41 protein-coding genes are annotated in these 56,951 nt (G+C 48.2%); 15 read left to right on the forward strand and 26 right to left on the reverse strand.

Annotation, left to right across the window (positions count from 1 at the left end):
* Both AAC022_RS24710 and AAC022_RS24715 read left to right on the forward strand, forming a co-directional pair.
* Positions 1-1,775: SbcC/MukB-like Walker B domain-containing protein (locus AAC022_RS24710; RefSeq protein ID WP_339735521.1), on the forward strand; the 1,775-nt coding region annotated here is incomplete at its 5' end.
* Positions 1,776-1,791: 16 nt separating this feature from the next.
* Positions 1,792-2,967, forward strand: coding sequence for a Wadjet anti-phage system protein JetD domain-containing protein (locus AAC022_RS24715; RefSeq protein WP_339735523.1), 1,176 nt, complete (start codon positions 1,792-1,794; stop codon positions 2,965-2,967).
* Between the two features lie 28 nt (positions 2,968-2,995).
* Here the strand turns inward: AAC022_RS24715 and AAC022_RS24720 are convergent, their stop codons facing one another.
* The 7 genes from AAC022_RS24720 to AAC022_RS24750 all read right to left on the reverse strand — a co-directional run bounded on the left by AAC022_RS24720 (position 2,996) and on the right by AAC022_RS24750 (position 12,814).
* Positions 2,996-3,265: a CRISPR-associated protein Cas2 gene (locus AAC022_RS24720; protein ID WP_339735524.1), complete on the reverse strand. Its 270-nt coding sequence runs from the start codon at positions 3,263-3,265 to the stop codon at positions 2,996-2,998.
* Between the two features lie 691 nt (positions 3,266-3,956).
* Positions 3,957-5,129: a ThiF family adenylyltransferase gene (locus AAC022_RS24725; protein WP_339735526.1), complete on the reverse strand. Its 1,173-nt coding sequence runs from the start codon at positions 5,127-5,129 to the stop codon at positions 3,957-3,959.
* Entirely contained in the window at positions 5,104-5,868 is a 765-nt protein-coding gene (locus AAC022_RS24730) for a multiubiquitin domain-containing protein (RefSeq protein WP_339735528.1), read from the reverse strand. Before AAC022_RS24730 ends, AAC022_RS24725 begins: the two co-directional genes overlap by 26 nt.
* 94 nt (positions 5,869-5,962) lie before the next feature.
* Positions 5,963-9,376, reverse strand: a complete 3,414-nt coding sequence (locus AAC022_RS24735) for a UvrD-helicase domain-containing protein (RefSeq protein ID WP_339735530.1) — start codon at positions 9,374-9,376, stop codon at positions 5,963-5,965.
* Entirely contained in the window at positions 9,366-9,968 is a 603-nt protein-coding gene (locus AAC022_RS24740; protein WP_339735532.1) for a hypothetical protein, read from the reverse strand. The genes AAC022_RS24735 and AAC022_RS24740 overlap by 11 nt, the downstream gene beginning before the upstream one ends.
* Complete coding sequence (locus AAC022_RS24745; RefSeq protein WP_339735534.1) at positions 9,965-10,771, reverse strand: sigma-70 family RNA polymerase sigma factor; 807 nt, start codon at positions 10,769-10,771, stop codon at positions 9,965-9,967. Before AAC022_RS24745 ends, AAC022_RS24740 begins: the two co-directional genes overlap by 4 nt.
* Before the next feature lie 1,146 nt (positions 10,772-11,917).
* Entirely contained in the window at positions 11,918-12,814 is an 897-nt protein-coding gene (locus AAC022_RS24750) for a hypothetical protein (protein WP_339735536.1), read from the reverse strand.
* 870 nt (positions 12,815-13,684) lie between these two features.
* Between AAC022_RS24750 and AAC022_RS24755 the strand changes: the two genes are divergently transcribed.
* Positions 13,685-14,167: a hypothetical protein gene (locus AAC022_RS24755; protein WP_339735538.1), complete on the forward strand. Its 483-nt coding sequence runs from the start codon at positions 13,685-13,687 to the stop codon at positions 14,165-14,167.
* A gap of 73 nt (positions 14,168-14,240) precedes the next feature.
* On the opposite strand, the gene AAC022_RS24760 is transcribed toward AAC022_RS24755, so the two are convergent.
* The 9 genes from AAC022_RS24760 to AAC022_RS24800 all read right to left on the reverse strand — a co-directional run bounded on the left by AAC022_RS24760 (position 14,241) and on the right by AAC022_RS24800 (position 25,343).
* A complete protein-coding gene (locus tag AAC022_RS24760) occupies positions 14,241-14,429 on the reverse strand; it encodes a hypothetical protein (protein ID WP_339735540.1) in 189 nt (62 codons plus the stop codon).
* A 64-nt stretch (positions 14,430-14,493) separates the two neighbouring features.
* Positions 14,494-15,624, reverse strand: coding sequence for a transposase (locus tag AAC022_RS24765; protein WP_339735542.1), 1,131 nt, complete (start codon positions 15,622-15,624; stop codon positions 14,494-14,496).
* On the reverse strand, positions 15,625-16,557 hold the full coding sequence (locus AAC022_RS24770) for a site-specific integrase (RefSeq protein ID WP_339735544.1): 933 nt from the start codon (positions 16,555-16,557) through the stop codon (positions 15,625-15,627).
* Between the two features lie 786 nt (positions 16,558-17,343).
* Positions 17,344-17,691, reverse strand: a complete 348-nt coding sequence (locus tag AAC022_RS24775; protein WP_339735546.1) for a DUF3147 family protein — start codon at positions 17,689-17,691, stop codon at positions 17,344-17,346.
* Between the two features lie 123 nt (positions 17,692-17,814).
* Positions 17,815-18,315: a hypothetical protein gene (locus tag AAC022_RS24780; protein ID WP_339735548.1), complete on the reverse strand. Its 501-nt coding sequence runs from the start codon at positions 18,313-18,315 to the stop codon at positions 17,815-17,817.
* A 46-nt stretch (positions 18,316-18,361) separates the two neighbouring features.
* A complete protein-coding gene (locus AAC022_RS24785; RefSeq protein ID WP_339735549.1) occupies positions 18,362-21,787 on the reverse strand; it encodes an efflux RND transporter permease subunit in 3,426 nt (1,141 codons plus the stop codon).
* A gap of 9 nt (positions 21,788-21,796) precedes the next feature.
* A complete protein-coding gene (locus AAC022_RS24790; RefSeq protein ID WP_339735551.1) occupies positions 21,797-23,239 on the reverse strand; it encodes a hypothetical protein in 1,443 nt (480 codons plus the stop codon).
* Positions 23,236-24,681, reverse strand: a complete 1,446-nt coding sequence (locus tag AAC022_RS24795; protein WP_339735553.1) for a TolC family protein — start codon at positions 24,679-24,681, stop codon at positions 23,236-23,238. Before AAC022_RS24795 ends, AAC022_RS24790 begins: the two co-directional genes overlap by 4 nt.
* A 197-nt stretch (positions 24,682-24,878) precedes the next feature.
* On the reverse strand, positions 24,879-25,343 hold the full coding sequence (locus AAC022_RS24800; RefSeq protein WP_339735555.1) for a hypothetical protein: 465 nt from the start codon (positions 25,341-25,343) through the stop codon (positions 24,879-24,881).
* A gap of 536 nt (positions 25,344-25,879) precedes the next feature.
* Between AAC022_RS24800 and AAC022_RS24805 the strand changes: the two genes are divergently transcribed.
* The 5 genes from AAC022_RS24805 to AAC022_RS24825 all read left to right on the forward strand — a co-directional run bounded on the left by AAC022_RS24805 (position 25,880) and on the right by AAC022_RS24825 (position 28,748).
* Complete coding sequence (locus tag AAC022_RS24805) at positions 25,880-26,200, forward strand: metalloregulator ArsR/SmtB family transcription factor (protein ID WP_339735557.1); 321 nt, start codon at positions 25,880-25,882, stop codon at positions 26,198-26,200.
* 86 nt (positions 26,201-26,286) lie between these two features.
* Positions 26,287-27,516: an ACR3 family arsenite efflux transporter gene (gene arsB, locus AAC022_RS24810; RefSeq protein WP_339735559.1), complete on the forward strand. Its 1,230-nt coding sequence runs from the start codon at positions 26,287-26,289 to the stop codon at positions 27,514-27,516.
* An 11-nt stretch (positions 27,517-27,527) separates the two neighbouring features.
* Positions 27,528-27,791, forward strand: coding sequence for a hypothetical protein (locus AAC022_RS24815; protein ID WP_339735561.1), 264 nt, complete (start codon positions 27,528-27,530; stop codon positions 27,789-27,791).
* 28 nt (positions 27,792-27,819) lie between these two features.
* Positions 27,820-28,254 (forward strand): arsenate reductase ArsC, encoded by a 435-nt coding sequence (locus AAC022_RS24820; protein WP_339735563.1) that lies wholly within the window; start codon positions 27,820-27,822, stop codon positions 28,252-28,254.
* Positions 28,254-28,748 (forward strand): ArsI/CadI family heavy metal resistance metalloenzyme, encoded by a 495-nt coding sequence (locus AAC022_RS24825; protein WP_339735565.1) that lies wholly within the window; start codon positions 28,254-28,256, stop codon positions 28,746-28,748. The genes AAC022_RS24820 and AAC022_RS24825 overlap by 1 nt, the downstream gene beginning before the upstream one ends.
* Before the next feature lie 177 nt (positions 28,749-28,925).
* Here the strand turns inward: AAC022_RS24825 and AAC022_RS24830 are convergent, their stop codons facing one another.
* The 10 genes from AAC022_RS24830 to AAC022_RS24875 form a co-directional block, all read right to left on the reverse strand.
* A complete protein-coding gene (locus tag AAC022_RS24830; RefSeq protein ID WP_339735567.1) occupies positions 28,926-29,618 on the reverse strand; it encodes an ABC transporter ATP-binding protein in 693 nt (230 codons plus the stop codon).
* A gap of 4 nt (positions 29,619-29,622) precedes the next feature.
* Positions 29,623-30,834: an FtsX-like permease family protein gene (locus AAC022_RS24835; protein WP_339735569.1), complete on the reverse strand. Its 1,212-nt coding sequence runs from the start codon at positions 30,832-30,834 to the stop codon at positions 29,623-29,625.
* Positions 30,835-30,884: 50 nt separating this feature from the next.
* The gene (locus tag AAC022_RS24840; protein WP_339735571.1) at positions 30,885-31,679 is read right to left on the reverse strand and encodes a hypothetical protein; all 795 of its coding nucleotides are present in this window, start codon (positions 31,677-31,679) and stop codon (positions 30,885-30,887) included.
* Between the two features lie 1,083 nt (positions 31,680-32,762).
* Positions 32,763-33,221, reverse strand: coding sequence for a thioredoxin domain-containing protein (locus tag AAC022_RS24845; RefSeq protein ID WP_339735574.1), 459 nt, complete (start codon positions 33,219-33,221; stop codon positions 32,763-32,765).
* Positions 33,218-35,341: a heavy metal translocating P-type ATPase gene (locus tag AAC022_RS24850; protein WP_339735576.1), complete on the reverse strand. Its 2,124-nt coding sequence runs from the start codon at positions 35,339-35,341 to the stop codon at positions 33,218-33,220. The genes AAC022_RS24845 and AAC022_RS24850 overlap by 4 nt, the downstream gene beginning before the upstream one ends.
* 120 nt (positions 35,342-35,461) lie before the next feature.
* Positions 35,462-35,713 (reverse strand): heavy metal-associated domain-containing protein, encoded by a 252-nt coding sequence (locus AAC022_RS24855; RefSeq protein ID WP_339735578.1) that lies wholly within the window; start codon positions 35,711-35,713, stop codon positions 35,462-35,464.
* Positions 35,714-36,228: 515 nt separating this feature from the next.
* On the reverse strand, positions 36,229-36,594 hold the full coding sequence (locus tag AAC022_RS24860) for a hypothetical protein (RefSeq protein ID WP_339735580.1): 366 nt from the start codon (positions 36,592-36,594) through the stop codon (positions 36,229-36,231).
* A gap of 26 nt (positions 36,595-36,620) precedes the next feature.
* The gene (locus AAC022_RS24865) at positions 36,621-39,824 is read right to left on the reverse strand and encodes a CusA/CzcA family heavy metal efflux RND transporter (RefSeq protein WP_339735582.1); all 3,204 of its coding nucleotides are present in this window, start codon (positions 39,822-39,824) and stop codon (positions 36,621-36,623) included.
* 11 nt (positions 39,825-39,835) lie between these two features.
* Positions 39,836-41,506 carry an efflux RND transporter periplasmic adaptor subunit gene (locus tag AAC022_RS24870; RefSeq protein WP_339735584.1) on the reverse strand — a complete coding sequence of 557 codons (1,671 nt, stop codon included), beginning with the start codon at positions 41,504-41,506 and terminating at the stop codon, positions 39,836-39,838.
* Positions 41,507-42,608: 1,102 nt separating this feature from the next.
* Positions 42,609-43,472, reverse strand: coding sequence for a hypothetical protein (locus AAC022_RS24875; protein ID WP_339735586.1), 864 nt, complete (start codon positions 43,470-43,472; stop codon positions 42,609-42,611).
* 1,235 nt (positions 43,473-44,707) lie between these two features.
* Between AAC022_RS24875 and AAC022_RS24880 the strand changes: the two genes are divergently transcribed.
* From AAC022_RS24880 to AAC022_RS24910, 7 genes are all read left to right on the forward strand, one after another.
* Positions 44,708-46,234, forward strand: coding sequence for a TolC family protein (locus AAC022_RS24880; protein WP_339735588.1), 1,527 nt, complete (start codon positions 44,708-44,710; stop codon positions 46,232-46,234).
* Positions 46,235-47,213: 979 nt separating this feature from the next.
* Positions 47,214-48,707 carry an efflux RND transporter periplasmic adaptor subunit gene (locus AAC022_RS24885; protein ID WP_339735590.1) on the forward strand — a complete coding sequence of 498 codons (1,494 nt, stop codon included), beginning with the start codon at positions 47,214-47,216 and terminating at the stop codon, positions 48,705-48,707.
* Positions 48,708-48,719: 12 nt separating this feature from the next.
* Positions 48,720-51,929 (forward strand): efflux RND transporter permease subunit, encoded by a 3,210-nt coding sequence (locus AAC022_RS24890; RefSeq protein WP_339735592.1) that lies wholly within the window; start codon positions 48,720-48,722, stop codon positions 51,927-51,929.
* Between the two features lie 99 nt (positions 51,930-52,028).
* Positions 52,029-52,373, forward strand: coding sequence for a hypothetical protein (locus tag AAC022_RS24895; protein ID WP_339735594.1), 345 nt, complete (start codon positions 52,029-52,031; stop codon positions 52,371-52,373).
* A gap of 132 nt (positions 52,374-52,505) precedes the next feature.
* On the forward strand, positions 52,506-53,036 hold the full coding sequence (locus AAC022_RS24900; protein WP_339735596.1) for a hypothetical protein: 531 nt from the start codon (positions 52,506-52,508) through the stop codon (positions 53,034-53,036).
* Between the two features lie 574 nt (positions 53,037-53,610).
* Positions 53,611-55,197: a SpoIIE family protein phosphatase gene (locus AAC022_RS24905; RefSeq protein ID WP_339735598.1), complete on the forward strand. Its 1,587-nt coding sequence runs from the start codon at positions 53,611-53,613 to the stop codon at positions 55,195-55,197.
* A 3-nt stretch (positions 55,198-55,200) separates the two neighbouring features.
* The gene (locus tag AAC022_RS24910) at positions 55,201-55,494 is read left to right on the forward strand and encodes a hypothetical protein (RefSeq protein ID WP_339735600.1); all 294 of its coding nucleotides are present in this window, start codon (positions 55,201-55,203) and stop codon (positions 55,492-55,494) included.
* Positions 55,495-56,951: the final 1,457 nt, after the last annotated feature.

Here is a 56,951-nt window from a genome sequence, read left to right on the forward strand (position 1 = left end):
GTGGGGATCGAATTCCTGCCAGTTCGCTTTACCACAAATTACAATTAAAACCAAAACACCCTCTCACCCCCTGGGTGAAAGAAGAAATTCAGCAGCGTTACAATTTTCAGTGCTGTGACAGCGTTGACGAATTCGATCAGGTTTCGCGAAACGCTCTGACTGCCAACTGCCATGTGAAATTCAATCGGAAGCGGCACCAGAAAGATGACCGGGACCGGACCACCGATCCCCGTTTTTTTGTATTGGGCTGGAATAACGCTGAAAAGAAAAAGTATGTCTTACGGCACATTCAGGAACTGAATGCGGAATACGAAGTTTTACAGAATAAGATGAATTCGCTGGAAGATCAGCTTGAGGAGTTACAATCGATCAGCCAGGCTGCAGAGTTTGTATTGAAAATTACGGATTTCGACCAGATCGACATTGCACGTCACCAGGCCGCGATTGACGCACTGGTAGCGGAAAAAAAGAAACTGGAAACATCTAATAATACAGTACAGGTTCTCAAGAATCAGTTAGAGCAAGTGAAGGAACAGGAACACACTCTCAGTGTAGAACGGGATGAAAAATTAGGTCAGCAAGCTAAACTGGATGATAACATTTTACGGGTCAAAACGCTGCTGAAAAATACGCATGCTGATATCAAGAAACAGCATGAGAATGGAAATTACCAGAAACATGAGAAATATTTTCCGGAGATTGCCGACTCGATCAAAGCCGATACCCTGGCAATTGACAATCTGGAACGACGTATGCAGGACTGGAAAGAGACGACTCAGCAAACAATTGACAAGCTGAGAGAGCCCTTTGATCGGATTAAAGAAAAACTGATTGAGGCAATGTCGAAATACTTACGGGAATTTAAGGAAGAGGCAGACGATATTGATGCTAGGATTGAATCGTTAGAGAGTTTCCTGGGATTGCTAGAACAGGTGCATGAGGAAGATTTACCCCGATACGAGCGGCAGTTTAAAGACAAGTTAAATGATCAGGTCAGCCAGGAAATTGCATTATTCAACACAGAACTGCGGACTGAGCAAAAGCAGATTGAAGAAAAAATCCATCAGCTGAACAGTGCACTGAAGAAAGTGAATTACTCTCCGGCAACATATATGCGATTAAAACCGTCGCACGTCAATGATCGCGAGATCGAGGATTTTAAGCGTTCATTGCGAGAATGCCTCGACGAATCACTGGAACAGACTCCCGAAGCTAATGAAGTCCGGTTTCTACGGATTCAATCCCTGGTTCAACGATTGTCTGACAAAGAAATGTCGAGCTGGAGAAAAAAGGTAATCGATGTTCGAAACTGGTATAATTTTGTTGCAGAAGAAATTGTTTTTGAATCGGGAGAAACCCGTAGTAGCTATGATGGTAGTTCCGGTCAGTCTGGTGGAGAAAAGGCGAAACTCGCCTTTACAATTCTGGTTGCCGCTTTAGCCTACCAGCTTGATATAGACCCCGATGGCAATACTCCCGGTCGGTTTCAGTTTGTGGTCGTGGATGAAATGTTTTCCAAGGTTGATGATCAGAATGCAGAATACGCCCTTAAGCTTTTCGACCAGTTCGGACTGCAGCTTCTGATCGTGGCCCCGCTGGATGCCAAAGCCCGCGTGACCGAACCATTTGTGGATCGCTATTTATCTGTAGTCAAGGATGCGGTCACCAGCCGCTCAAAATTACTCAGTATGACAGCACAACAATATCAAAATGAGGTTCAAAAAGACTCCCCTAAGAGCCGTTCCCGGTCCCGGAATTCTCCGAGTTCAAAGTAGAATAAAGGGGGAAGTAATGCCATTAGTTTCGCCTGATGAGATTGCAGATAAAGTCAGCAAGGCTTATCCCCGTTTTCTAAAGAGTTGGGTACTCGGGAAAGCAGAAAACTTTTTTCCTTATCGGGTGAGAGTCCGACTTAAGCTGGACCCCCAAAATCCCAAAGAGACGTTTGCTGCCCATGAGTTACTGCTCTCGCATTCAAAAATTCAGCGTGGGTGGGGTTATACCGTACATCGAGAGAAGATACGGAAACGTGATTTTGGCACGAATCTGGTTCCTACTGCAATTACTGTCGATACACTCGATGATTTTTTACGACTGGCAAAAAAACAAACAGATTTTTATTCTACGCAAACTGTTGCAGAAAAGGTGCGGCTCGCTTTCCCCCAGCTTGAGGACTGGCTTATCTGTGAAGTATCGAAAATTGCGAAGCTGGCAGACTCAGTTGATGGATTGATTCAGGTTGCTCATTATCTCATCGAGCACCCCCTGCCGGATTGTTATATTCGACAATTGCCGGTTCCCATAGACACCAAATTTGTGGAACGGAATGAATCAATTTTAAAACAGTGGCTGGATAAACTTCTACCAGCGTCCGCGATTAATGTGAATGAGACCAGATTGATCCGTCGATTTGGCTTTCGAGATGGTCAGACACACCATTCCCTGCGATTACTTGATCCCGGGTTATCTGAAGAATTGAATCTGCCATTTGATGAGCTCTCACTGCCGTTGCGCTATCTGGCAGCACTGGATGCTAGAAATACCAGCGTATTTATCGTTGAAAATAACTTGAATCTACTGACACTACCTTCGTATCCACGTGGGTTGGCCATTCGAGGTGAAGGAAACGCGGTCACGCGACTTGAAGAGTTGAGTTGGCTGAATCAGAATCAGCTACTTTATTGGGGAGATATCGATGTGGAGGGCTTTCTGATTTTATCGCGTTTGCGAAATATCTTCCCGCATGTGCGAAGTATCATGATGGATCTGGAGACACTTCACAGGCATGAAGCCGCTGTTGTCAAGGGTAACCCGACCAAACCAGACTTACCCGTCAATTTGACCGAGCAAGAAGCGGAAGCATTTGATTATTGCCTGAAAAATCAATGTCGATTGGAACAAGAACGGATACTTCAAGATTTTGTTGAAGCAACAATCGGAGCGATCCCATCAGGGACAACGGTGTGATTTTAAATCCCACGATGATTTTTCTGGTTTAAAGGTGATTTCTAAGCCAATCATTGCATTCTTGTGATAAGCCAGACGTAGCCCAACCACCTTGAAGGGTAAGTACAGCAAGCTTATCATTGCCATCTAAATAAGCTGAAAGTTGATCGCGGACTTCCCCACACGACAGATTGGTTTCCACAATCCATACTGATTCAAGGCAATGCCACCATGTTCCAATGTTTTTGATTGAATCGTATAAGTCTTCGTAATTGCGACCCGGTTTAGACAGGTCATAGCTTATTAATTTTGGTGTCATTTTAGTTCCACTCCGGGTTTTCAAATAGGCATGTTTATCTCTAAGACTGTATGAATAAATTCCGTCTAACCACAGTCAGCTGTTACTTCGAGAATCGTGAGTTTGTAGCGGTGTTCGATGCGCTGAAATTGACGACGACGAGTGTCTTTTTTGCCAAGGGAGCACGAAACCCCCGTTGGCAGGCAAGTCGCAAACAGAGCTGCGTGATGCCTCTCAACCTTCACAACAACGGCTTATTTTCATTCAGCCCTAATCCGAGTGCGAAGCCATTGCATCGCACGATTCCATAGACCTGTCTTAGGCAACGGAGTCGGTTCAGTAGGTGCTATGGGTTCGGTGTGGTCTGGCTTTCGCTGGTAATAGCGTGCTTTCGCCATTCGGTCGCGCTGTTGTTCAGATACAACTTGCTCATCAGTCCATGGGGGTGCTTCGATGGCGCGCCCTTGCTTGATGATGTAGTGCGAACGACACGGGAGATTCCAATTGCCCACGCTGGGTGCTAGGGTGATGCTCTCCCCGTCATAGACAATCCTCCAGTCTGTGGGAGTGAGGGGAGTGACGATCTCTTCTCCGCAGCCACAACAGCAGCTATGGGCTACTGATCCAAACTCCATTGAGATATAAAGAATTCCCGGCTGTAGGCTCTCGGGGAGGTGCTCTACAAAACGGTGCTCTAGTTGCGTGTGCCGAATCATGCAGCCTCCCCGTTTACTAGCAGGTTCCCATCTACCGTGTAGGTAGAGTGAAGCTGGTTTTCGAGGTCGCAATAAAATCCCCTCAGCTTTTTCCATTGGAGAACGGCATGCACACCATTGAGAGCGTTCAGCTCGGCTACCTGGACGTTTGACGCATAGAGGGCATCTTGCCCCCCACTATCGAATGAGACCCGAGCGCGAAACTCGGCCCGATTATCAGGTACACTTGCGGTGGTTCGGACGATGCCGGTGATGCCGCTCTCTGTGGCCTCAAGCCCCATCCCAGCATCGACAAAATCGATGCCTAAAGACTCCAGCTTATCGACGATGACACGTTTGGACTCACCTGAGTCGATAGCCAAGAACGCGAAGGTAATGTCATCGAGCAGGTGGAGGTTCTCGGGAGTGATGCGTGTGTCGTGGGCAACTACGTTGCGGTGCATCTTGGAGTAGACCTCCGCAAGATAGTCCACTTTCCTGGGCGTCCCACGAAGCTCCTTAATTGACGGTGCACCGGGTGCTCGAAACGCGTTATGTGAAAGGAAGTCGTCATCGTCGAACAGCTGGATTTCCGAAACGCAAGTCTTCGCCACGAGGTCGAGGATATACGAGCCGGTGCCACCAAGGCCGATGATCGCGACTCGCTCGTTAGCTAGCCGATCGGCGTAGGCACCAATGCCAGCACGGTCCGTAGCGGTGTCGGCGTAGCAGTGAACCGGTGCCGAGCTACTATCATCGGTTCGATACGTCTTCGGGCTTACTTCGGGGTCAATTTGCCGGGCGTGCCCGGCAAGGATTGAGGTGTAGGTCGTCATCTTTTGGTAGTAGTCCTGATAGTCCTCTTTAGGCTTGCTAGAGAACAGGTGCTTGGCTCGGAGGCCGCATCCTAGGTCGAAGTCTTTGCTAGAATTCACGATTGCTTTGATGGGATTTCCATCTGCCTGGTACGGAAGCTCCCCGTCGAAATACGCCTTGTGTGTATCGGGCTTGCGGGTCTCATCCCCAGCCAATGTGAGGCTGGAGATGAGTACGCCAGTTTTGACCTTCCCCTCGGAATTGACATAGGGAACGTCCCGCAAGACCAAATAGCCGCCGCAGATTTCCACGGCATACCCTTCATCTCGTAGCCGTTTGAGGTCTGGGTTACGACTGAACAGTTGAGCTGACATTGAACACCGTTCCTTTCTTCTTGACTTCCACGGTACCACCCAAGCTCAGTTCGCCAGTGTGGGGTTTAGAGGCTGCCTTACGAAACGTCATCGAGAAGAGGACGTTGTCGTCATGCGGCCCCGGGAAAGCGAGTGCTACAATTTGAGAGTAGGTGACCGTCTTGTCCGGCACAGTTTTTGGGCGAGCATTGACGAATATCTCGTAGACAACAGGTTTGCACTTGGCCGTGATAAACCGTTCTATGCCCGCTTCATCAAGGTCAAAGACGTCATCGGCAACGACCTGCTCGTCCTCTCCTCCTCGCACTTCTAGGTAGATCGCGTCGCCTTCTTCAGGCTCGGCGAGGCGAATGAGTTCCGCGCCTGAGATTAGCGGCTTGCCCCAGCGGACCTGGTCATCATTGATCGTGAGTTTGTATTCCCGATCCGTGCGGAAAAGCACGAATCGCTCGGCCCCCTTCGCACGAAGGTCGAAGGGCTCATCGAGACGAAGATCCTCGAAATCCCCGTTCTTTAGAATGGCGAAGACGCTGAATTCGCGAACATCATCGACGCCAGCAGTCTCAGCAATCTGACGGCCCAGTGGGACTGGGTCGTGAAGAATGACCGAGCGAAATTCTAGGTCGCTTTTGCTGACCTTAATTCGGTAGGCCGATGCCTCGCGTACGGCTCGACCGGCACGGATAGCGGCGCCGATGTCGACGACGTCATCCTCTGTAGTAGTTTGATTGGGTTCCATGGGAATAGACCTCCTGCATTGTTTCAGTGATTCTCCGATGGCCACTCCATCGAAGCTGAAGGTCTAATCGCCCCAAGTTCGCCAAACCGGAAACTCAATCTAGAGTTTTTATTTCCAGCGGTCCGGCAGGGACAGCCCCGCAGACGAAGAAGGCGGGGCAGCGGGGGCAGGAGATGCTTGGCTTGAGCGGGAACTCGCCAGCCTGCACAGCAGAGAAGGCATCCGAGATAGAGCGTTCTCGGTTCTGCAGCTTCTTCGAAGTGAGGTCGATGGAAGCGACCTTGCCGTCGCTGAGGTAGACGAGTTCAACCCGGCAGCCCGAGGAGTGTGACTTAGCAGCGATATGAAAGGCGGCTGCCGCTAGGCTATCGCCGTCAGAGCTGCCTTTGTGCCCGGTTCGGATACGCCGCATGGAGACAACTCCATCTTCTGCCCTCAGCATCTGGTCGGGCGTGACGAGGACCTTACCCCCAGGGACCGGGAATCGCAACTCAGGAATCTGCTCAGTGGCCATTCCTGCCATCGAATCGACGTAGTAACGTACGAGCTGCGAGGCAATTCGGCGATACTCTTCATTGTATCCGTGGTCGATGGGGCCCCGAGCCTGCCAGGCCACCTCAAGCTGATCCTCAACCTCGGTGAGCAATACGGACTCTGTGGGCAGTTCAGACACCGAGTCAATAGCCTGCTGCACGGCTGCGTGAAGCTGCATGAACGCCGATTCCGTTCGTCTGCCGCCTATCGCCAAAATATGCGTGTAGAAAAATCTACGCGGGCATTTTTCGTAGAGAGCTAGTTGGCGATCCGTAAATGTAAACGCGCCGTCGATGGTGAGCGGTACGGCAGAAGCATCCTTTGCTCCATTGGCTGTTTGACCTGACAAATCTTGATGCTCCACCTTCCCTTGCAGTCGCGTTAAGAATGGGGACCGCTGCCTCGCACGGCCTGTCGGGCCAACCGAGGGGTGATACAAGAACATCCGGTCACGAGCGCGAGAGAGTGCCACGAAGAACAGGCACTCCTGTTCCTCGCTCACGCCATCGTGTGTTGCTTGAAGGGATGACCCTTCGGCTCCCTCGATCATTCCATTCGGTGGGAGCAGCGTTCCTGCTAGGCACTGGCCGGGACTCCGGGGAAGGGCCGATTTGGTTAGGCCAGGAAGATGAACAGCTTCAAACTCAAGACCCTTGCTCCCGTGGATTGTCATCAGCCGAATAGCGTCGATGCCTTGCGCGGCTGCGGGAAGCTGCCGAAGGTCGCGCTCATCGGAATGCAATAAAAGCCTGCGAATTCTCTCAAGCACTCGGACGATTGGTAGGCCGGGGCCGGGCGGCTGGTTGCGAAGAAAGTTCATGAACTGCCAAATTGCAATGCCCTTTGTACGAGCCGCGACAGAGTCGCTGTTCGCAATTGACGACAAAATCTGCGATCTATCAAGGAGCAGATCGGCTAGCGTGGTCCACGGAGTCGCGGTCGCCTCAAAACCTTTGAGTAGCGCAGCAATGAGTTGAATTTGATCCTGAGTGGTCTGCGGAAGGGTGGTATGGAAGTTGGCATCGCGTAGCCAGTCGAGCGGTTCTGATTCATGCTCTCTAAGCTGCGTCAAGATCGACGCGACGTCAGCTAGGGGAAGCTCGTAGCTCGGAATCGTCGCGAGTCGCAGCAGTCCCATCGCTCGTCGGTCAACGAGCAAAGAGAGAATGGCTAGCAGGTCTTTGATTTCAGGTCGTTCAAAAAGGCTGCCGAGATAGAGCACCGGAACACCAAGTGACTCTAGGCCCTTGGCAACTTTGGCTAGACGGTCGTTACCAGTGCAGAGTATCGCCTGATCAGAGTAGCTGTGCCCGGCGGCAAGCAGCTCCTCTATCCCGTCTTTGACGGCAAGTATCTCGCCTTCATTCGTGCCAACCTTGCGGCACTCGGGAGTCCGACCAGAATCCCCGCGATCTGCCACAAGCGAGATATCTTGCCCGCTGGCCACTGACATAGTCGAGGCGAACTCTACGAATGTGTCCCGTATTTCGCCCACGCTTCGGTAGTTTACACTAAGTCGCCCGCGCTGCGCCCCAGGAAAGTCTTCGTTCCCAAATCTGCTGGTGTTATACGAAGACGCTCCGCGAAAGCGATAGATTGATTGCTTTGCGTCGCCGACGGCCCAGAGGTTTTCCCCATTACCCGTCAAGAGCTTGAGCAGCTTCACGCTAGCTCGATTGACATCCTGAAACTCGTCGACAAGAACATGGGCGTAGAGAGAACTGAGGTAATCGGAGACCTCTGAGTCCGACTCGGCGAGGCGGATTGGCATCGACACTAGGTCGCCGAAATCCACACAGCCATGATCGCGTTTCAGCTTCTCGTAGACCTCGAAGACTTTGGCAACCTCAAGGCACCGCTCTGCATCCGCTGTTTCTTCGTCTGATTCTGCATTCGCCAGCATGCTCTCTGAAAGAGCACGGTAATGGTCGGGGGAAGCTACCTCGTCATTTGCGCGAGAAATTGCATCCAGCACCTGACTAAGCGGTCGTGAAGGGTCCCACAAGTTACGAAGGTGCGTGAGCTGAAGCCGTGGATACTCCTGTTCGAGTAAATCAATCGCGTCAGTTCGGTCCAAGAGGCGGGGCTCAGTCGGTAGCAAGAGTCGATCGTGGAACCGCCGAATGATGTCCAGCCCGAATGCGTGGAACGTGCCAATCCACATGCCGTTGGCGGCTTCTGGATGACGGACGGCGATACGTTCAGACAGCTCACCGGCTGCCTTGTTAGAGAACGTGAGGACAAGAATCTTATTCGGAGTGACGTCAGATGTGAGAAGGTGGTTCACACGTCCAACGAGCGTTTGTGTTTTTCCCGTACCAGGCCCGGCCTCTAGCAAGTAGGGTGTTCCTACGTGCTCAATCGCTAGCTTTTGGTCCTCATTGGGAGGACGAGGTTGCTCAGGACTTGCTTCCTTGAGGATAACCTCAGGAAGTATCAGTGCATCGAATAGTTGCTGGGCAACTACAGAAAAAGGAGCTTGGCATTGGGCTGCGATCAGGCTTGCAGTCTTTTGTTCATCAAGGTACAAAGCGCGCACCCAAGAACGAGGGAGGAGCAGCTCTCGTGCGAACAAGTCCATTTGGACTTCACGACGTTGCTTGCAGTTATAGTCGACCACGCGGTCAATGCCGACAGGTGAAGCTTCGGTAGTCCTTAGCGGGTCTGCCTTTATGGTAGACGCGAAGTCATTTGCGCCCCCGAATTCGACATGACCGACTTCATGAGCAACAAGAAACGCATCGGCAAAAAGATCACCACTATTCTCATGGAGAATTAGCAGGGCTTCGGGGTCATAGAGCGCCCGACTGCCGTGCAAGCGGAGATCACCTAGTGGAACTCTCTCAACTTCGATACCACGCCGGACTGCCTCAGCAACTGCAAAAAAGTAGGGCTCGCATGGGTTGTTGCCACGACCAACTGCTTCCGCATGAAGCCGTGCACCGTTTTGCCTGCTAATCTCATTAAGGTCCATCGGTTCCGCAGTCCTTCAATAAAGCCTGACGATTCTCATCTGGCATCTCGGTCGTATCAACCAGCTCTTTGAACGTCATCTGGCCTTGCAGCTCTGGCTTTTCATCAGACTTGAATTCAGCGGCAATCGCCAACTGCGGAGGAAGTGAGAGATATTCGAGCACGGTACGTGTTTCTGTTTCTCCCGCCTTCGCTAGGCTAGCAATAAACTGCTTTGGAATGGATGCAGGAGTGACAAGTCTGTCTCGGAACGCGACAAGGAACGCGCGAGGAACATTCATTGCGGTAGCTAAATTAATAAATGCCTGACCACGGAGTTTCTCACCGAATGTCTCAGCAGCTGAAGCCTCTTCGCTAGCTGGTTTGCAACGAACAAACTGATTCCAAGCTTCCTGGGCCGAAGGATCTGCGACGGGCGCAGTTTCCACACAGGCAAGAGCCTCTGTGAATTGCAGCTCATGCAGGACGTCGAGCAGATCCTCGGCGTACTTCGGGTACTTTTCTAAATAGCGACTAAGCGTTTCTTCGTCATGTTTCGGCTCTACTGAAAATGCGTAGAGAACGTCTTCCAAGTCTTTGTCTTTTGAACTCATTGCTCGCTCCCTTCTTCACCAATTGCATTTCGCAGCGTCTGATATGCCCGGTCACGGCGGTTTCTTACGGTCCTTCCCGTGCAACCGAGCAGATTTGCAATTGACTGTGTGCCTGGGTCCTTCGATTCAATTGGCATGTCTTGTACATGGATCAGCTGAATAATCCGCCTCTGATCTGGGGGTAACTGGTCAATCGCCTGAAGTTGCTCAAACCGGAAAAACATTTCCTCGGGACTTGGTAGATTTCGCATGCTAGCAAGACGGGCTTCCATCTCCGCAGTCAATGAGCCGGATTCTTCTTCGTATTCAGCTGGTTGTTCACGATCTCTATGCTTTGTCAGAGCCTTCTTGGCGGTAGAACGCAGCCTAGAAATAGCCATATTGAAACGAACTTCGTAGAAATCTAGGCGTTCGTTGTACGCCTCGCGGTCCTTGCAGAGGATTTGTAGAAACTTATCGAGCACTCTTTCTTGAAGGTCCGCAGCATAACTAGAAGCCGGGACATACTGCTCGGTACCAATACGGCGATACCTCACAGGGGTAAGCTTCATTACTCGGATGCGGAGCACTTCAAATAGAGCTTGGTAGGGTAAGGCGTCACCTTTTTCACGGGAGAGTCGGACAAAATGCATTACGCACTCTGTAGGCACAAAGCCTAGTTCGCCCTCAGCGACGTTCGCCGCACGGGTGGCCACTTCCTCGATAGGGATCTCGTACAGACTCTCAAGCGCAGCCTGAATCTCAGGGGGGCGTTCATACGGCACCTCCTCGGCTGTCGTCAGCTTACGTAGTTCTGGTATCAAGGAAATCCCCTCCGTCTACTATCCAATCTTGTTCTGCACTTCACGCAGGAAGCCGCGCTCGGCAAATCAGGTTTGCCTAACCGTCTGCTTGGAAGAAAAAGCAGAGTATAGCATATGTGATGTAAGCGTGACCCTGAATCTCGATGATCTCCACTGGGACATCGAACGGATTTCGCAATAGAATCGTCACCGGAGATATTTTGCCGGCCTCGAATGACGCCTCTCTTATCGTCACATCGAGGTGTCCGTACGCGTCAGAAGTTGTCGTCGATCCTTGGTGTGTCTGATATCGTGTTGATATTGGAGCCTAACTTGTAATTATCAATCTAACGCGTCACGATGGCGAATTTGCGTGCAAACGTGACGTCACAAAATCCCAGTAAGTCGAAGAAATACCAGTAGGAGTTCCATTTTATCGAGATGCTTGGTGTGTAATCAACCTTCAGGATATCGTTCTTCTGGTCAGTGGGATAAATTGTTCACCGGGCTGCGAACCTCGCGGCCGCCACAGTTGAAAACACACAGTCCCTGTTCGAGATATCGTTCGTTTGAGTTGACGGTCAGCGATACGACGAGTTTCGCGGACAAAATTGAGCGGTCGGACTGGCATGGATCAATTTCAGATCAGATCGAAGTGACGCGAAACCGTTTAACGGTGGTATTCTCGAACACCATATAATTGGCCGCGAGAACTTAGTCGCTCACGTGCACTAAGGACCAACACCACCTCATTCCTTCTGCTTCTTTGGATACACGGCAGGAGACATTTATGGTTACCACTACTGACACGCGTTTTCACGTTACACCGCAAGGCAACGTTGCCGTCTCCCTGACCTTGGCCACCGGAGTTCACAGACATTGCAATGTCCATAAAAATGCTGAAAAGTGTGAACACGCCGAAGCCAATCATTGATGGGCGAATATTCGTGGCGATTCGATGTCGGCTGAGTTTTTTGACCCCAAGGGATCGACTCATCACTTGCAGAACGTCCTGCTGCCGCTCCGTGATGACCACCTTGCCTGGCATGAGAGACCTCACTGTCTCAGTTGAGAAACTGTAAACTCTCGGAAGTTTGCCACAAAACTCCGATTCCAAGCCACACCGATTGGCGGATCGACATCTAGTCTCTCGTGGCTCCAGCCTCGCTACTCGCCCTTCTTTGCCGTCGCCAGTCGCGCTTGCGAATCCGCCAAATCGAATTGTCGCCGAGCCGTTTCGTATGCTCCGAGTGACCCGGCCCGCGAACGCTGTACGGCGTGTTGATCAAGTTGCACCAATGTCTGAAGCTTTTTCTGGTACTCGCTCATCTTGCCGTTCACAAAGGCCAATTCAGCTTCCAAGTCGATCGTTACACGTTTGAGATCGGCGATGGCTATTGGCGACAATCTGCCGTAGGACGCCTGCAATTCTTGCTGGTTGAAGGCGACTAGGATTTCGAGGTATTTGATCACACTCTCTTTATCGTCTTTGACGACTGCCAATTCGTAATAGGCTTGGGCCAGTTCTTTCTGCGACTGGCGTAATGTGGCCCGGTCGATCCGTTTTTGTGCGAAGAGTCGAGCATTTACTTCCGCCGATATTTTCACGGTCGCAGTCAATTGCCCCAATGCGAGGATTTGCGCCTGCTTGTCCCCTGATGCATTCGCGAGACGCACTCGGCGATAAACCGCTTCTTGTTCGATCATCGCCAGTTGAGCCGCGTTGATTGCTCCTTGAGCGGCTGCGGTCCGCGATTGCTGCAAAGCGACATTGTCCTGCTCGACCAAAAACCGCAATTGCGCGACCACTTCGCGTTGGTTTCCTTCTGCTTCAGCCAACAGGATCTTCGATTCAGCCAATGCCTCGCGGACTTCCCGCACCTTGTCCGGAGAAACGCGACCGACATCGTAAAAACGAAGCAAGTCCGACAACGCCTTCTCGGTTCGTGTAACCGCAGTCCGGGCATAACGCACGAGTGCTTCATTCTGGCGACCTGTTTGGGAATACGCGGTCGAAGTCAGCAACAAAACAACACAAACAAAGAACAATCCAACAGCACGCATGGTGACGATTCCTAATCAAGTGACCTTCCCCCGATCTTAGAACCAGCCTAAGTGAGAGAATCGAGGTTCATGGGGCCGGTGTTCTTCTGGAGTGAGGCCGTATCTATAGTATTGCATCTATAGTAATTCTACGCAGATATAAAAAAAAAGAATACACAACAATGTGTAAAAATAGGATGAAACTCATTGAGCAAGTCAAACAGAAAACGTTCGTTTTAGCAAATAGCTGGAAAATCAGTGTCTCATCAATTTAATCTATACGTGCTGAATATGATCTTGCTGTAAGCGAAATCAAAATACTATAATTTGTTTTTAATGATGAAAACCGTATTCCATTAGAATGCTGAAGTTCCCCGGAAATCGTGAATCGTTAAAGCAGAAGAAGCCAGACTTAAAATTACTGGGTTCGAAACGTAAAAATATAGCTTTTCCACAAAATCTTCCGCCGAGTGGTAATACCGTAAGTGGTTGAAGTATAAGGATATGCTGTAATGTTACGTAATGAAGGTATGGAAGCTGTCCTCTTCAGAGAACGCGAATTAAACCTTAATGAGAAAATCCCCACTTCACCCAAATCGTTAAAGTCAAAAACCAAGGTTTCTCGAAATAGTTATCCTGTGCAATGTAACATTGCTTAACTGCCTCAGGGTTGTCGGACCGATGCTAGTTTTAGACAGGCAGTGGGCATGCTGCGTGATCCTGATAGAGAGGAGAGGGTCAACATCCGCTGTCATGTCGGTCTTCCCTGAATAATTTTAACCGTTTTCACTAGTTCATATATAGTCAATTGATAATAGACAGAAACCCTGATAGATTTAGACAGAATCAAATTCTGTCTATCAATAGTTATGCCCAAAAGCTCTAGCATCCATGCATAAGTTCTATTCGACCAAATACATCTTCGGATTCGGATCCGCCATCATTGTTGTTGGTGCTGATGAGCAACAGGACCCCCATCGATACCGCGCTGAAGCATTCGTCGGATTTCCAAAAACTGTTCACCCTCCGCGAGTCGCTTTTGACCGTATCACGTACAAGACTCCAGATGAACAAATTGATCCGCTGGAGGATCTGACCACTGATGTCATGGGTATGTTCGATGAGGGCCTTTACTTGGCCGAAAAGCTGGTTGGGCATTTTCAAGAATGCGCATGCCGCAAATCGCGTGACAGCTCATGGCTCGACGAAATACTATTCAACGAACTGGACGAACGCGACATTCGGAAAGCATGGGTACATGGCTACTACCACGAGACCTTCAAAACAATTGCCAAGCAATGCCAGACTGAATCGCTGAAGTCAGCATTCGCAGAACTCAAGAAGTACCCACTCTTTATCCGTGGTGGGGCATAACAAATAAGAATTTGACATCGCGTAGTGACGCAGGAACGGAGCCGATGTTCAAGTTCTCTGTTCAGGAAGGTCGTTAGCGGCGGGCGCCTATGGGATTTGCTTCCAGCAGCCTGCCTTGGAGCGGACGATTGATAGCCCAGTTTGCGTTGGACAGGTGGGCGATTGCCTTTGTTTGACTCTTGGTGGTATCCAAGTGGCAGTTTTTTCGATAGCTAGTGGAGTTTTCGGTCCATTTTTCGATGCGAATACGATGAAGGCGCATATCTTCCTCGCCTCGCTTCCCGGTTGCGATTTTCGAATTTCGAATTGTAGATATTCGGCAAGGATCATGGTGGCCCCCGCGCCTGAAGCTGTCGTTGCCAGATCAGCTTGCCCGTTTCGTTGGTGATCGCCAGCAGTTCTAACTCGCCTCCACAGTCGCTGCACGTTGGAGCGGGCGGCTTGGTGACTTTTGGCTGAAGCATGGCGCTGCCAAGCCAGAACGTCCATCTACGCCAGAGCCAAACGAGCCAACGAACTTCTGCCAGTTTTAGTTTGTGGTTGGGGCTCATCCAACCGTAGTAACGAATCTTCTGAAAGCCACTTGGCAAGATATGTTGAACGAAACTCGCGACGAACTGTTGCCCGGTTGCCCGTCGTGACACGTAGTGATGACTGCCCGTCAGCTTGACCCGATACGTAACTCCTTTTTCATCGACTTGTTCGATCCGGTTGTCGCTGATGGCCACCCGATAAACGTAAGGCGAAAGGTATTTCAACACCGCCCGGCCATCACCGACAGGTTGGATGTTCACGACCCAGTTCTTTTTCAAGACGCCGTCAGGCAGCTTGGAATACAAACCGGCTTCCTTCATCGCTTCGGCAAACCGCTGTTTGTACAGCTGCAAGGCAGGACGTGGATGAAACAGCTGGTCTTTGTTGACCTGTAACCATTGCTTTCCGTCCTTGCTCACTCCACCGCCGGGAACAACGAAGTGAACGTGAGGATGGTAAGCCTGCAAGTCGCGGCCCCAGGTGTGGAGCACGCCAAAGAAGCCAATCTTGTCACTGCCAAGGTTCCGGGGAACCTTGAGTAACGTTCGAATTGTTTCGCTACCCGCTTTGAAGATTGCGTTGTAACCCTCTTTTTGGTTGGCGCGCAGCAGTGGCCGCAGCTCCTGAGGAACCGTGAACGTCACGACAAAATGTTGCACTGGCAGTATCTTTTCGGTTTGGCTGGCGAGCCACAACGTTGTCTTGAGTTTTTGGCAATTGGGGCAGTGTCGGTTTCCACACGACCGTCCGACCCAATGCGTTCGCTCACAAGACTTGCACCGATAGATGACACTCCCGAGTCTGCCCGTTCGGCAACGCATGATGTAGCTGAGTACCTTGCGGTGGCCCAGCGGTACGCGTTGGTTGAACGACTCGAGGTAACCGGGAGCGTGTTGCCGAAGTGCATCGGCAACGGTCGGCATCTACTTGTCGCTAAACCTTCGTGGCAGTGGCTTTCGAACAAAGAGCTGGTTGATCAACTTCTGGGTGTCGGCCTCAGCGGTCTCGGTAAGATGCAGGTAAATCATCGTGGTCTGGAGGCTGGTGTGACCGAGGTACTTCTGAATCGCCTTGAGACTTGCTCCCGCTTCGAGGAGATGAGTGGCGTACGAGTGCCGCAGAGTATGGGTTGATACTTTTTTGCCAAACTTCAATTGTTTGGTGATCTTCTTGATCGCTCCCTGGGCAGCAGTCATGCTCATTGGTGTCGTGGCTGTCGCCCCCTGACGATGATTGCGGCCATCAGCGGGAAACAGAAACGTCGGGTTACGATGAGTTATCCAGTATTCTCGCAGCCACACCAAGGTGGATGATGGTAAGGGGACGTAGCGGTCCTTGGCCCCTTTGCCACGGTGGATATGAACCATCATGCGTTGTCCGTCGATATCTCCGACGTGAAGATTGAGTCCTTCATCGATTCGCAGTCCGAGGGAATAGACAGTCCAGAAGAACGTCGCCATCCGAATCGTCGTGCAAGCATCAATGATTTGTTGCACTTGGCCTGGGGTGATGACTTCCGGAAGCGATTGAATATTCTGAAGTTTGGTTTCGGAAAGTGTTCTCCAATCACGCCGGCAAGTTCGGGTAAAGAAGAATTTGGTTCCGCTAAAAGCAACTCGAAGCGATCCATACGCGAACTGCTTCTCGATCTTCAAGTGCAGGAGCCACTGTCGCAGTTGCTCTTCGGTAACTTTGTCGGGCGAACACTTTGAATAGTCGGCCAATTGCCGGACTGCTCGCAGGTAGCCGTGGATGGTTCGCTGTGCCATGCCGGCCAAATGAAGGTCGTCAGTCATCTGATCATAAAGCTTGCCGTTGAAATAGTCGGAGCAGACAGAGTTGTTGTAATTCGCCATCAGATCTTCTCTTTCGTAAAGTGATTGGAACACAAAGAGAAAACGTGGCTCCCACTTGAGGCAAATGCTCGACTTTTTTCAGAAATTTCACTATAATTCAGCAATGAAAACTACGCCGCGATAGCGGCTTACTTGAACAAACAGTTGGACACGGAGCCGCGACCGTGCAGGTTCTGAATTCAATGTCTTTCGCCCCAGCGCCGGTTCCCGCGAACGTTATGCTCGTCCGGTCGCCAATACCGACTGTAATTGGCGTCAACTCCAACACGCAGAAGTTAGTCAACCTTCTGTGGTGAAGCAGAGTCTCCAACTCGCGTCGGTGTTAAAGATCGAAGTAAAATAAGTTTGCGAATCGTCGTCTTCGAAACCCTGACTTGAGTTCTCGGACGAGCCAAATATCGACCCATTTCGCGAAATGGCATTGATCGAATAGTACTTGAGGTTAGTGCATCGGCCGCGAGCGTTTCGTTCGATATCGAACGCAAGATCAATTTTCCGCGAAACTCGTCGTTTGCCGTACAGCAAACAAAAACGAACGGGCGTGAAACTATGAAGGAAGCCTACTCAGGTATGATTGCGGGATATACCACAAACCGTACCACGGATCAAGATCAATCACCCGTTGAACCGTTTATTTCAAACAGGTTTTTTCAACACGCCCGGTGGTATTCTCGGATTCACAAGAAAAAATATTTGTAAATTATGGCTAAGCTATAAAAATTTCAGATTTTGCAAATTCAGCGTCGTGACCATCGAAATGATGAACTGGAAAATGAGATTCCCTTACTACTCCTGAATCCCGAACTTTCCAAGACAAAAAACCATTCCAAAGTAGAGAGTAATCATTAACACCGTTGAAATACTGAAACTGGTACCGAAGCCCATTCCTTTCTTGAGTAAAAAAGGCAGTATGAGAAAAAAAGATAATGAAGGTAGGACTAGCCAGAATACACTTTTTGAAAGTTCCGAAACCTTCTCGGTACTACCTGTGTCGATATATAGCCAGATCATTCCAAGAAAAGAGACCAGTGGCAACGAAGCGAGAATTCCACCCCAAAGTGAGCTACGCTTGGATACTTCCGATACAGCAACTACCAAACCGGTAGTGAGCAGAATTTTAAGAACATAGTACATTATCTGCTTCCATCGTATTTAGAGAATTTATGCATTTGAGTATCCGACTGTATCCAAAGGCCACCGCTACCGTTTTACCGGACGCGGCGACCTCAATGGAAACCATAATTATCACCAGGCAGTTTATTCTTTGAACTCTCCTTGAGAGGGCTTGCCATCGACCTCACCAAGAACCGTGCCCTCAAAGTCGGCAACATTACCGATGCCAGGATCAGTCCCTAAGAATTTCGTCGCCTTCCCGTCGGTTTCATCCTGGGGAAACAGTTTGACTGTCATGGGGGGAACGACTTTTCCTTCTTTTGTCTTTGTCTCTTTTGTGGTTAGTGTCAGCTCTTTGGCTGTAACCGCTACGGGTGTTTTCTCGTCGTTACCGATAAAAAGGATCATACATTCATGCTTGGGATGATCCACTGTGAATTCGGCGTGATATTTTCCCAAATCAAACACTACCCCGCCATTTGGTCCTGAACCGTGTGGTGCATGTTCTTCTTTGCTAGCAACTTCATTCTTTTTTTCAGGTTGCTGTGCAGTTTCAGATTTTGGAGCGTCTGTAGTGCCTTTGTCTGCGCATCCCGTGACGATGAGAGCTGCCAAAAGTAAGCCCAGCGATTTTGTGTACATCATTTCGTGTTCCTTTGCATCATAGAAATAGTTAAAGCGTATTAAATTCTTATACAGATCGCAGCAGTTCTTCATCAGAGCTTTCACTACGGACCAGTCGTTCGGCATCCTTCCCCGAGAATTTCCAGAATAATCCAGGATGAATAAAAAATTCGCAAAACGTTGAGGTTACCAGACCTCCCAGGATCACAGTTGCGACAGGGTATAAAATTTCTAACCCCGGTTTATTACCACCCACAACAAGAGGAATCAAAGCAATACCCGCGGTCAAGGCGGTCATCAGGACCGGCGCGAGTCTTTCCAGACTGCCACGTAGTACCATGTTTTGACTAAACGCTTCCCCTTCTTCTTCCATTAAATGAAAATAGTGTGTCACTAACAGGATGCCGTTTCGCACCGAAATTCCTCCCAGGGAAACGAATCCTACCATGCTTGCCACGGTCAGAGTCTGGTTCGTTAATACTAGTGCAAAGACACCACCAATAAAAGCAGTCGGGATGGCGTTCAGGATCTGAAACGTGATTCGGGCAGAGGGATAGAGCATCATCAGCACGATAAAGATACCAGCAACAGAGACGGCAGCCAGAATCGTAATCAGAAATGTAGCAGAACGTTGTGCTTCAAATTGCCCCCCAAATTCAACAAAGTAACCGGTTGGCAATGCGACCTGATCACGCACCCGTTCTTCAATTTCAAAGACTGCGCTGGCGAGGTCACGTCCTGAGACATTACAACGGATTGTTTGACGGCGTCTGACGTTTTCTCGGTTGATCAAATTTGGTCCACTGGCTGAACCTGGGAAGTTGGCCACTTCTCGCAAACGTATCTGCCCCCGCCCATCGGGAAGATCAATACGTAGTTCACCCAGATTATAAGGATCTGAGCGATACTCTTCGTTTAGTTTAATCACAAGGTCAAAACGTCTCTGACCATCCAATACTTGCGATACTGCTTCGCCTTTTAACGCAGTCTGTACAAAGTCGGCTATGTATTCCCGACTTAATCCAAAGAAAGCCAGCTCATCAGGTTTCAGTACAACATGCAATTCGTCTACCCGTTGTTGAGGGTCGATGATGGGAGGTGTCACACCAGGAATATCAGTGATCGCGTCGCGAACTTCTCCTGCCAACTCGCGCAGCTTGTCGAGGTCGTCTCCATAGAGCTTAATCCCGACTTGGGCTTTGACTCCAGATAGCATATGGCTGATCAGATGCGATAGCGGTTGCTCAGCTTCAATCCCAACCCCTGGTACATTTGAACGCAAATCAGAAAGTAGCGTGTCCAGAAACTCGTCCCGACCATGGTCTGAGTCTGGGTTCATCGTCAGAATGTATTCACCAACGTTGACTGGCTGAGCATGCTCATCCAGCTCTGCTCTACCGGTCCTGCGAAAAAAGTGCAATACGGGACCATTCGGATTTTCTGCAGACTTCTGTAGTTTGACAAGTTGCGAATCAATCAGTGAGGATGCCTCGTTGGATGCTTTCAGTGACGATCCGCCAGGTAAGGATACATTGATTTGTACGCTTCCTTCATCAAATTTGGGAAGAAAGTCAGCTCCCAACTTTGACAATTCCCACACACTGTAGCCAACCAGTGCCCAGGTCAAAACCAATAAGATTCCTGCACGCCGCATACTGAATCGAATCAGGAAACTCGCCCCCCATTTCAATATCCGTAATAATCGCCCATCCTGATGAGCATGAGTTGCCTTTGCTCGCGGCAGGAGATAGTAAGAGAGTACCGGTGTGACAGTCAGTGAGACCAATAAAGAAGCCAGAATTGAAACTATATAGGCAATTCCCAACGGGATAAACAAGCGACCTTCTACGCCAGATAAAGCAAATAAAGGCATAAAGGCCAGGACAACGACTGCTGTCCCGAAGACGATGGCAGAGCGGATTTCTCGACTGGCTTCATACACGACCACAATGGCAGGTTTCGGATTGGGATTTAAATTGTTTTCTCCCAGGCGCCGAAATATATTTTCCACATCCACAATGGCATCATCGACCAGTTCGCCAATGGCAACTGCAATTCCCCCCAAGGTCATTACGTTGATTGATAATTCTGTCCCGGTCATGAACCCTACGATGCGGAATACCAGAGTCGTGATCACCAACGATAATGGAATGGCTGTCAACGTGATGAATGTAGTGCGAAAGTTCAGCAGAAACAAGAACAACACGATCACGACAAGAACAGCTCCAATGACAAGCGCTTCTTCGACGTAGTAAATCCCTCGGTCAATAAAACTCTTGAGCTGGAACAGGCTGGTATTGATCACAATATCGGCAGGCAGTGTTGATTCTGCGTCACTCAGTGCCGCCATCACGTCGTCGGTCAGTTTTCTAGTGTCAGCATGCGGCTGTTTGACAATTGTAATAACAACTCCGGCATGTCCATCAATACTGGCGTCGCCCCGTTTGGGAGCAGGACCTTCCACGATTTGTGCCACTTGGTACAATAGTACGGCACGGTCTCCAATCATTTTGACAGGGGCTTTTCGGAGTTCTTCCAGGACGTCGTTCGTCAGAGCACCAAGACGACCAATCACTCGCACGGAACGTTCTGTCTGACCACCGATGATGAACCCGCCACTGGCATTCAGGTTATTAGATTGGACAGCCGCCTCAACATCCTGAAGTGAAACGTTATATTCTTGCAATTTGATGGGATCAACCAAGACCTGATACTGCTTCTCATCACCCCCCATGACAATGATCTCTGCAATGCCGGTCAGTTTCAGCAATCGCGGTCTGATTAACCAGTCCGCTGTAGTGCGCAAATCCATTCGTTCTTCAAGGGGAGTCGGGAAGATTACATCATAGGACTGTTTATTCCAGACAAACGTCACATCACGCCCGGGCCTTGTCGCAGCCCATTTAGGATTCTCGACATTAACCTTCTGCCATAAGTTGAGATCGTTTCGATTCACAGGATTCCATACGGTCAGTTCAGGCTTTCCCTCATTTCCTGTGCGTTCTGCCAGTAATCCTGTCTGCCCAACCGCAGTCAACTTTCCACCTTGTGGTCCCTGTCTGCGATGAATTCCAACATGCAGAATTTGCCCCATAATGGATGCCTGAGGAGTCATGATCGGACGAATGCCTGGTGGCATCGGAACATTCGCCAGACGCTCTGACACAATCTGTCGAGCGTACCGAGGTTCCGTCTTCCAACTAAATTCGATGTAGATGACATTCATGCCCTGACTGGATTGACTGCGGACATCTTCGACCCCATTGGCTCCCAGGATCGCTGTTTCGATTGGATAAGTAACCAGCGTTTCGACCTCTTCGGACGACATGCCAGGGCACTCGGTCAGAATCACGACCCGAGGTCGATCGAGATCTGGAAATACATCAATCGGTAACGTCGTCGTTAAATAGCCCCCATAAGCCAAGACAACGACACAAGCGGCAAGCACCAGCGTTCGATGGGTCAGTGAGAGTCGGATAATTGAATTGAGCATGGTATTCCTCTAATTCCCTTCGTCTTCATTCTTATGGAGACTGCCATCGGCGTGAATGTGGTAGCCTTCAGGCAAGTCATCTCCTGATGAAGATTTCAACATGCGGTTCAACTGTTCGGCAGAACTCTGTACTACAAATGAACCAGGCATGAGTGATCCATCATTCGCAATGACGGTATAGCGTCGGGCTCGTTCCAAAACTCGAACCGCCTTGCGTTGAAACGTATTAACATTCTGCGTAAAAACAAATGCTTCAGCTCCGTCGCGGGCAACGGCATCCGTGGGAAGTACGAACACATTTTCGAGCTTTTCAACCCGGATCAAAATGCGGACTTTATGACCTGGACGAAACCGCCAGAGTACCTGAGTCATTCCTTTCTGTTTCACAACTCTAGACTGATTCTCTAACGCCATGCGGAAAGCAAAGGTACGATTCACCGGATCAATGACATTTGCCAGATGTTGAATCCGAAAAACCTGATTCACGGGAGGCCAGTCTGCTAGCGCGTTTTCCTGAAAGTCCACTTCAACTGGCCACCCGGATTTGACACTTTGTTCAAGAAGTTGTGTTTCGTCTCGAAATGCCCGACCTTCTATTGCCAGCAGCTGATGGTTTGCGAGTAAACACAACATTTGACCGGTTCTGACCTGTTGTCCTAGATCTATTTTGCATTCCTGAATTTCAAAGGAGGGGGGAGAGTCCAGTTTCACTCCCTCACCTGTCGCCTGCAGCACGACAGAAGTGCCCAAAGGTTTGGATTCGCCAGTTTGAGAGGGAACCAGAATATTCAGTTCTTTGACGAAATCACCTGCAGCAACTTCGTTCAACTGCTTCGGTGTAAAACTCCGACTGAGCAGTTCCTGACGATACCCCTTAATCGCCACTTTCAATCGTGTGATTTCACTGGCAACTTCAATAATCCGGGCACCGGGGACTGCTCCTCCTGAAGCTTCCAGACGTTTCTTTTTTGCCTCAGCGAGTTTGATGTCTTGCGTATCTTTAAACAATTTCGACTGGGTCTGCTGCAAAGACTCGCTAAGAATACGAATCGTATAAAGCACTTCTCCCGGACGGACTGTGTCACCTGGGAAATAATTCATTTTGTCGACCACACCGTCGACTGGAGAAATGATCCCTCGATCACTGCGGCCTGGCCGATCAACAACCATTCCCGGGACCTGTAGCGTTTTCCAATAAGTCTCTGGTTGTATTGATTTGACTTTTAAACCCAGATTGGCAATGGCCTGGTCTGATAGAATGATCTGCTCGGAAGCTGCGCTTTTCTTATCGCCTGCCTTTGTAGTTGTGGCAGGAGGATTGACCGATCCGGTAGTCTTGCTCTGTTGTAAAAGCGGCAACCAAATGTCACGCATGAAATATCCGGTAGCAATCAATATCGCAACGATCCCGATTGCCAGAATGGATTTCACTATTTGAAGACGTTTCTTCATGATTGTTCCTTTTCAGGTAAGGGAGGAACTGGAACTAAAGGCCACTGGTCTTCAAGCATCAGCCCTGCAATTTCGCTGGCAGCCAACCACATTTCACTCATTGAACGGATCAGTTCCAGGTTGGATTCAGCGACAGTTCGTTGTGCTTCCAGGACTCGCAAGTACTCAAACTGTCCTCCCTGATACGCTACCATTGAAAGATCATAGGTCCGCTTCGCTTTAGGGATAATTGAAGTTTTGTATCGCTCAGATCGCTCATGTGCTGAAGCGTAAGTTGAATAAGCAGTGGCGAGTTGATTAATCAGATCATTTTGTACTCGCTCCGTTTGATTCATCGCCACGTTGATATTTGTTTCTGCAGCAAAGATATTTCCCTGATTTTTGTTCCAAAGTGGCAGAGGGACACTAAAACCGATATCCCAGTCATCTGACCGATTCTGGCTCTGATGAGTGTACCCTGTACCAACAGTAATATTAGGAATGGGTTCAACCTTGGCTCGTTGTAAGACGAGTTGAGCGTGTTCGACACCAATTTGTGCAGACCTGATTTCTGGATGGATACTGAGCACATAAGAGCTCACTTGATCCAAGTCATATTCTGGCAGAGCAGAATCCAAATCACCTGAAAGTCGCTTAATAGGCATATCCTGAATACCAACTCTCGCAGCCAGTTTCCGATAGGCTCCCGGCAACGCTTTTCTTGTCGCATCCAAGTCTGCACGGTAACGTTCCAAATCAACTTCCAGTTGTATGACATCGAGTTCGGCTGCTTCTTTCGCTTCGAGCAGGGCATTCGAGTTATTGACCGACTTCTGTGCAAGCTGTACCAGGTGTGTGAGGATGTCCGAACGTTTTTGCAGTGTTAATGCTTCGAAGTAAGCTTGTCGTACTTTAGTAAAAACCTGATAGCGTTCCGTCATCAATTTGAGTGAGGACTGATCCACTCTTTTAAGAGCAGCAGCTTGATCCAGGCCAAGTTTGTTGGCTGTAACAAACTCCTGTCCCGCATACGCCGTCCAGATCCCCCCCGGTCCAGTTCGGTCGCTGAGTTCATTTCCTGTCACGCTTACAGTCGGGTTTGGATATAATCCAGCCTGGATAGCCCGACCCCGAGCTGTTTCGATTGCCCAGGAGACCTCTGCCAGACGAGGGTTACTATCAAGGGTCAGATCAATCAACTCTGGGAGACCAAGTGTTTGTGTCTCCTCTGATTTGCTGATCCGAGATGATTTGTCTGTGAGATCAATTTGTACTATTTCATCGTTTGGGGTCTTCAAATTAGAGTTGAGATACCTGACCTGATGAATGGTTTCTTTCTGGGGATTTTCCCGCTTGGAAGTTGTATCAGAAATCATTGCTTTACCAGTCGAATGTGAGGAGCTGGCACAACTTTCCGTGAACAGGCCAATCCCAATGAGAACTGCAGTGAGTAACGGACGCATAAACACCTCCTTCGCATCATGCGAAGATTTGAAATTATGAAAAGAGAGATTGTCCGACTACAAACAAAGTGTCGAATCGATAGAATTCTTCGTGAATCTTTCAGGGATTGACCCGATGTGAAACACGAATTAAGTCGACGCCAAAAGCAGAACGTATCAGCTTGATTTTGTGATACTGTCTGCGAAGAGTGATATGCTTATATTAAATAAGCATGGTGGCGGACAAAGAGGGGGGAATCAGAATCAGGAGGCGCGCAGCCATACAAGCACCAAACAGGTTCAGTCTGCTGCAGAGAGTCAGAGGATAAATCACATCCCATGCTGTCCCATTGAAACAGGACTTTGATTTCCGTCGTAATTGTAGAACGCGAGCCTGAGATCACATCGTTACTGCTGAGATACAATGCAGAGGAATCATGATCAAACGGAGATTCAAATTGCGAGGAATTCTGCTTTTCACGATCCGAATGATGGTCATCATGATGGCTGTGTTTATCCAACCCATGGTGATGAGTGTGGCCGTGAGAGTCATCTACAGAGGATTGATTCAGATGGATATGCGCGCGTAAATCATGTCCCGCAGGCAGGTTACCTCCGTGAGAATGGCCAAAGGCAACTGACTGAGTCAGCAGCATCCACGGCATCAGGATTAGGGAGCACATTCTTCTATTCATACTCATATTTTCGGTAGAAAAGCCAATAATGTTGAAGTTATTCTAACGCTCAGAAAGCTAATGTCCAGACACTCTTTTTAAAACCACCTGACTTACCCATTTTGATTAACACTGTTCAATTTCATATACATTGGCAAAAAAGTCATAGCCAACAAGTACATGACGACAACAACATCCAGCTAGGTTTAGCTGATCTTTAAGATTATCTGAGTTTTAATTCGCTTTGATGTGTCACTCTATCGCTTTTGATTCGCCTGAGACATAGATGAAATATACATGGCAACTATTCTTGAAACCAAGATAGCAAAATAGAACTGGCCAAATACAGCTTGCAGGTATCAGGTTGCCGATATCGAGAAACGCCTTAAAGATTTGCGACACGTTCGACGAGTTTTGATGTCGGTCTGGAGAAGTGCCAGATGCAAAAGAAAACCGACTGTTGCCACGTAGTCGAGAGTCTTCACTCTAGGTCTTAATGTACGATTGACAAACATGACACATGATGTTAATATGGCAATATTGCCATGAAAGAAAAAACACGCAAACAATATGAAGCGAGAGCGAAGATTGCTAAGGCCATGGCACATCCAAGTCGCTTACTTATGCTTGATCTACTGCAAAAGCAGGAGATGTGTGTGAGCGACATTACGGTTGAGGTTGGGGCAGATCAATCTACGGTGTCCAAGCACCTTGCAATCCTAAAAGATACTGGTCTGATCGGTGTCCGCAAGGAAGGGGCGATGAGCTACTACAGAGTGACATGCGGATGTCTCGATGGATTTTTCTCTTGCATGGAAACTGTATTGAAATCAGATGTTGAATTGCGAAAAACAACACTAAAGTAAGTCATTTTTTTTTACGTACCACATGGCGAATTGGCAATTGTACCATGTAATTTAATGTGTCACAAACCAGCAGGACTGCTATCAACATGAACCAGGAAAACTGTCCCAACTCAAACGCTCAAGGGATGAGCTTTTTTGAGCGATATCTCACACTGTGGGTTGCCCTGTGCATCGTAGCCGGAATAGTCTTGGGAAAAGTGGCACCGGGGATCGCACAGACACTGGATGGAATGGCGATCTATGTCAACGAAGCTCCTGTGGTTTCGATCCCCATTGCAGTTTGCTTGTTTTTCATGATGTATCCGATCATGGTAAAAATCGACTTCGGCAAGGTTCTCAAAGCAGGCAAGGCGATGCGTCCGGTTGGATTGACTCTATTCATTAACTGGGCAATCAAGCCATTTACAATGTATGCCATTGCCAGCTTCTTTCTAGGAACACTTTTTTTGACATTCATTGGCCCGGACGCCGTTGATTATGTAAAAATGCCCTTTGGTGCGGACCTCTCGATAGGTGCCGATTATGGAGCGGGAAAAGTGGTACTCGTTGATGGCGTGAAGATGCTTGAAGTTCCACTATGGCGAAGTTATCTGGCGGGTTGCATTTTGTTGGGAATCGCTCCCTGTACTGCGATGGTACTTGTGTGGGGATTCCTAGCAAGAGGAAATGATGGACACACACTGGTTATGGTCGCCATAAACTCATTGGCTATGTTAGTTCTATACGGTGTCTTAGGCGGATTCCTGCTTGGCGTGGGGAAACTCCCAGTTCCGTGGCAAGCTTTGTTACTTTCTATTGGTGTCTATGTCGCTCTTCCACTGGTGGCGGGATATTTCTCTCGTAAGTGGTTGATTGCTACCAAAGGTGAAACGTGGTTTCGAGATAAATTTTTACATGTTTTAACACCGGTGACGATTATGGCATTGCTGGCTACACTGGTGTTACTCTTTTCATTCAAAGGCGAAACGATTCTCAATAATCCGTTGACCATTCTCTGGATCGCCATTCCCTTGTTCATTCAGACCGTAGTTATCTTTGCATTAGGTTATCTGCTATCAAAACTATTGGGACTGACTTATGAAAGTGCTGCTCCAACAGCCATGATCGGTGCTTCAAATCACTTTGAAGTTGCCATTGCTACATCAACGATGCTTTACGGGTTATCCTCGGGAGCGGCACTTGCCACGGTTGTTGGCGTATTGATTGAAGTTCCGCTGATGTTGATGCTGGTAAAATTCTGTGTAAGAACCCAGAACTGGTTTCCTCACGAATCACGTTCTGAATCACCAATAAACGACACACACAATCTTAGTTGAGGAGAATTGCCATGAGCCAATCTCAGCATAAAGACTGCTTTGGTACGATGTTCCCAGATAACTTGCATTTACGCAATAACCAACAAAATAAAGGGAAAGTCTTCTCTGTGTGGATAAGTCAGCTTGAAGGTGCAGTGCTACCTGTTCGCTCTGACCGATCCATCAAAACTGATATAGAACAATGGGATAAGTGCAAAGAGTGCCCAGAGTTTGATAGTTGTTATAAGCTCAATCTGGCAAAAGTTGCACTGGAATCAGCCATCACTACGCAGTGATAGCAACTACACTAACAAAGGAATACAAATGATGACAAAACGTGTTTTAATTCTCTGTACTGGAAACTCCTGTCGGTCCCAAATGGCCGAAGCTCTCTGGGAAGCATTGGGCAATGGTGAGTGGGAATCGGAATCGGCTGGATCAAAACCGTCAGGCTACGTTCATCCACTTGCGATTCGAGCGATGAGTGAGTTGGACATCGACATATCCGCCAACACGAGCAAGTTGCTGGATCAGTTTCAAGAACAGTCATTTGATCTAGTAGTGACGGTATGCGACAACGCCAAAGAATCGTGCCCCGTATTTTCCGGTGCCAAACAAACATTCCATTGGCCTTTCGATGATCCCGCTGATGCAACCGGTTCCGATGACGAGAAAATGGTCTTTTTTCGCAGGGTGCGAGATGAGATCAAAGAGAAAATTCAGTATTATCTCACTACCGATCATAAAGGAGAAATTTAATGAGTACCAAATCTGCTGTCGAATTTCCGGGCAAGTATCGTCTGCATGTTGCTTTGACTGTTTCTGATCTGGAAGCGTCAAAGCGATTCTATGAATTATTGCTGGGCGAGGCACCAAGCAAAGAAAGACCACGCTACGCCAAGTTTGAGCCAGCCGATCCTTCGGTGAATCTCACCCTCAACGAAGTTGATGGAGAGGTCAAGGTGGAGGGAGGTTCTGCTCACTTCGGCGTTCAAGTAAAGTCAGTCGCCGAGGTCCATGCGGCCATCAAACGATTCAAAGCTGCGAATATCGAGACTATCACCGAGGAAGCGACAACATGCTGCTACGCCGTTCAGGACAAGGTTTGGGCAGTTGACCCTGATGGACACAAATGGGAAGTTTTCGTAGTCCTCGAAGCGGATGTGAAAGATGAACTCTACACTGAGGCTGGTTGCTGCGGCCCGGAAATCGTAATGTTGAAACACAACAATGATAAATCAGCACTCACGTAACAAGATTAGATGTAGTAGCCACAACTGGATCAAGGCTGGGGGTAGCTCAAAACCGGTTTCAGGCATTAAATAATATGATAGACACTTGTGAAAAAATTGAACAACACGTAAGGAACCTCGGACACACTCATGAATTTGAGCGTGTCCGAGGCTTTTATTGTAACACACAAAACAGGTTTACGCTAATTTCAGCAATCGTTCTTCCTGCTCGGAGCGGATCATCCCTGCAGATAACGTCAGGGTACGCTTCGCACATTCGGCCGCTGATAAATCATGCGTCACCATCACTATCGTGCGGCCTTCCTCATTAAATTGCGTCAGGAACGACATGACTTGTTCTTTGGTTTCGGGGTCGAGATTACCGGTTGGCTCATCTGCAAGGATGATTGCCGGATCGTTGGCGAGCATGCGTGCCAGGGCAACGCGTTGTTGCTGACCCACACTCAACTCCGCCGGTTTATGATGCATCCGGTTTTCTAAACCGACTTTGTTAAGTAATTCTTCTGCCTTTTGTTGCTGATAGTCATGATGCTTCTTTGCCAGCAACATCGGAACTTGTACATTTTCCATCGCCGTCAGGTAGGGAATCAAATTAAATGTTTGAAACACAAACCCGATTTTATTCTGTCGTAACTTGGCACGTGCCTCGATAGGCAAATCGTAAACGGACTCTCCGTCAAGTAAGATACGACCTTCTGAAGGAGCCGACATGGCACCTAAGATAGAAAGCAGCGTGGTTTTTCCACTGCCGCTCGGTCCAATGATTGCGACAAAATCTCCCTCAGGAATTTCCAGGTTCGTGGTATCCAAGGCGACCACTTCGTCCTGCTTTTTTCGATAAACTTTACGAACAGATTCAAACTGTAACATTGAATTATACCTCCTTGAAGCAAAGACAGGGATCGAGGTTGGCAGCCTGGCGTGCGGGGTAATAACTGGCCACCAGTGTAACCATAATGGCAGTCCCCGAGGCCACCAACGCTAAGCTGGGAATAGGCAGAACTGAAACGTCTGCAAAATAGGGCCCCAGGAACAGGGCGAGAACACTTCCCACAATGTACCCTGAAATTCCGCCTGCCAATCCAAGCAAAACCGCTTTCGCCAGGAAAAGCTGTGTCACGAATCGAGGAGTTGCCCCCAATGCCATCAGTGTGCCAATTTCTCGACGACGTTCGATGACGTTGGCAAAACTGGCGCTGGCCATACTCGCACCACCTACGGCAACAAGAATCGCCAGAAATAGGTACGACAGGTTTGTCATCATTCGGTTAATCGAAATTTGTGTCTCCACCACGTTTGCGATTGTGACAATTTTGGTATCTGGCAAAATCGTTTGCATCTCCGCAACGAGGCCATTGGCAACGTCTTCACAACAGCCTACTACTTCAATGATATTGACCACTTCCCCAGATTTTGTGAGCCGTTGTACCGTATGCAAGTGCGCAAAGACTCGTCCATCATCGACTGTTCCGGCTGCTGGCAGCGTGGTCAATACTGAGAACTTCTCACCCATTAGCTCCATGGAATCACCGGGAGCCAGTCCATTCGCTTCTGCATAGTCTGCTCCGAGAATGACCTCATCTTCGCCAAGGTTTTGAAGTGCACGTCGTTCCGCCAATGCTTCCGGAGCATCCCCTTTTTTGTCGGCAACGTTGATTTTTGCTTTGCAACCTGCGTGCTTTTTGAAGAGCATACCGCCCTGCCATGAAGCCATTTTCTGAATTTCTGCCTGGGGAAGTATTCCCGTCAGTATGACGTTTCGACCATCAATGGTTGTCGGAACGCATAGTTTTGGGGAAATGGCTTCGACGCCTGTCAAACCGGAAAGTGCCAACTCGGCCACATGCTCTTCTGGTATAGTTTCCGATTGCATATCTGCTGCATAATAATCTTGCAGCGTGACTCCTTTGGGTAGAATGAGTACGTTGGCGCCGAGCTTGTCGAGCTTTCCAGCGACTTCTTTTTCTGAAAATATCGTCACGTTGCGAATGGCCACCAAAGCGGTCACACTCAAAACGATTGCCAATAGGCTGGCAATCATTGCGGTCGGACGTTCCCGCAGTTCCTTCCATATTATCGTTCTCATAGTCATGAGATAATCCTTCTTGTCAGGTGTGAGGTACTATTTACGATGTTCTACTCTTTACAGTGCTTACATCCATCGACGCCACAACTTTTTCCCGCCTTCTTTAGTTCGGCGATCAATTGTTGCTGAGTCACATTTTCGTTGAACCTACCTACCATCACCCCGGGAGGTGCCATAAACACGACTGTGGTGTTATTGTTCTGCTGCGGAACTCCTAGCTCTTTCAAAAATGAAGCTTCTCCAGACTCTTGCGAAGAAAATGAAACCACTTCGACGACATCACGATAACAGGGGATCGATTTGAAATTCTGCACACCTTTTGGAGTTTCGGATTTCACGGCAGGATTCACGCACAAGAGAACCATTTTTCGGCTCTGTAATGTCAGCATACAACGCGACTTTGCTGGTGAGACGAACGACTGATCGATATAGTCGGCGTTGATATTTTTAACAAAAGATCCAGTGATAGCTCCGTTCGGTGCAATAGCGAGTGTCAAAGGCATTGGTGCCCGCGAAACGCCATATTCTTTGACAAGGTTCTGCTCAGCAGAATCATTCGTGTTAACTGCAACGAACGTGGTCTTGTCTTTTTTGTTCGACAAATTATGCTGTAAGGTGTTCCACATTGCCTTGGTGGTATCATCCTGGTTTTTCCAGAACATGATAAACGTATATTTGTTCTCTTTCGACGCAGCGGCTCGGGTCGTTTCCACTTTGCTGAGTGTGGCAATCCGAGTCACTTCCTGCGCTTTGCCCACAGTGGCAAACGAGGTGACAATGGCACAAGCAATTAAAAGTGGAAGTCCATTTCGCTTAAATGAAATGCTTTCAGAGAGTTTTAACATGAGATAGTACTCCTTGTTCTGTATTAATAAATTGTATTTTTTTCAATGTGCAATTTTGGGAACGCAACACAAAGTGTGCCTCTGCACAATAATGGCGTTAGAATCAGACTATTCCCCTCATGCTTCGTACGTTCAAGGTACGAATTTGTGACACTTGCTCTTCGTCGCAATCCTTATACCAATGTATGAATTCAATGGCGAAAAGAAGTGTCTCTACACGATGAGGTAAGGCCGGAGGCAAGCGTGCTCGGGGAAGAAAATCTATATGCGCAACGGTGCTGTGATAAGCACACTCGAAGAAGAAACGCCGCTATTTTTAGCAACTGTGGTTTGCATAGATTGACAATAGACGTCAACGGTCGTGCTCAAAGGTGTTGTGATTCCACGTAAGTTCACAGACGATGCCGTTTGAGCATAAATCACATCTGTCACATGACATAGACAAGGACAATCATGCCGAGGTTCGTGCTCGTGTGACTGATTTTGTTCCCGAGTGTGATACGAATGGGTGCATTGGGAGCAACAGGCAGGAGCCGAAAGACTTTTCTCAGACTCCCTATTTTCACACTGCCCCACAGTGGCAAATTCATGTCCCCAACAGACAGGGCATGGTTGCAGCAACAGGGCAATTAAAAACAGGGAAATTAGTTTCATCCGAATCTCAAACTCAAATCGTTTTACAGTAACTTGCTATTTGTCTTGATCAATTTCCGTTGATCATTCACCAGAAACTGTGATCCATGTGACTACTTAGATACAAAAACAAGTCATAATGGTTTTACTTTTATCGTCATGCCGACTTCAATGGCTTTACAGCAACTCGGTATTTGTGGTGATCATTTTTTGTGAATCATTTCGTCTGTATGATGAGATTTTTACCTAAGTGCAGCCGTTAATCCGATGTCCGCGCTACCCATTTTTCCCAAACCCCAGAAATGCGGGGGACTGGCAAGAATTAGTACTGTCGTTTCCCGGCATTCCTTCGGATGACTTAAACACGTAAAAACTCTAAGCAGCCCTAGAACCTTTCATCAGTGAAAAACTGCTATTAAAACTTTTATCGCAGGGAATCTGTGTCATTGATTAATTCTCATTGTTCGTATTGCGTTTCCCCGTCCTTACAGTCCGCACAGCTTTGGCTAATGCTTTCTTCGATTGCTCTCCAACCAGACGTTTGACTTCGACGCCTTCGACAAATATCAACAGCATCGGATAGCGATCAACGGCGTACTTTTCAGTGATGAACGGATTTTCGTCGACATTTAGTTCTCCAACTTTGACTTGTCCAGACAGCTCATCAGCTAGTTCTCGGATTGTCGGTTTCATCCGGATGCAAGGCTGACACCACTCGGCCCACATATCAACCAGAACCGGCTGATCGCTCATCAGAACTTCTCGCTCAAAGTTCTCATCGGTTAGCAACACCGGATCGACGCCGCGAACCGAAACAGACTTCTCAGGGGAAGGATCGCTCTGTTGGGTGCTACAACCGCTTTGAATAACGGCAACCGCAAGGAGAGAGAAAAGGTAAACGTGTCTCATTCCGACGTTCCTTGAAAACGCAGCATCCTTAAACCGTTGGCAACCACTATGAACTCGCTGATCTCATGTCCCAAGACAGCGACGGGAAGCGTGAACGAACCCGACACCGCGCCGATGACCAGAACGAAAATGACAAGAACAGAAAGAATCAAATTTTGACGAACAATCGATTGAGTGCGCCTCGCTAGCCGCAATGCATAGACGAGCTTCTCCAAATCGTCTGCCATCAGTGCAATGTCGGCTGTTTCCAGTGCGACATCCGTACCGGCCGCTCCCATCGCAATTCCAACACTAGCTTCTGCCAGGGCTGGGGCATCGTTCACGCCATCGCCAACCATAGCCACGTGTTGATGTTCTAATAACAGTTCACGAAGTTTGGTGACTTTGTCATCCGGTTTCAGGTTTGCATAGAAGCCGTCCACTCCAGCTTCTTGGGAAACTTGCCTCGCAGTGCGTTCATTATCACCCGTTAACATCACTGCCTTGGCGATACCCACGTCATGGAACGCCTCAATTGCCTGAGCGACGTTCTCGCGAACCGTGTCCTTCATCGCGATGGCTGCCCAAGCCTGTTGATCATTGCCGACGACAGCAACAGTTTTTCCTTCGTCTTGTAGTCGGGTGATGTCATCCGCAAGCGAGGATAGATCGATGGCCAGGTCGTCTTCAAATAGTTGTGGCTTTCCGACGAACATGAGTGTTCCGTCAACCGACGCAGACGCTCCGGCCCCAGTCAGCGAGCGAAAGTCCTCAACGGAAAGTGGCTGAATGTCTTCATTCCGAACAAATCCGACGATCGCCTTCGCCAGCGGATGTTGACTTAGCCTTTCGATACCAGCGGTCACTGCCAAGACTTTCGTGCGAGGTGGTATACCAGCCTGATCGGACACCACACAATCAGTGACTGTTGGCTTGCCTAGAGTGAGCGTACCAGTTTTGTCTAAGGCAACTACGCGAATGGCGGCCAGTCGCTCGATATACACCCCACCCTTGATCAACACGCCGTGTCGAGCAGCCGTTCCGAGCGCTGCAACGAGTGTGGCCGGGATCGAAATGACCAAGGCGCACGGTGCCGCAGCAACGATGAAGATCGTGGCACGAATCGCCCAGTGAGTCCACGAGGTATCGTAGAGCAAAGGCGGCAAGAGCGCGATTGCGAATCCGCTCAACAATACTGCGGGACTGTACCAATTACCGAAACGTTCAATGAAACGTTGGCTTTCGCCTTTGCGTTCCTGTGCTTCCTCCACCATTTCAATGATTCGCGAGATCGTATTTTCAGCGAATGCCTTTGTTGCTGTGATTTCAAGTGAGCCCTCTCCATTAATGCTTCCGGCATAGACATCATCACCCACTTTTTTCTCGACCGGAACGCTCTCTCCGGTGACTGGGGCTTCGTTGAGACTGGAAGCACCAGAGAGGATTTCGCCATCGGTCGGGATGGATTGGCCAGGGTGGACGAGAAACATATCTCCGGATTGCAATTCCTCAACCGGCACCTCACGCTCATTTCCGTTTTCCAGGAGCAAGGCGGTTTTGGGTGTCAAATCCATCAATGCGCGAACGGCGGAGCGAGTCTTTGCCTCGGCGTAACCTTCGAGCGCCTCACTGATGGAATACAAAAAGACCAACATTGCCGCTTCTGCCGGTTGGCCGAGAGCAAAAGCTGAAACAGCCGCACTTGTCATGAGTAATTCGATGCCGACGCGCCACTCAAAGAGCAGATGCTCGATTGCTTCGCGACCGAAATTGTAGCCGCCAATTAGAATGGCTGACGAATACAGAATTAGCGGCAGCCAATCGGCTGACAGATAGCTGAGTAGCCACCCGCACAGCAGCAGGACACCCGAGAAAACCGCCGCAACCACTTTCGTATTTTTCCAAACGGGAGGTGGACCAAGCTGCTCATCTTGCTTCTGCAGAGGGAAACCAATGTCGTCGAGCTTCGCCTCGACTTCCTCTTGTGAGTATTTCTGCTCGTCGGCTGATAGACGAACGCTACCCGAGGATGCCAGGATTTGCAGGACTTCAATATCAAATTCAGATTCCAAAGACCGCCGCAACCTTGCGGCGTCATGTTCACAATCTAAATTAGTAACTCGGAAACGATATTCTTTCATATACTCGGCTTAAATTCTTTATGTTATTACCCGCAAATGGTGACGAAACGTATTTGTAAAAGCCGCTGGTGCCAGTATTATCTGGCCTCAGCGGTCACTCAGTTACAACAATTTAATCATTCACATCTTAGGTTTTGATGTGAATGTTCCGCTGGGACCTTGAAGCTTGAGTGGCTTCTTACCTGCTTTTTCGACCGCTTCCCATAACTGTCGCGGTGAAAGCGATGCTTCCGCCTTGGGTATGACAGTGGCAGACTTGGTCTTCAAATCAGTTTTGACGTTAGCAACTCCACGAATTTCCAACAGCTTGGCAGCCACGTTTCTGGCGCAGCCTTCGCAACTGAGCACCTCCAAGGTGATGGTAGTCTTCATTGTTGGGGTCGCTGCCCGAGTTTGACTAGTCAAACAGACAGAGAAAGCGAACGTAAGTGCTACACAGAGATATACACGGTACATGATGAAAATCCTTTTTCCAAATTTCCAATGAAACGAAAGGGAAGAGTAGTAGATTTCGAAGTAGATTTGTGTGCTTACATGATTGGCTCCTTGCATTACGAGGTTAGAACAAAATTCGGTTGAGTAAAACATGGCTGGCTAGCAAGTGATCTCAAAGGGAGAACGGGATAGCGACTCCGACTACGGAACATGCATATTCTTCTGGTTACGAATGCTTATATCATCTCTTACTCTCAGAATGCGTGGTTTCAACAAGTCGTACTTGATCGCGACGTTCGTCGATTCCATCTTGCTTACAAGATTTCAAAAACGAACAGCCGCAAATGCAGTCTGGCTGGACGAGCCATATCACCGCGAGTGTCGTAAAGACGTAGAAGGCACGTCGCAGTGCTCGGCTCCAAACCGAGTTAGTCTAAGATTTGCCCTGCATCTCACTCTTCAACTTCCGGTTGCGGCGGTTTGTTTCCTGTCTTAGCCTCATAGCGGGCAGCGAACTTGTCGAACCGTGCTGGACTGCAAATGAAGCACTGGGACTCGGGACGCTTGTGCTCTTTGCACCAGTCCCCGGCTTCCTTGAATTTTGCGACCAGCGACGAATCGCATAACGCGCACTCTCCTTCAGGGACGCCATGCTCCACGCACCACCAACCAGCGTGACTGTGATCGACTTTGGCCGATGCCGGTGAACTGGCCTTGCTATCCTGCGATGGCGCACCATCACCACAACCAATAAATACAAAAACACTCATTACCAATAGCCCCAATAACAGGCCGCTTAAGCAATAATTACCCTGCATCAAATTCTCCTTTCGGCATCGCCGAATCATGGTAAGACCGACACTGACTCGGGCACACACCCAGCTTCTGGTTCGGTCGGTTTGTCTGGTTCAAGACGATGACCATCATCGTCTTCTCCGTCATTAAAGCTCTCCGTCGGAAGGTTGAACACAACGTAGAGCACTCGTAGTACTAGTAAGCTCATGACCATGGCGCTACAAACGCCACCGATCACCACGGTTGCCAGCGGACGCTGCACTTCCGCTCCCATACCGGTGCTGAATGCCATCGGTACAAATCCGAGACTCGCGACGAGCGTCGTCATCAGGATAGGTCGCAGCCTTGTCATCGCGGCTTCTTCGACGGCATCATCCAGCGAACGTCCTCGCCGTCGTAGCTGACGGATTGTGGACACTAGCAGCATGTCATCAAGCACGGCCACGCCTGAAAGCGCGATAAATCCAACGGCCGCCGAAATTGAAAACGGCATGTCGCGAATCCAAAGGGCAATGACACCACCGATCCAGGCAAACGGAACCCCAGTAAAGACACGTAGTGAATCAATAATATTGTGATAGGTCATGTAGAGTAGTGCGAAGATCATCAGCAATGCGATCGGAACGACTATCAAAAGCCGCGTCTGGGCGCGTTGCAGATTCTCAAATTGACCGCCCCACTCGATTCGATAGCGACCTGCGGGCAGTTGAACCTTTTCAGCAATCACGCGCTGTGCTTCGGCGACAAAGCTACCCAAATCGCGACCGCGGACGTTCGCTTCGATTGTAATTCGACGCTGATACCATTCACGCTTAATCGTGTTGGGGCCTTCCACGGTCTCAATCGTTGCCAGCCGCGACAGTGGAATTCGCTCCCCTGAAGGTGTGGCAACGAGAATTTCGCTGATCGCTTCGGGATTGGCTCGTGCTGCCTCCGGCAAACGAATAATCAACGGAAAACGTAATTGCCCTTCATACACCTCACCAACATGATTACTGCCAAGTGACCGGACGAGGTTCATGACTGTTCGAGCGGAAATACCATATCGAGCGATTTCGTTCTGCTTGACATGAATCTGAAGTACCGGCTGTCCTGAAACCTGCTCGACCTTCACATCGGCTGCACCATCAATGGCTTTAAGGGCGCGTTCGACCTCGGCCGCCTTCTTGACCATGAGGTCCAGGTCATCCCCATAAAGGATGGCTGCTACATCTGAGCGGACACCCGAAATCATCTCATTCATCCGCATTTCAATTGGCTGTGTCATAGCGAGTCGGGGACCGGGGAGATCACGCAGTTCTTCCTGAATCAGAACGGTTAGTTCTTCCTGTGTCTCTGCACGCGACCACTGCTCACGTGGCCGCAGTGTTATGAAGAGGTCGGTTAACTCGGTTCCCATCGGGTCGGTCGCCACTTCCGCTGTACCAATGCGGCTCCAGACTTGTGCAATTTCATCGGGGAATTTTTCCTTAAGTATTTTCTCCATCTGCGTGTTGTATCGCATCGACTCTTCGAGATTGGTACCCGCAAGTCGTACTACGTTGATGACGACGGCACCTTCGGACAGCCGAGGCACAAACTCTGTTCCCAGATTGGGAGCAATCAATCCAAAGACCGTGACGAGCAGGCATAAAGCCGATCCGATGACAACGATCTTGTTGTGCATCGTAAACCTCAAAACTGGTGCGTAGAGTCGTTTGAGAAAACGGATCAACAGTGGTTCTTTCTCTTCGATTTTCTTTGGCAACATCAAACTTGCCACAACCGGCATCAATGTGAGCGACATAATCATCGAGCCAGCGAGAGCCATGATTACAGTCAGTGCCATGGGCCGAAACAACTTACCCTCTACCCCTTCAAGAGTTAGAATTGGCAGGTAAACAATCATGATGATCAGTTCGCCGAACATTGTCGGCTTGCGAACCTCGATTGCTGCGTCGCGAATGACTTCCAAACGGCTGCGTCCGTCGCGATTATAAGCAAGATGCCGCACACAGTTCTCGATCATTACGACCGAACTATCGACCACGAGTCCAAAGTCGATTGCTCCCAGACTCAGTAAGCTGGCCGCGATGCCAAACCGGAGCATCCCTGTGAAGGCGAATAGCATCGACAGCGGGATTGCCAGAGCTACTATCAATCCAGCTCTGAGATTTCCCAGGAAAATGAACAACACCGCGATGACCAGCAGACCACCCTCGAAGAGGTTTTTCTGTACGGTGTGAATGACGTGGTCAACTAACTCGGTGCGATCATAGACCGTATTTATCGCCACTCCGGCTGGTAGCGTTTCCCTGATCTGCTCCAACTTGTCTTTTAACGCCCAAGTCACTTCGTGACTATTCTCTCCCATCAGCATGAAGCCCAAACCAAGTACTGCTTCGCCACGACCATTGGCTGTTACTGCACCGCGTCGAATTTCATGTCCGATTTGCACATGGGCGACATCGCGTACACGGACGGGTACACCATCACGCGCCGTGATGACGACGTTTTCGATTTCCTTGAGATTCACCGTACGCCCGATACCGTGAACGAGTAGCATCTCACTACCATCGGTGATGGTTCCTCCACCGACGTTCTCGTTGTTCGCTTGAATGGCTTCGGCAACTTGCTCAAATGTCAAATTATGTTTGATCAATAAGTTAGGATCGAGTCGGACTTGGTACTGTTTCTCGTAACCGCCCCAACTATTGACTTCGGCGACACCCCGAACGGAGCGCAATTGAGGTTTCACCACCCAATCATGTAGCGTCCGCAACTCGGTCAGACGGTTGATACGTTCTTGCTGGGACACCTTTGAAAAATCAACACCATCATACGTCAGCACGTAATGGAAGACTTCCCCTAGACCTGTTGAGACCGGTCCCATCTGGGGGCGCTGAATTCCTTCAGGCAGCTCAACCCTGCTAAGCCGTTCGTTAACCAGTTGCCGCGCAAAGTAAATGTCGACGCCATCCTCAAAGATGACAACTACCTGTGAGAGACCGAACTTGGAAATCGAACGGAGTTTTTCCAGTCCGGGTAAACCACTGATGGCTTGCTCGACAGGAAACGTGATTTGCCGTTCGACTTCTTCCGATGCAAGCGCCGGAGCGATGGTATTAATCTGAATCTGGACAGGTGTAGTGTCTGGAAACGCATCAATATCGAGTTGTTGCAACGAAAATAGGCCCACGACGGCAAACACTACCGTTACCAAGATCACAAACACACGATGTTGCAGTGAAAAATCAATTAACCGATTAAGCATCCTTATTCTCCCTATTCCGCTACGCAGGCGCAGCCTTCGCCAAGGTTGTTCTTCAGTAATTGCGCTCGCAGCACGTCGCTGCCAGCAGTAGCGATAACTTCACCCGGCAGAACTCCAGAAATCACCTCCGTGTAATTGTTATTCGATGCTCCTAAACGAACTGAACGAACGTGGAACACTTTGGGACTGTCAGGACTGTCGAAGTAATGCTTGTCGCGGACAAACACGACTTGGCAACAGCCTTCCCAATGGGATGCCCCGGTTGGAATGACAATCGCGTTTGGTTCTTGTCGCAGAATCACTTCGCCAGTACCAAATGTCTCGTTGCGAAGCCGTCCCTTCAGATTCGGCAGCACGGCCCGAACTTGGACCATTCTGGTTTGTTGGTCGGTCGAGGTACTAATCCAATCGAGCTTGCTTTCGACCTCGTGGCGGCTCCCGTCTGCACGGAAGCGGACGGTCTGGCCAATTGCAAGTTGTTCCATGTGCTCTAAGGGAATATTCAGCGTCAGCCACATCTGACTCATGTCCGCCACGCGGAACAAAATACGTGATGGGTCAACGACCTCGCCGGGTGTCACGGCACGATCAACAACGACACCGTTGATCGACGAGTAAATGGGAAGCAGGTTTGCCGTCCTAACTTCTGCGCTCAGCCTCGATTGGAATGCATCGGGTATTCCTAAGAATCGTAGACGATTCATCGCATCGCGTTCCGACAAACCTCGCAATATTTTGACATCTGCCGGCAAGCCGAGATTTCGGAGCATCTGTTCCGCGCTAACAACCTCTGCCCGCGCCTTCTTGTAGGTGGCCTCTGCGGTCAGAACCAGTTTTCCAGGTACGATGTCACGGGCTTTTCTCAACCTTAAAACGTTCTCTTGCTGTAGTTGCTCTTCGGTGAGTGCCTTGAGTAGTCGTATTTTGATCTCACCTACCTGAGTAGCATCGACAATCGCAAGCAACTCGCCTTTTTGAACCTGATCACCAACATTTTTTTGCACGAGCCAGACCGTTCCTGGTACGCGTGAGGCCAGCCCCGCCAATCGCGTTGGGTCATAAAGAATCTCACCGCTGCCAGATACCGACTCGACAATCGATTGCCGTTCGACGAGCTCAACATCAACCCCCGCCTGGCGAACTGACTCTACCGATGCAAACTGGATTCGTGTCTTATAGACCTTACACTCGCTGTTATTTTCTTTGCGATCATGAAGTGCAAGCGCACGGGCTGCACGTTTGCGATCGTCAGCAAGGACAACGGGCGTTTCCTTCAGTTCTGCAACATCAGGGTGATGCAACGGGCAATTGTGAACGCCATGTTCAGGGCACCATTCGTAGTCTGGTCCCCTCGGCATTAGTGTCGGATCGCATTCGACACACTTTGATTCCGGTACGCTGTGCTCTTCACACCAGTCCGCAACTAAATTTTTTGCTGATCCGGTCAGCTCAGCGAATTTTGGCACTTTCCAATCGTAGTGGTGACCAAAGTAGAACACGACTGTGAATGCAGACAGCACAAATAACGGTCCGATCCCCCCCAACATGACAGACAGAAGACGCCAGAACGGACCGGGGCGTTTCGCGTTTTCGGCTAGCTCAACCGCACGTCCATTAATAGATGACTGGGGGGGGGTATTGGGTGGTTTTTGCACAGGCGCATCAATAAATGAGTGACTCATCGTAGGACTCCTACTGACTAAACATGGACAAGCAAGGATGGAAACAATCGCAATCCAAGCGTTAACCAAGGGAATGCACGCCAGCCACAATCATTAACTCAACAAACAATCCAAATACGGATCGAAAGGAGTCAGTTTGCTAGCGAACTAAGGCAGCAGTGACCTAGATCAACAAAGAGGCGAAAACGAGGCGAATAGAACGCCCGTTATCAAGGCGAGGCGAATGTACCTCGTGGCGAATCGCGCGAACTTCTGACAAACTCACGGTCTCCATGCAAACTGGAGAAAAGTCGAGCGAAAGCTCAAAGTCAGTGGTCGTTGTCCGACCATTCAATTCGGGTGCGGCTTTGCAAACGCAACCGGAATCGCACGGAAACGGCGAGTCGCAGGGGCAGTCGAATGGCACAGGTGCTTGACGCTCATCGCTATGACAAGCTTCGGCGCAAGCACAGCTAACAGCCTCATCCTGATGTCCACTACCAAGTGTACCATCGCCCACACAAAAAAGCGGGCAAAGTATCACACGAAGTGCGATGAGCATGATAATGGCTAAATGGAACATTACGAAATAGAACTGCCTTTTCAATTTGGTGAAGGGCTTCTTATTTATCTCTGGTAATTGTATTGGGGTAAGGAATCTGAGTCAAGGTCGTCGTAGAATGGGGTAAGGAATCTGAGTCAAGGTCGTCGTAGAATGAAGAAATTCCAAGACCCAAGAGTTGCCTATTTGAGAATGATCGTCTGCTTTTGCCCATTTCATCCAGCAATTCTTTTCCAAAATTTGTTTCGAGCGGGTAGTCACATTCAATAGAAGGTACGGCTTGCATTGATTTTCCAGCGGACGGGCAGAACAGTCGTTGATACAATTGGATACTAGGTCGCAACTTGTGCTGAATGCTGCCAATATCTCTCGCCTCTGCTGTGGGAGATTGTGGTTGCGGTAGTAGGAAACAAAACGAATCACATTATATGTAAGTAATTTCGGTAGCGAAAATACAAAATACCGCATTTCCAAACAAAAACGTTACGGCTTCTTTCCAGACTTTGATAGTCTCCGATCCGATTTGGGATCACAACTGATAGACATTCCAATTCGAAGGGACTAACCGTTAGGCAGCAACAACTCTGGTTCATCAGTTGGTGGCGGTGGTACCGTATCTGCTGCTGAATTGTCCTGGTTATTTGGTAAACCATTGTTGCCGTGACTATGTGAATGCGAGTGATCGTGAGTCCGCGAAGGCTGTGGAAATTGATCGTTACCTTTGTCAAATCGTCTATTATCCTTAAACGGTTGTGGTGGACTATTTTGAAATCGATTGAGCATGTTGCTCAGCAACTGTTCGAACGAGTAGATCGTGTTCTGAACTCTTCGAAGTTCCCTGGATTGATTGAGTGATTGACGTAGATCTTGGAATGCCTTCTTAACGTCTTTCAGGGCTTCACTTGCGTGATTTTCACCATCAGCTTTCTTCAGTGAGACAACAAAATACCTTACGCTACGATTCAGTTCCCATGCCCCCGTTAAAAGCATTTCATATTCCGATGAGGTCCGCATCTCGAAGCGAATCGTATCGAAGATTCTCTCGGCACTCGCTTCGAGATTACTGATCGGCGTTGGAACATCGGGCTGGCCGCGAGAACCATTCTCTCCATCATTTTCAGGATATTGACGAAACTCGTGAAAATTGCCAGGGAATTGTTGACGACGGCGTTTTAATTCATACGGGCAGATAAAATCTTGTGGAACTCGATCTAAAGGGCAATTACTACCCAAGCAAGTATCTCTATCAATACCATCATTACTTGGGAAGGGGGCATTCGTATAAGAAAAGTTGTCCGGCACTGGAGTGCGATATCTTTGAGAAGGAATCCTCTTGAAATAATCATTTTGTGCGCTAGCGGACTGCCCCGAAGCCGCTAGTATAATGAGGATTGTTAATGCGACTGTCTTTTGTAGTCCGTACATTTCAAGTGACCTTTCGAATTCCTGATTCTTATAGCCCTTGCCACATAACTGAAGTGCTAATATTCTGTTCTATGTGTAAGGAAGATTGGTTTTCTATAGCGAATGCAAACGGCATGCCACGATCGAATGGTCACCAGTTCGCTCGTGGTGTAACCATTTGAAAGCTAGTATGTTCAGCAATCTAGGCTACGAAATCCAACTCAATTGATGCGATGAACGCCACGTGTTAACTTGATGGCTACTGTCGTCCATTCGGCGACAGTAGCCATCAAGCGGATTCGTTGACTCCTCTCATTTCGGCCTGCAGCGGAGATAGATGAGGAGTCATTCAGAAAGTCCCATTCACATAATCACTTGCATTAACAAGGGGTTAGTTCTAAGCGGATACCAAGCGCGTACACCCATCCGGAGTTGCCGTTCATTCCGATGGTCGTGGCGCTGACATTCCCGATTATGCAGGTTATGCGGCGTAGCAATCACCTACAAAAGGCTTTATCCCGTAAATCTGGAGTCTTTGTTTGTTTTGCACAATTCAAAAAACCGATAAAGGTAGAAAGACGTGGTTTGTCGAATTGGACAAGGAAGGATTACTCATGGCTTCGTGGCAAAGAAAGTTGATTTGCATCAGCTTCTCCACTGCAATTCTTATACAAGCTGTGATGCCATGCTGTGCGCTTACCAATATTTGTGCCAAAATCGTAAATAGTAAAGATACCATTTGTACCTGCTGCGACGATTCCACTTTCTCAGGTTGCAACCAAAGTGTCCAAGATCGCTCAGATCAAAACCAGGCTAATAAGCCCCCAGCGCCTTCAAAGAAAACTCCGCACACACCTTGCCCATTTTGCACGGGCACTGCGAATGTCGCACGAGTCGATACAACGGAAACCGAACTCCGTTTGGTAAATATATCCTTGCCAGTCGACCGAGACACTGTGGCGTATGGCCTACAACCTTGCAAAAGTCAGCAGTCTCGCACAACTTTCACTAAATCCGTTTCCATCGTCGATACACTGGCAAAATATCTTGTATAGATTCCTGTGCAATTAATTATTTCGTTTGCACAATTTCTCTTTCAACAAGTTCGTTGATTTCTCACAAGATTTATGGGGTCGGTTATGGAACGGGTTCAGATGTTTTTCAGATATTTTCTAGCTCTGCCATGCATACTTTTAGTATCGTGTGCCCACAATGAAAAGCCTCGGTACGCAGTTCCATCTACAGGGGAACAAGCCTTGGAGCTGGAAGAATACAAGGCACACAGCAAGAGTCAAAGTTCCACGGATATCACACCCTTGGCCTCCCCTCCCTATGCCGAAGATATTTCTACAAAGACAGTGGGCCAGCTTGATCCAGCAGATGATACAGAATTCATTCTGACTTCCGATCTGTCTAACAAAACTGACAGTAATGCTACTTTGGATACACTAATACAAACAACGTTCAATCCAAATTCCACTGCGATTCCACCAGCGCCTGGTGTAGGTAGTGACCAAACTGCAACAGAAAAAACTGTCGCCCCTCACACTACAACAGTTGCATTGACGGTTGAAGAATTATTGCAGTTGGCGATGGAAAACAACCCTACCCTACAACAAGCAACGGCAGTCATAAACAAAGCTCAAGGCATCAAAAAACAGGTGGGGCTTTATCCGAACCCCACAGTTGGTTACCAGGGGCAGGAAATGGGGGCCAATGGAACTTCTGGAAAGCAGGGGGGGTACATCTCTCAGACAATCGTGACGGGAAACAAGCTGAGTCTCAATCAAGCTGTTGCAGACTATGATGTCCAGCAACTTCAGTGGGAACTGGAGACTCAAAAATACCGGGTTCGAAATGACGTTCAATCACAATTCTTTGCATCCCTCGGAGCCGAGCAACGTATCAAACTTTCTTTGCAATTGGAGAAAATTGCTGAAGAAGGAGTCGAAATGGCAAGTAAATTGTTTGAATCAGGAGAAGCAGCAAGACCAGACATTTTGCAGGCAGAAGTCCAACTCGGCGAAATTCGCATCATTCGTCAGAATGCAGAATATGATCACGAAGCTGCCAGGAAACAACTAGCGAGCTTGGTCGGGCGGCCAGAGCTAACGCAAGCTCCATTGAGGGGTATTCTAAACGAAAAATCTACCGATTTGACTTGGGAAGGATCATATCAGAAATTACAAACAAACAGTCCGGAGTTACAAGCTGCATATGCGAGAGTCAGTCGCGCTCGCGAGCAAATCTACCGCCAGGAGTCACAAATTAAACCAAATTTATTAGCTCAAATTGGTGTGGCACGCGATAATGAAACCGGTGACGACATTGCGAATGTTCAACTCGGTATTCCTCTGCCAATCTTTAATCGCAATCAAGGCAATATTGATATGGCTGGTGCTGAATATCATCGTTCATTAGGTGATGTAGAACGACTTCAGCTCTCACTCCAAGTCCGTCTCGCTAATGCTTTTCGCAACTATCAAAAAGCCGAGAAACAAGTAGAACAATACCAGCAAAATATTCTTCCAAAGGCCAAGGAAAATCTTGATCTTACGAACCAAGGGTATCAACAACAGCAGTTTGATTTCCTGCGAGTTTTAACTGCACGTCGTACTTATTTCGAAATGAATATTAAGTTTATCAGATCACTGGTTGACTTACGCCAATCTGAAGTCGCTATTTCAGGCCTGGTACTTTCGGGTGGTTTAAGTGAAGTACGAGATATCAGCCAAGGTGTGGGTGGAGTTGGAAATCGTGGGCAAGCATTAAGCGGCCAGTAGTATGCTTTTATTAATTGAAGGGTGCCATAATTGTTTTCATTTTGATTACGAGTGTTGCATAGATGACAACAGTCGAATCCAAGATCTTCGACGCTTTACGCAATCGTTCTCTGTCATTTCTGACTATAAAACAACTAGATATCAGTATCAAACAGGACTTTTTTCTTGAAATGGCATTCTATTTGCCAAAAAGAAATTAGCCAGACATTGTGTGAGAATGAGACTGAGAAACAGTTTACATACATACAATCGTGTTGGCATTCTCGCGTTTTCTTGTTCACAGCAAGATGATTTGATATTGACCTGTAACTGTTGACGTGTAATGATTCCTAGCAAGTCGATGATATAAAGTGAAACTCAAAGGTAACCCAGAACCATGGCAAACAGTATGATAACAATTCTAACTGCTTCATCCATGATGTTTCATGCATTGCTTGGTTGCTGCTATCACCATACGCATACCCATGAAGATGCTGTATCCCATAGTGAGCAGAATTTGGGTTCCGAGTTTTCCAAAAGCTGTTTCGATTCACTCACTGCAGCCTGTAGTTCTCACAATCACACTAATGCGATGGATAGTAATTTATCCCATGACAATTCAGAGAATCATGAGCACGACCATCTTCCATGTCAGGAAAGCTCTTGCACGTATGTAAGCTCATCACCAATCGAACTAACTACATTGGTAATAGCAACTTCATTCGAAGTTGAGCCAATGGTTATTTCTATCAATGTAACTGCGCAAAACTTTGAATGCCGACGATCTATTCCGGCAGACTCAAAATCCACTTGTATGCGCCTGCGCAAGCAAGTCTGGTTAATCTAGGCGCCCTACGCCTCTTCTAAAGCGTATACAGACCGTGTCAAATTTTGCTGCGCACAATTAGCGTAACCCTATGGCACATGCGTCCGTTCTTCTTTCCTAATATCTTGTTCACCTTAATGGTGTTCTGTTGCGCTGATAGCGCAGGATGGTATCATGCGATTTCAATTACGCAATATTTCGATCAAATGGTACGGCTTGATAGCTGTGCTCCTCATTTCAGGAATTGGCTGGGGTGTTCGCGACACCTGGCTTCCATTCGTCAAACTAAATATTTCATCAATCATAAAACAAACTGAAGGAAATCTTGCTGATACTGAGGGCAAAGAAGACGACCACAGTGGTCACGATCACGCAAGTCATGACCACGGTGATCACGGTCATGCACATGATGAGTCAACGTCCTTGGAGCTCTCTGACCAAGCGCGACGTAATATCGGATTATCTGTCGGTGAAGTCAAGTTGCAAACCTATGAACGAACTTTGAACGTTCCAGCGATGATTGTTGAACGTCCTGGACGGACTCGAATCCAAGTTGCTACTCCGATGACCGGTATTGTGACTCAAGTCTATATCATCAAAGGCGAAGCCATCCGTCCTGGTATGTTAATGTTTAAGATTCGTCTCACGCATGAGGATCTCGTGCAGGCCCAAACAAAGTTCTTACAAATTTTAGGCGAATTAGACGTTGAAAACCGTGAGATCGCGCGATTAGAGAAAATTACATCAGGTATTGTGGCCGGAAAAGTTGTCTTGGAACGAAAATATTCGAAGCAAAAATTAGAGGCCATACTAAGTGCTCAGAGAGAAGCCCTCTTGCTACATGGATTGTCAGATACTCAAGTTGCTCAAATCGAAACAAGGCGAAAGCTTCTTCGTGAACTCTCAATATATGCTCCTTCGTCTGACGGTAAGACTGATGAATTGCACCTGTCACGGTTCCCACTTCGACAAGTCTCGAGTACTTCAGAAGATAAAATTTCGCAAACGCGGAATCACGTATCTCCATACGTGATTCAAGAATTAGACGTTTACAAGGGACAGTCCGTGCAGTCAGGACAGAAATTGTGTGTTCTTGCGGACTTCAGTGAGCTCTACATTGAAGGCAATGCATTCGAGCAGGATAGTAACGAACTGCATCTCGCCGCGCGTAATAATTGGGCAGTGTCTGCTGTTCGTCAAAGTAATCAACAACAACCTGAGATAATCAACAGATTGAAGGTCGTCTATATCGCAAACGAAGTGGACCCGTCCTCTCGGTCAATGCACTTCTATGTTGGACTCACCAATGAAATTGAACGAAACAAAGAAACCGATGACGATCATCAGTTTATCGATTGGAAATACAAACCAGGACAACGATTGCGACTTCGTGTCTCTGTGGAACAGTGGAAAGATAAGATCGTGTTGCCGATCGATGCTGTGGCGCAGGAAGGGGCGGAATTCTACGCATTTCTCGAAAATGGGGACCATTTCGACCGCGTACCAGTTCACGTTGAATACAGTGATCAATTTTCGGTGGTGATCGCCAATGATGGTTCGATCTTTCCCGGCGATGCGATCGCACTTTCTGGCGCTCATCAAATGCAGGTGGCACTCAAGAACAAAGCTGGCGGCGGTGTTGATCCGCATGCTGGACACAACCACTAATAGGACCAAACAATGCTGAATTCCATAATTCGATTCGCTCTCCGCCAGCGTTTGCTTGTCGTTGCGTTCTCGCTATTTCTGTTAGGATTTGGTGGATGGCAAACAATCCACATGGACATAGATGTATTTCCTAATCTGAACCGTCCTCGTGTCGTTGTAATGACTGAGGCACCGGGGATGGCACCGGAAGAAGTCGAATCGCTAATTTCATTTCCACTCGAAACAGCAATCAATGGTGCCAATGGTGTCGAAGCGGTTCGCAGTTCTTCTGGCGTCGGCATCTCAGTGATTTATGTCGAGTTCGATTGGGGAACTGATATTTACAATGATCGGCAGATCGTGATGGAACGGCTGCAACTTGTGCAGGACCGCATGCCGGAAGGAGTCAAACCTCAACTTGCTCCCATTTCATCGATCATGGGCCAAATTATCATGATCGGCATGTGGAGCGAAGACGAAAAAACTTCACCCTTGGAAGTACGAACGCTGGCGGATTGGGTTGTTCGACAAAGATTACTCACCATTCCCGGTGTCTCCCAGGTGTTCACGATGGGTGGCGGGCGAATGCAGTTTCAGGTACTCGTTGATCCCGACAAACTGCTGCAATACGGTATCACGCTACACGACGTGAAAAAAGCCTGTGCAGAGAGTAATGAGAATGCGACGGGTGGCTATCTCGATGATCAAGGACCGAACGAATTTCTTGTGCGAGCTATTGGCCGTGTCCAAACCATTGACGACTTGAAGAAGGTCGTGGTAAAGATCCGTAAAGGGCGGCCAGTTCTGCTTTCGCAAGTGGCCAAGGTCATGGAAGGGCCACAAGTCAAACGCGGTGATAGCTCTGCTTATATTCGGGACGAGGATGGTAAGTTCTCTGGTGGCCCGGCTGTTGTGCTTACCGTAAATAAGCAGCCCAACGCTGACACACGTGAAGTTACCGACCAAGTTATGAAGGCGTTGGATGAACTCAAACCATCACTGCCGGACGATATTCGTATTCAGCCAGAACTGTACTCACAGAAGGCCTTCATCGACCGGGCCGTCGATAATGTGATCGAGGCACTCCGGGACGGTGGTATTCTGGTTGTGGTTATCTTATTTTTATTCCTGATGAACTTTCGGACGACGTTCATTACATTGACCGCAATCCCTCTTTCGCTCGCTATTACAGCTCTCGTCTTCACCGCCTTCGGGCTTTCCATCAACACGATGACGCTTGGCGGGTTAGCTGTGGCGATCGGCGAATTGGTCGACGACGCCATTGTCGACGTCGAAAATATTTTCCGTCGACTTCGTGAAAATCGTCATATCGAAAATCCGAAGAACCCACTTTTGGTCGTCTTTCAGGCGAGCGTCGAAATCCGGAATTCGATTGTTTTCGGGACAATGATTGTCGTACTAGTGTTTCTCCCACTATTCGCATTATCCGGCATGGAAGGCAGGCTCTTCGCACCGCTCGGTGTGGCATATATTGTTTCGATTCTGTCTTCTTTACTGGTATCGTTGACATTGACACCCGTCTTGTCTTATTGGCTCTTATCACGGGCGAAACTGACGGAAAACGAAAAGGACGGGCCACTGTTGAGATTCCTGAAGTGGGCCGCCGGTGGCGCAATTTCACTGAGTCTCCGCTACGCAAAAATAATGTTATTACTCGGCGTGTCTGGTGTGGCTGTTGCGTTTATAGCACTGGCGGGTCTGGAACGGGATTTTCTTCCTCCATTTAACGAAGGTGTTGCACAACTTAACGTGGTTCTACCACCAGGTACAGCATTAAAAAAATCTAACGAGATTGCGAAATCCGTAAACGAGCGTTTAATGAAGATTGAGGGTGTTGAGGCATTCTCAAGACGGACTGGGCGGGCTGAACTTGACGAACATGCTGAAGGGGTCAATATCTCCGAAATGATTATCAGTTTTGATCCAAAATCCGAGCGCAGTCGAGAGGTTGTAATCGCTGACATACGTCATGCGATGGAGGATATTCCCGGAATTGTAACAACAGTTGAACAACCATTAGCCCATCTTATCTCACACATGATTTCCGGTGTGAAAGCCCAGGTTGGTATAAAAATCTATGGAGACGATCTAAACATACTCCGACAAAAAGCTCAGGAGATGGCCGCGGAGATGCGCAAAATTGAGGGAGTCACTGACCTGCTCGTCGAACCACAAGTCGAAATTCCGCAACTCCGCATCCAACTTGATCGTGACCAACTCGAATTGTTTGGGCTTACGCCATCGTTCGTGAATGAGTACATCTCGACAGCGATGAACGGCGAAGTTGTCAGTAGTGTCCTGCTCGGTCAGCGAACGTTCGATCTGCTGGTGCGGGTGGATGAAAAATATCGAGAGAATATGCAGGCACTCAAACGGTTGTCGATTGACCTGCCGAATGGAGGAACCACGCCGCTGTCGTCCTTAGCCAAAATCTATAAATCCAGCGGACCGAACACAATCAATCGTGAACTCGTACGCCGTCGTATCGTCATTCAATGTAACGTTACAGGTCGCGGGTTAGTCGATGTCGTGGCAGAAATGCAACTTGCCCAAAAGTCGGTTATTGAGTCACTACCACCAGGATATTTCGTCGAATATGGCGGGCAGTTCGAAAGCGAAAAGAGTGCGAGCCGAACCATCGGAATACTGTTCGCAATATCGATGTTCGGCGTACTGATGGTACTCTACACAATGTTCCGATCGGTGAATTTTTCCCTTCAAGTAATGATGGCGCTGCCGATGGCATTTATCGGATCGGTGATCGCTCTCGTAATAACCGGACAGACACTGACAATCGCCGCGATGGTAGGCTTCATTTCATTAGGGGGCATTGCATCGCGGAATGGAATTCTGCTACTGAACCACTACTTGCACTTGGTCCGTTATGAAGGTGAGACTTGGTCGAAAGAAATGATCATTCGTGCCGGTCAAGAACGTCTGGCTCCAGTGCTCATGACGGCACTGACCTCAGGCATCGGATTAGTACCACTTGCTCTCTCCGCCGGGGAACCAGGCAAAGAGATTCTTTATCCGGTTGCTACTGTAATTTTGGGTGGGCTGATCAGCAGCACTATTCTGGAATTTTTCATTCGTCCGGCTTTGCTCTGGACGTTCGGACGCAAGGCAGGTGAACGAATCGTAGAGTCTACGACTACTGAAATCCCTCTTATTGAAGAATCATTGGAGAGTCAACAGCCTGTACATGATATTTTAAAATCTTAACCGCCGATATTGAAGTCGACACATAAATTGAAACTTTCGCTGGGATGTATAGATACTTCCAGCAACTTCTAGTCTATCAAAACTGAAAGGAAAATGACTATGTTTACGATGAATTTGAAGAAAACTTTATTTGGTGGCATCACAATGGTGATTGCTGCGAGTCTGTTCGCAAATTCCACATTGGCTGCGGAAAAAGAAATCGTTGGGTACCGTCTGCAGAAATGGAAGACGGTTCATTTTGACGATGGGCAGAAGGCTAACATTCACATTAAGGCAGTGAATAAACTCGGTTGTGAAGTTAAGAAGGACGACCATGGCAGCCACATCGATGTAACCTATCGTTGCCCCAAATGGCAAGAGATCGCTCTTAAAACTCACGATTCTGCTCGCCAATGGGAGAAGTGGCTCAAGGCGAGTGGATTTGAGACAAAGCACGCGCACTGAAATGTACATTAAACAAGAGACTCGAATACGCTTTGGAATTATGAGGGCGGTGAAAATCAAAAAATCCGTCACTGACTCTCTTCTCTGAACCCACTTTTTCTAACTTATTAACTTTAATAAAGGCGACAACTCATGATAAAACGAAACCATTTGATCTCAAGTGCAGCCCTTTCGCTCTTAGCCATAATCTTCTCTGGCTGCGCACCAGAGTCCAATAAATCACAGAATTCAGATATTCCCGACTTACCTCCGGCCACAGTCGAGACTGATGCCCATGACCATCCGAGTGAAGGCCCACACCATGGCCATCTTATCGAGTTAGGTAAAGAAGAATACCACGCCGAATTCATTCATGATGAGAAGAATAGTACTGTCACAATCTACATCCTCGACGGTTCCGCAAAAAATGTTGTTCCAATCGACTCGAAAGAGATTGTGATCAATCTCAAACACGATGGGCGCGGGGAACAATTCAAGTTGACCGCTTTGCCTGACAAGGGAGATCCCGAGGGACAATCGTCACGATTCGTATCGAAAGACAAAGAACTCAATGAAGATCTTCATGCCAAGGATACGGATGCACGCCTCGCTCTACGAATCGCTGGTAAGTCATATTCAGGAAAGATCGAACATGACCATGGAGATCACGATCACAAGCATTAGTATTCAAAATGACTACTACAGCGAAACAGTTTCATAATTTAAATTCAGAAGAACTCTGTTTTAGTAGCGCGCGGTCGTTAGGATTACGTTTTCCATGCTAGCCCCTATGAATGCGATGTTCACTTTTGTGGTGAAGTAGAGTTTTGGGCGTTCAATGGCGTATCCATGAAACTCACTAAGAGGAAAAGCATGATAGCCGAAGAATCTGGTAGAAGAATCAACTATTACTCATGGAATCAGGAATTCACTTTGGGAAGGCTGGTAACAAATATGATTTCACAAGTTACACGACCCCATGTTGTGGGCTGCTGATGAAATCAACCAGTGACTAAAAGGAAGCCTGTAGAAGTCAGACAATTATGGTCCTGTTGATAGCTCTGTAGTGGGGAATAACTGCGCAATTTCGGAGTTCTCGGGTTAAAGATTACAATTTTTTAAGAGTGATGTTCGGACCACTAAAACCGAGAAGTAAAGTTTGAATGAATCGTAATTGAATCCTGTACGGTGAGGCAAATAGGTCCTCGTGTGGCGGAGAATGAAAGATCTATAATCTATCTGAAGAAAGAAAACAATTATGTTGCTGTCTCTCATGAACAAGCCACTAAGCAGGAAAAATCCACGAACGATTCGCTTTCAGCTGCTACTGGCAGTGAATGTGACACTTGGTGTGGCACTCGCGGGACTACTTTTATGGCAGTACGAACGCGAAATGGAAGAAGTAGTCATGGAAAAGCGTTCTGGTCTGAACGATGAAGCAATTGCGATTCATGAAGCAGTCAGGCACCTGAATCAAGATCATGGTACGAGTGACGTACAAAGTTATATCAACTGTGTCTGTCAGCAGATGCGGAATTCCACTTCTCTGGGTCATCAAATTGTAGTTCGGCTGAACGGAAAAGTACTTCAGACAAAGCCAAATTCGCCGGAAACAGTAAGAATCCTTTCAGCAATTGATTCCACTACAGAAAAGAGTAATAAGTGGATTAATCTTGATAAGCTCGAGCTGATTGTAGGACATCACACGGGGGACAATATCAGTGTGTTCGTTTCCGAGAATCGAGAAAATGTGCGTCGTGCTATTCGTCGCAAGGTCCTGATACAGCTTGCCATCCTGGGAATATTAGGTCTGTTGGCAACCACCGTCGTCAACGTAGTTCTGTTGCAGATTATCGAGGTTCCACTGAATCAACTATTGAAGACCGTCGAAAAAATTTCGGCTGGAGATCTTGAAGCGGAAGTTCCGACATTCAATAGCTGTGAGATGAATATGTTGTCGTCTGCCATCAATTCTATGAGCCAGACGTTGTATGAAAACGACCGCGAACGTCGACAGCAAATGGAAAAAGCAAGAAAAATCCAGCAGCATCTGCTTCCAAATGGTATTCAGATCCCAGGTCTAGTGACGGCATGTGTGTTTGAACCAGCTGACACGGTCGCAGGTGATTACTACGACTTTCTACCGTTGGAAGATGGATCATGGTTAATTTGCGTGGCGGACGTCATTGGACATGGTGTTCCGGCAGCAATGGGGGCAGCAATGCTCAAGTCATTGCTTATGGCGGCTTCTGAACTGCCACCATACGATCCTGCAAATCTACTCCAAGAAGTTAATCAACGATTTGCCGCCGCGATGTTGCCAGGTAACTTTGCATCGATGTTTCTCGCTCGTTGGAAACCGGACACCAATGAATTCTCGTGGGCAAGTGCAGGCCATCTTCCTGGAATAATGCTCGAAAAATCAGGACGTCTCGATTCATTAAAAAGCACTGGAATGCTAATGGGGTTGGACGCTGGTACTGTTTGGGACCAGCAAATTACTTTTCTGTCAACCGGAGACCGAATTCTACTCTTCAGTGATGGGGTGACCGAAACACGCAGTCCGAACGGAGAACTCTTCGGCCAGGAACGACTAACTTCTTGGTTTTCACGCTGCAGTGTACTTTCACTTCAGAGCACTGTATTGCGGATTATTGAAATCCTAATCGAGTGGCGAGGTGAGTCTACCTTAAGCGATGACCTAACACTTGTGGTACTCCAATGTGTTTCCAGCGATAACGGGACCTCAACGATCGAGACTGATAGCAACAAGTCATTTGTATTACAAAATATTCATACTGAAATAGAAAAGAAACCCCCATCCACTATCATCAAGGATGAGTGATTCATGAATTTTCAGGCAAATTCGACCAATGAGCCGTGCGATATTTGTCCAGACAGTAAGGTTGTCTTTTTGACTGCGGACGACAACAAGCCCCAGTCAGCAGGGGGCTTGATCACAAAGCTTTCATACTCATGGACGCTCTGGCTGGGACAGTATCGAATTACGCTGGAATTCGTTGCCATCGTTCTGGTTCTGTTCACACTGTTACGGATTATCCTGGTTTTTACGTACCAGAGACATGACATTCCTATCTGGCAGCACAACAAACCAACGACAGGTAGAAGGTTTTGGCAATGAGTGAGATTTACATAGATCTTTTACTCACCACGTGAAATGTATGACTTACGCCTCCTGACTTTGTTGATCAAGAAAACCCAAAAGAGAATGACACAACAACAAATCAAAGGCTCACAACTCAACACCGATTTGTAGATTAATGAGCAAACGGATAAAGCAAAAACGAAAACGGAAAAACATGAAGCCGATTCAACGTCGAAAGTTAACGACGAGGGAACGGTGGGGTTACACAATACTGATTCTTTTCTTCGTCGGACTCACGTTTATTCCCTACTTTGTTGATTTGATTCGGTATCCCAATCCCTGGAACGCATTTTTGTTGACTGCCGTCACAATTGTCCTTGTGGTTACAACTATTCTGGTAATGAAACATGAGAAAATGTGAACGATCATTGAACTATCGCCAACGGAACCCGAATCATCAGGCGTTAATAAGCAACGTCCATGTCGCATTTTAGAGCTCCTTGTTAGCATTAGAAAATATACAACCACAAGCGTAGCACGGGGCTCAGTTTACGTCTATTTCAACGGTATTGCGGTTAAAGGGGGCATGTCAATATCCCAAATAGACCAATTTTCCACGCAGTTAAATTACAATGTTGCCGGGTGATCATTTCTTCAAAGTAATCGAAAAAAGAAATTAAAGCCAACTTTTACAATTTCAAAGGAAGTCGTGAAGAAATGGGCATCTTCATGCATCCAACTACTGGCGATAGCGTTCAATTTTACGATTCAAATTATTTTGAGAGCAAAACATGAAACACACACGTGTCACATTAGCAGGAGTGTGTTTAGTTTTCGGTTTGATAGTAATGTTGTCAAATGATTTGTTGGCGTTTTCTCAGCATAGATCACGCGAATATATGGGAAAGCCTCACTATGGATCGAGCAATCAACGTGCATCTCGCAGCATTAGTCACGCCAGGGATTATTCTCGCGACTTCTATTACTATACTCGTGACGCTCACACAGTTGACCCGGAAATAGCAAAGTCAGAATTCACGGAACTCGCCGGAACATCGAAGCTACGAAGCAGGAGCTCGCCACCATCCGCAAAGAGTACGCGGGAGATAAAGAAGTCCTGGCGAGTTTAAAGGTAGTTGAAGTCTATCTAGCGAATGCAACTACGCAACCATCCTCAATGCTCGCGACAGCAAGATCTCTCTGGCCTTAAAGCGGATTGATGGGGAATACAAACATGATGCTGCTAAAGACACCATGATCAACACAAAGGCTAAGCTCGAAACCCAGAATAAAGTAAGAGGTTTTCGTCTAGATTCTCAGTTAAAAATCAGTTGAACGAGGAGTGCTATAATGAACAATGCCACAAGGATCAAGAATTTACAAATTGTTTTAATTTTGGTCGCAGTCCTTTTTTTATTGAGTTTAGTCTGTTTAAGGTCAGTCCGCGCACAAAGTTCTACAGCGAAAGGTAGTCCTCACACGAATCACACTTC

The sequence above is a fragment of the uncultured Gimesia sp. genome, assembly GCF_963976445.1.
In the GTDB taxonomy this organism is placed as follows: domain Bacteria; phylum Planctomycetota; class Planctomycetia; order Planctomycetales; family Planctomycetaceae; genus Gimesia.

Coding starts and splice junctions, on each gene's coding strand:
- AAC022_RS24715 (WP_339735523.1), top strand. CDS start 1,792: ATGCCATTAGTTTCGCCTGATGAGATTGCAGATAAAGTCAGCAAGGCT.
- AAC022_RS24720 (WP_339735524.1), bottom strand. CDS start 3,265: ATGACACCAAAATTAATAAGCTATGACCTGTCTAAACCGGGTCGCAAT.
- AAC022_RS24725 (WP_339735526.1), bottom strand. CDS start 5,129: ATGTCAGCTCAACTGTTCAGTCGTAACCCAGACCTCAAACGGCTACGA.
- AAC022_RS24730 (WP_339735528.1), bottom strand. CDS start 5,868: ATGGAACCCAATCAAACTACTACAGAGGATGACGTCGTCGACATCGGC.
- AAC022_RS24735 (WP_339735530.1), bottom strand. CDS start 9,376: ATGGACCTTAATGAGATTAGCAGGCAAAACGGTGCACGGCTTCATGCG.
- AAC022_RS24740 (WP_339735532.1), bottom strand. CDS start 9,968: ATGAGTTCAAAAGACAAAGACTTGGAAGACGTTCTCTACGCATTTTCA.
- AAC022_RS24750 (WP_339735536.1), bottom strand. CDS start 12,814: ATGCGTGCTGTTGGATTGTTCTTTGTTTGTGTTGTTTTGTTGCTGACT.
- AAC022_RS24755 (WP_339735538.1), top strand. CDS start 13,685: ATGCATAAGTTCTATTCGACCAAATACATCTTCGGATTCGGATCCGCC.
- AAC022_RS24760 (WP_339735540.1), bottom strand. CDS start 14,429: ATGCGCCTTCATCGTATTCGCATCGAAAAATGGACCGAAAACTCCACT.
- AAC022_RS24765 (WP_339735542.1), bottom strand. CDS start 15,624: ATGCCGACCGTTGCCGATGCACTTCGGCAACACGCTCCCGGTTACCTC.
- AAC022_RS24770 (WP_339735544.1), bottom strand. CDS start 16,557: ATGGCGAATTACAACAACTCTGTCTGCTCCGACTATTTCAACGGCAAG.
- AAC022_RS24775 (WP_339735546.1), bottom strand. CDS start 17,691: ATGTACTATGTTCTTAAAATTCTGCTCACTACCGGTTTGGTAGTTGCT.
- AAC022_RS24780 (WP_339735548.1), bottom strand. CDS start 18,315: ATGATGTACACAAAATCGCTGGGCTTACTTTTGGCAGCTCTCATCGTC.
- AAC022_RS24785 (WP_339735549.1), bottom strand. CDS start 21,787: ATGCTCAATTCAATTATCCGACTCTCACTGACCCATCGAACGCTGGTG.
- AAC022_RS24790 (WP_339735551.1), bottom strand. CDS start 23,239: ATGAAGAAACGTCTTCAAATAGTGAAATCCATTCTGGCAATCGGGATC.
- AAC022_RS24795 (WP_339735553.1), bottom strand. CDS start 24,681: ATGCGTCCGTTACTCACTGCAGTTCTCATTGGGATTGGCCTGTTCACG.
- AAC022_RS24800 (WP_339735555.1), bottom strand. CDS start 25,343: ATGTGCTCCCTAATCCTGATGCCGTGGATGCTGCTGACTCAGTCAGTT.
- AAC022_RS24805 (WP_339735557.1), top strand. CDS start 25,880: ATGAAAGAAAAAACACGCAAACAATATGAAGCGAGAGCGAAGATTGCT.
- arsB (WP_339735559.1), top strand. CDS start 26,287: ATGAACCAGGAAAACTGTCCCAACTCAAACGCTCAAGGGATGAGCTTT.
- AAC022_RS24815 (WP_339735561.1), top strand. CDS start 27,528: ATGAGCCAATCTCAGCATAAAGACTGCTTTGGTACGATGTTCCCAGAT.
- AAC022_RS24820 (WP_339735563.1), top strand. CDS start 27,820: ATGATGACAAAACGTGTTTTAATTCTCTGTACTGGAAACTCCTGTCGG.
- AAC022_RS24825 (WP_339735565.1), top strand. CDS start 28,254: ATGAGTACCAAATCTGCTGTCGAATTTCCGGGCAAGTATCGTCTGCAT.
- AAC022_RS24830 (WP_339735567.1), bottom strand. CDS start 29,618: ATGTTACAGTTTGAATCTGTTCGTAAAGTTTATCGAAAAAAGCAGGAC.
- AAC022_RS24835 (WP_339735569.1), bottom strand. CDS start 30,834: ATGAGAACGATAATATGGAAGGAACTGCGGGAACGTCCGACCGCAATG.
- AAC022_RS24840 (WP_339735571.1), bottom strand. CDS start 31,679: ATGTTAAAACTCTCTGAAAGCATTTCATTTAAGCGAAATGGACTTCCA.
- AAC022_RS24845 (WP_339735574.1), bottom strand. CDS start 33,221: ATGAGACACGTTTACCTTTTCTCTCTCCTTGCGGTTGCCGTTATTCAA.
- AAC022_RS24850 (WP_339735576.1), bottom strand. CDS start 35,341: ATGAAAGAATATCGTTTCCGAGTTACTAATTTAGATTGTGAACATGAC.
- AAC022_RS24855 (WP_339735578.1), bottom strand. CDS start 35,713: ATGAAGACTACCATCACCTTGGAGGTGCTCAGTTGCGAAGGCTGCGCC.
- AAC022_RS24860 (WP_339735580.1), bottom strand. CDS start 36,594: ATGCAGGGTAATTATTGCTTAAGCGGCCTGTTATTGGGGCTATTGGTA.
- AAC022_RS24865 (WP_339735582.1), bottom strand. CDS start 39,824: ATGCTTAATCGGTTAATTGATTTTTCACTGCAACATCGTGTGTTTGTG.
- AAC022_RS24870 (WP_339735584.1), bottom strand. CDS start 41,506: ATGAGTCACTCATTTATTGATGCGCCTGTGCAAAAACCACCCAATACC.
- AAC022_RS24875 (WP_339735586.1), bottom strand. CDS start 43,472: ATGTACGGACTACAAAAGACAGTCGCATTAACAATCCTCATTATACTA.
- AAC022_RS24885 (WP_339735590.1), top strand. CDS start 47,214: ATGCGATTTCAATTACGCAATATTTCGATCAAATGGTACGGCTTGATA.
- AAC022_RS24890 (WP_339735592.1), top strand. CDS start 48,720: ATGCTGAATTCCATAATTCGATTCGCTCTCCGCCAGCGTTTGCTTGTC.
- AAC022_RS24895 (WP_339735594.1), top strand. CDS start 52,029: ATGTTTACGATGAATTTGAAGAAAACTTTATTTGGTGGCATCACAATG.
- AAC022_RS24900 (WP_339735596.1), top strand. CDS start 52,506: ATGATAAAACGAAACCATTTGATCTCAAGTGCAGCCCTTTCGCTCTTA.
- AAC022_RS24905 (WP_339735598.1), top strand. CDS start 53,611: ATGTTGCTGTCTCTCATGAACAAGCCACTAAGCAGGAAAAATCCACGA.
- AAC022_RS24910 (WP_339735600.1), top strand. CDS start 55,201: ATGAATTTTCAGGCAAATTCGACCAATGAGCCGTGCGATATTTGTCCA.